This window comes from Actinomadura macra NBRC 14102 (genome assembly GCF_001552215.1).
Lineage (GTDB): Bacteria > Actinomycetota > Actinomycetes > Streptosporangiales > Streptosporangiaceae > Spirillospora > Spirillospora macra.
Window position 1 is genome coordinate 112,790 of the sequence record NZ_BCQT01000014.1, and the last position, 56,353, is coordinate 169,142.

Here is a 56,353-nt window from a genome sequence, read left to right on the forward strand (position 1 = left end):
GACGCGCATGAGGCCCGGCATCGACCGCGCCGTGGGGCGCACCTGGGTCATCTCACTGGTAATGATCATCGCGCTCCTGGCGAACATCACCTACGTGCAGGGGTTCGAGGCGCAGGACCTGCGGGACGACTCGCTCAACGCGCGCCAGTACGAGGACCGCAACAAGATCGACCGCGGTCCCATCGTCGCCGACGGCCAGCGGCTGGCCTGGTCCGAGCCCATCGACGGCGGCGAGAAGTACCAGCGCCGGTACAAGCAGAGCACCGTGTTCTCCCCGATCACCGGGTACTTCTCGCCGTTCTCGCAGACCGGCCTGGAGAACGCCGCCAACCACGTTCTGGACGGCACCGATCCGCGCCTTGCGACGACCAGCTTCGTCGACAAGCTCCTCGGCAAGCACGTCCCCGGCGGCACCGTCGAGGCCACCGTCGACGTCGAGGCGCAACAGGCCGCCTACGAGGCGCTTCAGTCGAGCGGCGCCCGCCGCGCCGCGGCCGTCGCGCTGGACGCGGAGACCGGTGCGATCCTGGTGATGGCGTCCACCCCGTCCTACGACGCCAACGACGTGTCCGTCCTGGACGGCGAACAGGCGCAGCGGGTCTTCACCCGGCTCAGCGCCCAGCCGTCCAAGCCGCTGCTGAACAAGGCGACGAACGAGCTGTTCCCGCCCGGGTCCACGTTCAAGACCGTGGTCGCCGCGTCGGCGCTGGCCGCGGGAGGCAGCGCCGACACCCGGGTCAGGGCCGGGCGCAGCTACCGCCCGCCCGGCGCCGGTCAGGCGATCAACAACGACGCGGGCGATATCGGCGGCGAGTGCGACCTGCCCGCCATACCGCTGATCAGCGCCTACGCCCAGTCCTGCAACACCACGTTCGCCTTCATGGGCGCGGAGGAGCCCGGCAACGCCGCCGTCCGCGAGCGGGCCGCCGATTTCGGGTTCGCCAAGCCGATCGAGATCGAGCCGGGTATGCGCGGCGCCGCCAGCTCCTTCCCGTCGACCGACCAGCCGTCCCTCAGCGCGCTCGGCTCGATCGGGCAGGGGAGCACCGTCGCCACGCCGCTGCAGATGGCCATGGTCGCCGCCGCCGTCCTCGACGACGGCAAGGTGATGCGGCCGTACTTGATCTCCAAGCTCACCGCCGCGGACGGCCAGGAGGTCGGGCGGGGGACGCCGGAGCGGCTGTCCCGGGCGTTGACCTCGGACCAGGCGGCACAGATGCGGGAACTGATGCAGGCGGTCGTCACCGAGGGCACCGGCAAGTCCTTACGCGGCACGTCCGTCCTGGGCGGCAAGACCGGGACCGCCGACGTGGAGGGCGCCGCCTACAACGATCGCTGGTTCATCGGCTTCGGCCCGCGCCAGGACGCCCGTTACGCGGTCGCGGTGATGACCGAGGCGCCCGGCTACGGCATCGAGTCCGGTCCGATCGCGGCAAGGATCCTCGATGCGCTGGAATGAGCCTCCGCGCGGTCGCGCGGCCGGACGGCGAGCCCGGGTGCGAGGGCGCCGAACCGGATTTGGTACGTTCGCGCCGCAGGTCAGAAACCGGGACCGAAGGGGTTCACCTCGTGCGCCGTGTCGTCTGTCCGGGATCGTTCGACCCCGTCACCAATGGGCATCTCGACATCATCAGCCGCGCCTCCCGTCTCTATGACGAGGTGGTCGTCGCCGTGCTGATCAACAAGAACAAGCAGAGCCTCTTCACCGTCGACGAGCGCGCCGACATGATCACAGAGGTCACCAAGGAGTACGGCAACATCAAGGTGGACACGTTCTACGGGCTGACCGTGGACTACTGCCGCAAACAGAACATCCCGGTGATCGTCCGGGGGCTCCGGGCCGTCAGCGACTACGAGTACGAGTTGCAGATGGCGCAGATGAACCACCGCATCGCCGGGGTCGAGACGCTGTTCATGGCGACGAACCCCGAGTACGCGTTCCTGTCGTCCAGCCTGATGAAGGAGGTCGTCAGGTTCGGCGGCGACATCTCCGGCCTGGTCCCCGACAGCGTCCACGAACGCCTGATGGAGCGCCTCCAGGGCGACTGACCCCCTTAGACGAGCCCCCCGAGCGTCGTGATCGCGCCCAAGGCCAGTTGCGAGGCCGAGGGAAGCTGGCATTAAGCGGAGGGGGCGCATGGAGCCGCGATCGCATCCGAAGGCAGTTGCGAGCGTGCGAGCAACTGATCGCGAAGCGAGCCTCTGGGCGAGTCGGAGCGATGCAGCGACGCCATTAACACGAAGTTGGGCGATCGGCTGGTGTTCGGTACCCTGGGACTTCGGACATCACCGGCGGCCGTCGTTCGCCATGCCACACGAAAGCAGGAATCCGCTGTCTCGCCTCGACCCCAAGGCCCCGCTCGTGCTCGACACCCGAGCTCTCAGCAGGCAACCCGGGTCGTCGCGGGAGAAGCGCCTGTCCGTGCCGGCACCAAAGGACTTCGGCGTCGAGATGGTGGGCGTCCCCGAGGGCGCCGCGATCGAGCTGGACCTGCGGCTCGAGGCGGTGTTGGAGGGGGTGCTCGTCACCGGTACGGCCACGGTCCCCCTGGAGGGGGAGTGCGCCCGCTGCCTCGACCCGATCGCCTCGACCTTCGAGGCGGACTTCCAGGAGCTCTTCGTCTATCCTGACACCCGCTCCGGCGGGAACGCCGATGACGACGAGCTCCGCCTTGAGGACGATCTGATCGACCTCGAACCGGTGCTCCGGGACGCGGTGGTGCTCGCGCTGCCGCTCTCGCCGTTGTGCCGGGACGACTGTCCCGGCCTGTGCCCGGACTGTGGTGTGCGGCTGGCGGACGCCGGCCCTGACCACGACCACGAAGTCGCCGACCCCCGGTGGGCGGCGTTGCAGGGCCTGGCCGGCGGCGTGGCGCCGGTGCCCCCGACAGGGGGACGCGGAGACGCGGGGTCCCGCGGTTCAACCGACCGACGAGAAGGAAAGCAGGAGGGCTGACGTGGCCGTCCCGAAGCGGAAGAAGTCGCGGAGTAACACGCGGCACCGTCGTTCGCAGTGGAAGACCGCTGCGCCGACCCTGGTCGAGTGCCCGACGTGCCGCGACAAGAAGCTGCCGCACACCGCGTGCGCGACCTGTGGCACCTACGACCGGCGGCAGGTCATCGCCCCGTCGGCCTGAGCTTTTCGCATCCTGGGGGGCGGATCCGCGCGGACGGCGCGGCCCGCCCCTCAAGGTGCGCGGGCACCCGACCACCCGGCGCGTGACGTCGGCGTGGTGACCGGCGCGGCAGGGAAGTCTCTCCGACACTGCGCCCGGAGCCGTGGTGCACGCCGGGATCAACCGACCGGCGCGCACCTCGTCTTCGCGGAGCCGTCGTCCTGGGGCGACCCCGGACGTCGTGGCCGAGCCCGGCGGTCCTCGTCCATGGAGGACCTCGACCGGGGTCCGGCCCGTACCCGTGCCCGTCCGTCCTCGCCGTCGCGGCCGTTCGGCCGAACGCGCCACAGCGGCGACCGCGCGCGGAGCGCGGCGCCACGGCCTGCGAGGAGGGCCTGTGAGCGGTAAGAAGACCGACCCCGCGCCGGACCGCGCGGAACTGACCCGCGCGCTCGGCGTCGAGGTCACCGGCGATCTGCTCGAACGTGCGTTGACGCACCGTTCGTACGCCTACGAGAACGGCGGGCTGCCCACCAACGAGCGCCTGGAGTTCCTTGGCGACTCGGTGCTCGGGCTCGTTGTCACCGACACCCTGTTCCGGGGGCATCCCGACCTGCCCGAGGGGCAGCTGGCCAAGCTGCGTGCGGCGGTGGTCAACATGCGGGCTCTCGCGGGCGTCGCCCGCGCGCTCGGCGTCGGCGCCCACATCCGGCTCGGCCGGGGCGAGGAGGGCACCGGCGGCCGGGACAAGGCGTCGATCCTCGCCGACACGCTGGAGGCGCTGATCGGCGCGGTCTATCTCGATCGTGGTCTGGACGAGGCCTCCGCGCTCGTGCACCGGCTGTTCGACGCGCTGATCACCCGTTCGGCGGGGCTCGGTGCGGGGCTGGACTGGAAGACCTCGTTGCAGGAGCTCACCGCCGTCGAGGAACTCGGCGTCCCCGAGTACCACGTCGCAGAGAGCGGCCCCGATCATCAAAAGACGTTCCGCGCGTCCGTGCGGGTCGGCGGGACCACCTTCGGTGCGGGTGAGGGGCGCAGCAAGAAGGAGGCGGAGCAGCACGCCGCCGAGGCCGCCTGGAACGCGATCCGCGAGATCGTCGTGCAGCGCGACCCGGCGACGCGGCGGGCGGTGTCGCCGCAGGGCGGGAACTCGCGGCCGGCCGGGTTGCCCGGTGCCTGAGCTTCCCGAGGTCGAGGTCGTCCGGCGTGGATTGGAGCGTTGGACGGCCGGGCGGACGATCGCGTCCGCCGAGGTGTCGCACCCGAGGGCGGTCCGCCGGCATGCGGCGGGCCCCGCGGACTTCGCGGGGCGGCTCGCCGGGCGCGTGGCGCTGGCGCCGCGCCGCCGCGGCAAGTACCTGTGGATCCCGCTGCAGGACGGTGGAGAGGGGTCGGGCGGAGCCCCGGGCGAGGCGCTGCTCGCCCATCTCGGGATGAGCGGGCAGTTGCTCGTCGGCGAGCCCGACCGGGAGCGCGAGAAGCATCTGCGGGTCCGGATCGTGTTCACTGACGGCGGCCATGACCTGCGCTTCGTCGACCAGCGGACGTTCGGTCACCTGATGGTCTGTGAGCTGGTCCCGGACGCTTTCGGCGGAACCGGCGACAGTGGGAACGATGAGGAGCACAAGGGCGGGCACGGGCTCGTCCCGGAGCCGATCGTGCACATTGCCGCGGACCCGCTGGAGGACGCGTTCGACGCGGAGGCGTTCTTCCGTGCGCTGCGCCGCCGTAAGACCGGGATCAAGCGGGCGTTGCTCGACCAGTCGCTGATCAGTGGGGTCGGCAACATCTATGCCGACGAGGCGCTGTGGCGCGCCAGGCTGCACTGGGCGCGTCCGACCGAGACGCTGACGCGGGCGGAGGCCGCGCGTGCCCTGGAGGGCGCCCGTGCGGTCATGGGGGCGGCTCTGGAGGTGGGCGGTACCTCCTTCGACAGCCTGTACGTCAACGTGAACGGCGAGAGCGGCTACTTCGAGCGGTCGCTGGACGCCTACGGGCGCCGGGACGAGCCGTGCCGCCGCTGTGGCACGCCGATCCGCCGGGACGTGTTCATGAACCGTTCGTCCTACAGCTGTCCCACGTGCCAGCCGCGCCCTCGCCGGGCACGGTACTAGGAGCGGGGAATCGGAACGGGGACATGATGGACGAACTGGACGGCGAGCGCGACGATGAGGCCGTGCGGCTGACGGCCTGGGTCCGCGGCCACGTGCAGGGCGTGGGCTTCCGTTGGTGGGTGCGTGCGCGGGCGCTCGAACTGGGCCTGACCGGCAGCGCGACGAACCTGCGCGATGGGCGCGTGGAGGTCGTCGCCGAGGGCCCGCGGAGCGGCTGTCGGCAACTGCTGGACCTGCTGGCCGCCGACGCGGCGCAGGTGCGCCCTCCGTTGGACGATCTCTGGGGCCGTCCCGGGCGGGTCACCGGGGTCACCGAGCGGTGGAGCGCGCCACGTGGCGGGACCACCGGCTTCCGGGAACGGTGATCGGGTAGGGAATTCCGGTTTGTACCTGCTAAACTAGTGGAGACAGGTTGTTACCGGCCTGTGATGTGTGTCTTGACCAGGACAGCGGCCGGTGCGACTCTAGACGATACGCGCACCGACTTCAGTTGCTTCTCGTGCGCGATCCCTGCTGGTTACTCAGCGTGGAGGACCCTTAGTCATGGCGAAGGCTCTACTCGGCCACGTCGGCGGTCCCGACCCCCGGATGGTCGCGGAGATGCGGCGCCTTCAGCAGCGCGTACGTGATCTGGAGGCCGAGCTCGTACGGCTCCAGGCGGAGAACGACGCGCTGGCGACGGCGACGGAGGACGACGTGATGTCGCTAGCGGTGAAGGACCGTGAACCGGCGCTGACCTGATCGGCGCCTTCTTCTTGAAAGTGGACAGGGACGCCTTCACGCGGCGTCCCTTCTGTTTGCCTCGCACCCCGGTCTCCGGGACCTGACGGCGCCCTCGGGCTCCGCCCCGGACATGCGGTGCATCCTAGGCATACGCTCCCGCATCGGATGGCCGGCCCCCGGTCCCTCGTTGTGTCTCGCGTCCGTCCTCGTGCTCGCGATCGGAGAGCCGTCGTCGGACACATTCCGTGACCCTGAAAAACGGCGGCGTGTGCACTTCTGGCCGCCGCGGGCACGGACTCGCGATGGATCGTCAGGCTGCGGTCAAACCTCCGTCGAATTTCGGTCTGGCCGGATGCGCCGACCATTAGGACATTCGTCGCAATAGCGGACACTCATCGCCAGAGAAGCCCTGCGACCTCAATACACCCATCTGTACCGTGTACGTTCACCAGGCGTCGAGACGCGGCCCGGTGCCGGGTCAGGCGGTGGTGCTCCGCGATAGGGCGGATCATGGCACATTGGAGGGGAACGGCCGCGCGGCAGCCGGGCACGACGTGCCACGGCCGGTATCGTTCGACGGGCTCCCGGGTCACCGCACCGGGACGGGAGCCGGGCCCGGGCAGGTGGACGAGGGCCCACGAGAGGCGGAGACCAGCGGGTCCGCCGGGCCGGGGGAGGACCCCGGCGACACATCCGGAGGAGGACGGCGAGCGCGTGTACTTGAAGAACCTGACGCTGCGCGGCTTCAAGTCCTTCGCGTCCTCCACCACCCTGAAGTTCGAGCCCGGCATCACCGCCGTCGTCGGGCCCAACGGGTCGGGCAAGTCCAACGTGGTCGACGCGCTGGCCTGGGTCATGGGCGAACAGGGCGCCAAGTCGCTGCGCGGCGGCAAGATGGAGGACGTCATCTTCGCCGGCACCGCCAGCCGGGCACCGCTCGGCCGCGCCGAGGTCGTGCTGACGATCGACAACTCCGACGGCGCGCTGCCGATCGACTACAGCGAGGTCACGATCAGCCGGCTGATGTTCCGGTCCGGGTCGAGCGAGTACGCCATCAACGGCGACTCCTGCCGGCTGCTGGACATCCAGGAACTGCTGTCGGACTCGGGCATCGGCCGCGAGATGCACGTCATCATCGGCCAGGGACAGCTCGACCGCGTCCTGCACTCGGGCCCGGAGGGGCGCCGCGCGGTGATCGAGGAGGCGGCCGGCGTCCTCAAACACCGTAAGCGCAAGGAGAAGGCGCTCCGCAAACTGGACGCGATGCAGGGCAACCTGACCCGCGTCCAGGACCTCACCGGCGAGCTGCGGCGCCAGCTCAAGCCGCTCGGCAAGCAGGCCGAGATCGCGCGCCGCGCCGCCGTTATTCAGGCCGACCTGCGCGACGCCCGTCTCCGCCTCCTCGCCGACGATCTCGTCACCCTGCGGACGCGGCTGGAGCAGGAGGCCGCCGACGAGGCCGCCGTCCGCGAGCGCCGCGCCGAGACCGAGCGGGCACTCGGCGAGGCGCAGGAGCGCGAGGCCGTCCTGGAGGCGGAGGAGGCCGAGCAGGCGCCGATGCTGGCCCAGGTCCAGGACACCTGGTTCCAGCTGTCGGCGTTGAAGGAGCGGCTGCGGGGCGTCGCCGACCTCGCCGCCGAGCGGCACCGCAACGCGGCCGAGGCCCGCGAGGAGGAGCGGCGCGGCCGTGACCCCGAGGACATGGAGCGCGAGGCCGCCGAGATCCGCGAGCAGGAGGAGATGCTCCGCGCCGCGCTGGAGGAGGCGCAGGACGGGCTGTCCCTCGCCGTGCAGGCGCGGTCGGACGCCGAGGAGGCGCTCGCCACCGAGGAGCGCCGGCTCCAGGCCGCCGCGCGAGCCGCCGCCGACCGCCGTGAGGAACTGGCCCGGCTGCGCGGCCGGGTCGAGGCGCTGCGCAGCAAGGCGCAGGCGGGCCGGTCGGAGATCGGGCGGCTCACCGCCGCGCGGGACGAGGCCGGGCAACGCGCGACGGCCGCGCAGAGCGAGTTCGAGGCGTTCGAGGCCGAGGTGGTCGAGGACCCGGCACTCGCCGCCGAGCACGAGCAGGCGCAGGAGGCCCTGGCCACGGCCAAGGACGCGGCCGAGGAGGCGCGTGCCGCCGTGGAGGGTCCGCGCGGAGCTCTCAAAGAGGCACGCGCGGCGGTCGCCGCCGCGCGCTCCGCCGACCAGGGCGCGCAGAAGCAGGCCACCGCGCTCCAGGCCCGAATCGAGGCGCTGAACCTGACGCTGGCGAGCGCCGCCGACGGCGGCGAGGCGCTGCTGACGGCGGGCGCGGACGGCTCGCTCGACGGCGTGCTCGGCACGGTCGCCTCGCTGCTGACCGTCCGTCCCGGATACGAGACGGCCGTCGCCGCCGCGCTGGGCAACGCCGCCGAGGCCATCGCGGTGGGCTCACTGGACACCGCCGAGGCCGCACTGACGCTGCTGCGCTCCCGCGAGGCCGGACGCGCGGGACTGGTCGTCGGCGGCTCGGCCGGAACGCCCGCCGCGTCGGAACGTGTCCCGGGCGCCGACTACGCGATCGACGCGGTGACCGTCCCGGAGGCGGTCCGGCCCGCGCTGGAGCACCTGCTGCGGGGCGTCGCCGTCGTCGACGACGTCCACGCCGCCGCCGCGCTCGTCCGCCGGGAACCGTCGCTGCGCGCCGTGACGCGCGGAGGCGAACTGGTCGGCGTCCACTGGGCGCAGGGCGGCGCCTCGGATGGTGGGCAGAGCCTCCTGCAGATGCGCGCCACCCTCGACCAGGCCACCGAAGACCTCGCCGCGGCGGAGACCGCGGCCGAGACCGCCGCCGCCGACCTCGCCACGTCGATGGAATCCGAGCAGGCGGTGCAGGCCGCGCTGGACGCCGCGGAGGTGGCCGCCGGCCAGGCGCAGTCCGGGGTGAACCAGGCCCAAGCTGATCTCGACCGCGTCCGTGCGCGGGTGCGCGAGTTCGACGCCCAGGCCGCGCAGGAGGCCAAGCGCGCCGCCCGGCTGGAGGCCGACGTCCGCGCCGCCCGGGGCGAGGCCGAGCGGCTGACAAAGGCGCTGGACGCGGCGACCGAGTCGCTGGAACGAGACACGCAGGCCGCTGAGGAACTGGCCGTGCGGCTTGCCGAATCGGAGGAGGCCGCCGAGGTCGCCGACGACGCCGGGCACGATACCGAGGCGCGGGACGAGCTGAACGCCCGCTGCCAGGAGCTGCGCTCCGCCGAGATGGAGGCGCGGCTGGCGGTCCGCACCGCCGAGGAGCGCGTCCAGGCCATCGCCGGGCGTGCCGACGCCCTCGAACGCGGGGCCCACCGCGAGCGGGAGGAGCGCGCCCGCGCCGCCCAGCGCCGCGCCCGCCGTGAGCAGCAGGCCAGGGTCGCCAAGGCCGTCGTCAAGGGCGCCCGGACGGCCCTGGAGCGCATCGAGCTGTCACTGGCGGCGGCGGTGCGGCGGCGGGAGGCCGCCGAGCAGGCCCGCGCCGCCCGCGAGGCCGAGCTGAAGGTCGTCCGCACCCAGGTCCGCGAGCTGTCGGGCACTTTGGAACGCCTGGTCAACGTGGTGCACGGCAACGAGGTCGCCCGCGCCGAACAGCGGCTGCGCCTGGAGCAGCTCGAACAGCGCGCGCTGGAGGAGTTCGGACTGGAGGTCGAGTCGCTGGTGGCCGAGTACGGGCCCGACCAGCCCGTTCCGCCCGACCCCGAGAAGGGCGAGGACGCGCTGCCCGCCCCGTATGAGCGGGCCGTCCAGGAGAAGCGCGCCAAGGCCGCCGAACGCCAGCTCAACCAGCTCGGCAAGGTCAATCCGCTCGCGCTGGAGGAGTTCGCGGCGCTGGAGGAGCGGCACGCCTTCCTCACCTCGCAGCTGGAGGATCTGAAGAAGACCCAGCGCGAGCTGCTCGGCCTCGTCAAGGAGGTCGACGACCGCGTCCAGCAGGTGTTCGCCTCCGCCTACGACGACACCGCCCGCGAGTTCGAGCGGATCTTCGCCCGGCTGTTCCCCGGCGGCGAGGGCAGCCTGTCGCTCACCGAGCCCGAGGACATGCTCGCCACCGGCGTGGAGGTCGCCGCCCGCCCGCCCGGTAAGAAGGTCAAACGGCTGTCACTGCTGTCGGGCGGCGAGCGGTCGCTCGTCGCCATCGCCTTCCTCGTCGCGGTGTTCAAGGCGCGCCCGTCGCCGTTCTACGTGCTGGACGAGGTCGAGGCCGCGCTGGACGACACCAACACCCAGCGGCTGATCACCGTGTTCGAGGAGCTGCGCGAGTCGTCCCAGCTCATCGTCATCACCCACCAGAAGCGCACGATGGAGGGCGCCGACGCGCTCTACGGCGTCAGCATGCGCGGCGACGGGGTCACCCAGGTCGTCAGCCAGCGGCTCCGCGAGCACGAGCACGCCTAGAGCGTCACGCGCCCGTGCCCGGGTCCGACGCGGGCGTGAACAGGTAGCCGTCGACGCCCGTCCGGCCGCACGCGGTCTGGATGGCGTGCGCGCCGCCGCTGCTGCCGAGGTCGATGCCGACGCACATGCCGGCCGTGCGCGTCGCCTCCGGCACGACCCGGTACGGCTGCCCCGCCTTCACCGCCTTGCTGGCCGGGTCCAGGCGGAACAGCTGGAGCGGGTCGTCCCCGCACTGCTTCATGTGCAGCGCCGACCGCTCGGTCTCGGTGTCCAGCGTGGCGCACCGCAGATGGCCCTCCGGAGTCCACGCCCTGAGCTGGTACACGGGGGCGGTCCCGGGGGTGTCGGCGACCTCGATGCGCTGGTATCGATCACTGGGGGCGCACTTGTCCCGCGCGACCTGCGGCTTGAGGCCGTCGTCCGGCAGGATCGACAGGCAGTCGCCGTCCGGTGCCCCGCCGGTCAGGGGCATGATGATGTACCAGCCGGGCTGCGGCGGCGGGATGGGCGTGGACGCCGCGGACGGCGTCCCCGACTTGTCGTGCTGGGACTCACCGCCGAACGCGCCCAGCAGCGTGGAGGCCACGACCGCGATCGTGATGAACGCGGGCGCCGCCACCATCAGCGACACGGGACGCTTGGATCCCGCGGCCCGGCCGGACGTCTTGCGATGCCGGTGCCGAGGCGGCGGCGTGGGCTGTGGCGTACCGTCCGTCTTGCCGGAGGCGGGGCGGACCGCGGGAAGCCTGCCGACGACTAGCCTGTCGCCGCCATCGGCGGAGGGCTCGGCGTTCACCACGGGGACAGGCCCGGAGTCCACGATGGGGAAAGACCCGGAGACGACGCGCGCGTGGGCCCGCACCCACTTCTCGCGCTCCTCGGGGACGAGGCCGCACGCTGTGACGAAGGCCACCACCACCTCCCGGGTCGGCACGACGTTCCCGCTCAGGAGCCCGACCAACCCGGTGGGGACGAGCACTCCGGTCTCCCTGACCCTTTCCTCGATCTCGGAGACGGGCAGGCCCGACCACTCCTGGAGCCGCCGCAGGAGGTCGAGGAACTCGGCCGGGCTGCCGGCGTCGTCCGGCTGCGGGACCGCCCTGGTAACCGACACTGGAGTCCTCTCGCGACCAAGAACATGGGATTTCGTGGGCATCGTAGCGATCTCCTCGGGCGAAGTGACTAATGTTCGCTATGCGGTCTCTTGACTTGATCATTGCGCCATGAGTCCGGCGCTCGTCCGATGGAGGGCCCTGCGATGCCGCGCTCCGGCGATCCGTCCTCGCGGACCCTGCGGCGTTCCGTCGAGACCAGGATCGGCACCACGTTCGTTCTCCTGATGCAGCTGCGCGTGCTCATCGTCGGCGCCACCGTCCTCGCGGACGACAGGGTCCGCGCCGACCCGTGGGCGCTCGGTGTGCTGGCGGTGGCGGCGCTGGTGTCGGGCGTGGTCCTCGCGGGCTGGGAGCGGGTCGTCCTGCGGCTGTTCGAACAGCCCGCACTGCTGGCCTTCGACGTGCTCATCGGCTACGCGGTGCTGAAGGTCGGCGGGATCTTCGGCCCGTACTTCCTGCTCACGGTCGTCGCCGCGGGCCTGGCCGGGCTGCTGTACCGATGGCCCGCGACCACTCTGCTGTGCCTCCAGCAGACCGTCCTGTACTACACGGCGCTGTACCAGAGCGGTCCGGGCAAGACCGGCGCGGCGATGCCGCTGCTCGTTGCGCTGCCCGCCTTCTACGCGATCGGCGCGCTGGTGGGCACGGTCCTGCGCCGGCTGTTCGACGAGCACGCCGCGGCCGAGGAGGCCCGCTGGCGGATGGAGGCCCTGGCCATGGCGGCCGAGGAACGGACCCGGCTGGCCAGGGAGATGCACGATTCGCTGACCGCGACGCTCGCCGGGATCGCGCTGTCGGCCACCGGCCTGCCCGCGTGGGTCCGCAGGTCGCCCGAACGCGCCGAGACCGAGGCGCGGCGCATCGCGACCGCCGCGCAGGTCGCCACCCGTGAGGCCCGCTCGCTCATCGCCGAGCTGCGCGACGACGCCGTCCAGCGTCCGCTGGGCGAGGCCCTGACGGAGCTGGCGACCGAATGGGAGAGCGTCGCCGGCATCCCCGCGCGGGTGGACGCCGAGGACGGCGCCGATCTCCCGCTGCGGGCGCGGCACGAGCTGGTGACGATCGTGCGGGAGGCGCTGGAGAACGTCCGGCGGCACGCGCACGCGTCCCAGGTCGAGATCGCGGTGGCGGCCGCGGACGGCGGCCTGGAGGTGCGGATCTGCGACGACGGCCGGGGGCTGCCGGGACGACCGGACGGCGACGGCTGGCTCGACGCCCTCTCCCGCGACGGCCACTACGGCCTCGTCGGCATGCACGAGCGGGCCCGGCGGGCGGGCGGCAGGCTGGCCGTGGTGTCGGCTCCGGGTGCCGGCACCACGATCATGGTGCGGATGCCGGCGGCGGGCGCGGCGGACGAACCGGCCCCGGCCGCGCTCGGGAGGCAGTGATGGACGGGGCCGGCCGCTACCGGGTCATGATCGTGGACGACAACGCCTTCATCCGCGCCGGGCTGACCTCCGCGCTGGAGGCGACCGACGACATCGAGGTCGTGGGCGAGGCCGGGGACGGGCACCAGGCCCAGGAGCTTGCCTGGCAGCTGGTGCCCGACGTCGTGCTGCTGGACGTGCGGATGCCGCGCACCGACGGGATCAGCGCCGCCGCCGCGCTGAGCAGGATCAGCCGGGTGATCATGCTGACGCAGGTGGAGGAGCCCGAGGTGGTGCTCTCGGCCGTCCGCAACGGCGCGGTCGGCTACCTCGTTCACAACACCTTCACCGTGGACGAGCTCGCCGAGGCGATCCGGGACACGGTGCGGCACCGCGCCCACCCCCTCTCGCACGCGGCCAGCGCCGCGCTCATCGACGCCGCGCGGACGGACCGGGCCGCCGCGCCCGCCGCCGATCCGGCGGAGCAGCGCGCGCGGTTCGGCCTTTCGGCTCGCGAGGTCCAGGTCATGGATCTCATCGTGCGCGGTCATGCGAATCAGGACATCGCGGCCAAACTATTTCTCACCGAGAAGACCGTCAAGAACTACATCAATCGCATTTATGCGAAGCTGGGGGCGCCGAACCGGGCGACGGCCATCGTCACCTGGCTCGGGATGCCTCCAACCGGCTGAGCTGGGCTTCCGTATTGAGGTCCCCTTGAGAAGCCGCTAGGGCCCTAGGGCCCTACGGGCTTCCGGAGCGGCTCCGTAGCGTTCCAGACGAAGTAGCGAGTGAAGGCCGGTCCCACTTTCTCCGGACCGTGCGTCAATCCGTGTCTGGAGGCCTCATCATGCAATTGCCGGCTCGAAACAGAATGGCGATTCTCACCGGCGGGATCCTGGCCGCCGGCGTTTCCGTCGCAGCGGCTGTGCAGGGCGTGTCCGCGGACCCCGAGCGTCCCGCCGCCCCGGTCGGCGCGCTGGAGCGCTCGGCGCCCGCCATCGCGGTGGGGGAGCCCGACCCGACAACCCACGAGGACACATGGGACTCGGGGAGCGGCAAGAAGGGCCAGGCCGTACCGTCGACCGCCGCGCAGCGCTACAAGTGGGGGCGCCCGGCGGCCTCCGACGACTTCCGTGTCTTCAACCAGCGCGACTGGGAGGTCTACAAGGGCAAGGGCAACGGCGGCCTTGGCCGTCGCTTGGCCAGTGCCGTAACCGTGAAGAACGGGGTCCTGAAGATCACCGGGAACAGGAAGGGCGACACCGGCGGAGTCGCCTGGATGCGGGGCGCGCAGAAGCGGGGCCGCTGGGAGGCCCGGGTCAAGATGAACCGCGCCTGCGCGTGCTACAACGCCAACCTGCTGCTCTGGCCGGTGCAGGGTGGCGGCGGCACCGACCCGCAGGGCGGCGGCGGTGAGATCGACTACATGGAGACGTACGGCGACAAGGGCCTGCGCAACGGAACGAACTTCTTCCTCCACTACGGTCCCGAGAAGAAGGCCCTGCGCCTGGACGCGCACCTGAACGTCGATCTGCGGAAGTGGCACGCGTTCGCCGTCGAGTGGACCGCCACGTCCATGACCGGCTACGTCGACGGCCGCCGGTGGTTCCACACCACCAAGCGCTCGGCGCTGCCGCCGGGGGCGATGGGCCAGGCCATCCAGCTCGACTGGTTCCCCAACCTGACGCCGAGGACGGCGAAGGGCGTCAGCCGTACCGCCGACGCCACCCTCGAAGTCGACTGGATCCGCATGTACCCGCTCGGCAAGAAGTGACCGGCCGGCCACTTGGGAGGCGCCGCCCCTTCGGTTCCCTTCACCGTGGGGGCGGTGTCGTCATCCCCTCCGTGCGCGGCCCGTCAGCTCACGATCTGCCAGGTCTCCTCAGCGCGCCGCAGGACGAACCTCTCTTGGAGAGTGCTCACCGTCATGCTGCCGGCCGTCCAGTGCAGGGCGGCGAACGGAATGACGGCGTCCTCGCCCCTGAGCCGTCCGCCGGTCACCACCACGGTGCGCAGGGCCTGCCGCTCCTGAGGGCGCAGGACATGCGGGGTGTTCTGCACGCCGCGCGGGCAATTGCCCTTGAGAGCGGGGCCCTGGACGAAGTCTTCCCCCGCGGCGACGTAGCGGCAGACGGCCGTGTCGCCCGCGGCCTGCCCGCGGAGGAACGCCTGCAACGCCGCCCGCGCGCCACCGATCCCGTTCCGCGCGCCGGGGTCGGGCGCAGCGGCGGTGAGCTTCGGCGTGGCTTCCGCGGGGGGCGTGTACACCTTGCCGCCCTCGGAATCGCCGCCGCCGCACGCCGCCGCGAGCAGTGAAATCGAGAGCGCGGCGCAACCGGAGCGGACCAGAGATGCATGAGCCATGGCAAGCCTTCCTCAGGCGGAGGTCCGCACGCGTTTTCGAGGTCCGACCACCGCTCTGTTCGTGATCAGACGGCCTTGCGAAGATTAACGCTCCCCGCCGTGGATGACCAGGGCCGAAAATGACGTAGAGGTCACGTTTTTCGAACGTCATTCACTGCTGGGTCCCCTTTCCCCGGCACGGGGTCCTAGGACCCCTGGTCCGAGAATTGCGGATCCGTGGCGTTCCGATCCGCCGGCGAACGGAAAGCGTGCCGTCCGGGAGTTCTGAGGCGGGAGTTCGCAGTTCCGGGACGGTTCGGCGCGACGGCCGGACGACGAGGAGACGAGGAGTTCGCGGTCGTGGGAATGCCGGTGTCATGGGTCGTGCTGGGTTCGTGGGGCTGGCGGGTCGCCGTCATCGCGGGCTGCTTGCTGGTGGCCGGGGCGATTCTGCCTGACGGGGGCGGGTCTGTGCCCCCCTCCGGCATGGGCGGGCCCAGGACTGGGGGGACGGGCGCGGACCTGTCCGGAAAGGGGCCGCGCGATTGGGGCCGGCCCGTCGCGTCCGACGACTTTGACGGCACGGCCATCGACCGCGCCGCCTGGGACGTGTACGACGGGACTGGCCACGACGGGGCGGGCAGGCGCAGCCCCGCGGCGGTGTCCGTGCGCGACGGCGTCCTGACCATCACCGGGCGGCGCGGCGGGACGACCGGCGGTGTGGCCTGGATGCGCGGGGCACAAAGACACGGCCGGTGGGAGGCCCGGATCCGTATGTCGCGTGGTTGCGCCTGCTACCACCCCGTCCTGCTGTTGTGGCCGATCCACGGCGGCGGGGGAGTGAGCCCGGCGGGCGGCGGTGGTGAGATCGACTACACCGAGACGATCGATGACGGTCGACGCCGGCACACCGCGTTCTACCTGCACTACGGGCCTGAGCACGACGAGCGGCGGCTGGACGCGCGGCTCGCGCTCGACATGACGCGCTGGCACGTGTTCGCCGTCGAATGGACGCCGCGGGGAATCACCGGTTACGCCGACGGGCGGCGCTGGTTCCACACCGCGGACCCCGTCGCGCTGCCGCCCGGGCCGATGGGCCAGACCATCCAACTGGACTGGTTTCCTAAGGACCGTTACAAAACCGCACGAAATATCGATTCCACCGCACCGGTAACGCTGCAGGCCGACTGGATTCGGATGTACCGGCTGTAATGGCTCGGCGACTGAGGAAGGCTTGTGTGTGATCAATAGATCCACTACGCATGTGCACCGTGGTTCTTCGGCTCCCTCCCCGGACACCCCGCCCGGCGCGAAGAACCACTGGAGAGGTGTGGTATGGACGCGCAACGACTCAAGGAGAACTTCGCCATGGTCGATGCGAACGGAATTGAAGTAGCCGAATACTTCTATGCAGATCTGTTCGGACGGGAACCGCAGCTCAGGCCGATGTTCCCGGCCGCCATGACAAAGCAGCACGAGAAACTTCTCGGTGCGTTGTCGCATATCGTGTCGATGGTCGACGACGCCCCGGGTCTCGTTCCGTTCCTGCGCGACCTCGGCCGCCGGCACGGCGCGTTCGGTGTTGTCCGGGAGCACTACCCCCAGGTGGGCGCCAGCCTGATGACCACCCTCGCCTACTTCACCGGCCAAGACTGGGACGAGGACCTGGAGCGCGACTGGCAGACCGCCTACGCCCAGGTCGCCCGGGTCATGTCCGATGCCGCGACCGAGCCCGTCTTCTGAACCGCCGTGGACGCACAGCGATTGAAGGACAACTTCGCGCACGTCGCCGAACAGGGCGACGCGGTCGCCCTGTTCTTCTACTCCGACCTGTTCGTGCGTAACCCGCACCTGCGCGACATGTTCCCCGTCGGGATGACCGGCCAGCGCGACAAGCTGCTCGGCGCGCTCGGACGGATCGTCGCCCAGGCGGACGACCTGCCCACCCTCGTCCCCTTCCTGCAGCAACTCGGACGTGACCACCGCAGGTTCGGGATCATCGCCGAGCACTATCCGCACGTCGGCGCCAGCCTGCTCGCCACGCTTCGCCACTTCTCCGGGTCCACCTGGACCGACGAGGTCGCCGAGGACTGGAGCGCCGCCTACACGCTCGTGGCCAAGGTCATGCTCGAGGCCGCCGACGAGGACGCCCTGACACGCCCCGCCTGGTGGAACGGTCAGGTCATCGGCGTCGAGCGGCGGCGCTTCGACATCGCCGTCCTGCGGATCCAGCCCGACCGTCCGCTGCCCTACCTCGCGGGCCAGTCGGTCGCGGTGGAGGTCCCGTCGCGGCTCCGGCAATGGCGCTACTACTCGATGGCGAACGCCCCCCGCCCCGACCACACTGTGGACTTCCACGTCCGGCTCGTGGACGGCGGGCCCGTCAGCTCCGTGCTGGTGCGCTCCATGCAGACCGGCGACCACCTGCGCATGGGCGCGCCCATCGGCACGCTCACGCTGGACGAGTCGTCCGGCCGGGACGTGCTGCTCGTCGCGGGCAGCACCGGCCTGGCCCCGCTCAAGGCCATCCTCGAACAGCTCGCGCGCCGTCCGATCCCGCCGCGCGTGCACCTGTTCTTCGGTGCCCGGAACCGGGATGGCCTGTACGATCTGGAAGACCTGACCAAGCTCGCCCACGAGCACGCTTGGCTCACGGTCGTGCCCGCCGTGTCGGATGAATCGGCCGGGCATGGGTTCTCCACGCTGCTCCAGTCGGGGGACGGCGACGTGGAGTACGGGAACCTCCCCGACGTCGTGGCCCGTCACGGGCCCTGGAGCGCTCACGACGCCTACGTATGCGGCCCGTCCGAGATGGTCGGGCGGACCGTCGAGCGGCTTACGCTGCTCGGCCTGGAGCGTGCGCGCATCCGGCTGGAAACATTCGCAGACGCCCAGAGGTGAGCCCGATGAACTCCCCGAACCTTCCCGTCGTGTCCGATGGCGCCCGGCTGACGCCGGGTGAGATCCAGTCGGTGGTGTTCGCGCGGGCCGCCCGGGGCCGCCGCGGCTACGACGAGGGGCAGGTCCGGACCTTCCTGCGGCGCGTGGAGCGGGAACTCGTCCAGATCATCAAGGACAAGGCCGCGCTCAACGGCGAGGTAGACCGACTCCGTGCCCAGGTCGCCAAGGGCGGGCCGACGGTGCTGGCGCCCGAGGACGCCCATTTCCAGGCCGTCCGGATCCTGTCCCAGGCCCAGCAGACCGCCGACCTGTACGTCGCCGACGCCGAGCGCTACACCCGTGAGCTGGCGCACGAGGCCCGGCTGCATCGGGAGGCGATCCTGTTCGACGCCAAGGGCCGTGCGGAACATCTCCTGGAGGACGCCCACCGCAAGGCCGCGGAGGTCGCCGAGGCCGTGGTCCGCGCGGGCACGCCCTCCGCCGCCGTCCCACCCGCCCAGCCTGCCCAGCCCGCGGTTCCGGCCGTGCCGGCGGTGGGCGGCGGCGCGTCCGGTTCGAACAATGCGTCAGGGGCGGCCAAGGCGTCCGACGGGGCGAACGCGAACAACGCGTCCGGCGCGGTCGGGCAGTCGGACGAGGAGCGCCGCCGGATGGAACAGGAGATCGCCTACCTGCGGACTTACAGCGACGTCTACCGGACCCACCTGCGCTCCTATCTTGAGGCCCTTCTGCGGAACGTCGACGAGTGGGAGAGTTCCGAGCGGGCATCCCTGCCCCGCGGGGCGGCGGAGCCGCCCTCCCGGAGCTGACCCGCGGCCGCTGGGGTCGGCAGGGCCCGGTCCGAATGCCGATCAGGCGCGCGGGCCGGTTCACGCGTGCCCCGGGACGCGCGTGAGACGGGGATGGGCGCAGCGTGGTCGGCGCAGGGGCGCCGGTCTGGAAAACTGGGGGCGCTATGGAATATCTGATCGTCATCGCAGGGCTGGTCGCCGTCGCTCTGATCGTCGGAGGGGTCGCCTTCCTGCGGCCGAGCCGCCGCGGGCCGCGTCCGCCCGTCGAACCGGAGGAGCGGCGCGGCGGTGCCACCGCCGTCGACGAGGCGGAGGCGACCGCGCCCACCATCGAGCGCGCGCCCCCGACCGAAGCGCCCCCGCCCACGATCGAGATCGAGCAGCCGCCGCCCGGCGCCGGACGGCTCGTCCGGTTGCGGGCCCGGCTCGCCCGCTCCCAGAACGCCTTCGGCAAGACCCTCCTCGGCCTCCTGTCGCGCGAGACACTCGACGACGACGCCTGGGAGGAGATCGAGGACACCCTGATCACCGCCGACATGGGCACCGCCGTGGCCCGGCAGGTCACCGACGACCTGCGCACCAGGGTGCAGGTGCTCGGCACCCGCGACGCCGCCGAGGTCCGCGCGATGCTCAAGGACGAGCTGGTCAAGCAGATCGGCGCCGACCTGGACCGCTCGCTGAAGACCGAGCGGCACAGCAACCGCCCCGCCGTCCTCCTGGTCGTCGGCGTCAACGGCACCGGCAAGACCACCACCTGCGGCAAACTCGCCCGCGTCCTGGTCGGCGACGGCCGCACCGTCCTGCTGGGCGCGGCCGACACCTTCCGCGCCGCCGCCGCCGACCAGCTGGAGACCTGGGGGTCGCGGGTCGGCGCGCAGGTCGTCCGCAAGGACGAGGGCACCGACCCCGCCAGCGTCGCCTTCGACGCCGTCCGGCAGGGCATCGACACCAAGGTCGACGCGGTGATCGTGGACACCGCCGGGCGGCTGCACACCAAGACCGGGCTGATGGACGAGCTCGGCAAGGTCAAGCGCGTCGTGGAGAAGCAGGCCGAGGTCGATGAGGTCCTGCTCGTCCTCGACGCGACCACCGGCCAGAACGGTATGCAGCAGGCCCGCGTGTTCGCCGAGGTCGTCAACATCACCGGCGTGGTGCTGACCAAGCTGGACGGCACCGCCAAGGGCGGCATCGTCGTCCAGGTACAGCGCGAGCTGGGCGTGCCGGTGAAGCTGGTCGGTCTGGGGGAGGGCCCCGACGACCTGGCCCCCTTCGAGCCCGACGCGTTCGTGGACGCCATCCTGGGCGACTGATCCCCGGCGGCTGATCTGCGGCGCCCGATCCGCGCGCCCGGCGCCCCGTGACCTTGACGGTCGCGGGGCGTTCGCCTTTCCCGGCGCCTTTCGAGCGGGCCAGAACATTACCCGGGGCAAAGGGAGTCACCAATGCCCGCGGGTAAGACGGTGAGGGTTTCGAAACACCGGCGAAACATCGCAGAACGGGGTTTCACACCACCGAAACACGGGAGCCTTCGGGGCGAAACGGGCGCGCAAGAACCTGCTGAGCAGTCACATTCTCCGGTCGAGGAGGGCACTCCCCGCGATGAAGATCGATACAGGCGCGACCGCCTGGCTGCTCACGGCCACGGCGCTGGTGCTGCTCATGACCCCCGGGCTGGCCTTCTTCTACGGGGGCATGACGCGGGCGAAGAGCGTCCTCAACATGATGATGATGTCGTTCGGGAGCATGGTCACCGTGACCGTCCTCTGGGTCCTCTACGGGCACTCGATCGCGTTCACCGACAACGGCAACTCGATCGTCAACAAGGTCCTGGGCGGATTCGGCGCGGTCGGGTTGAACGGCGTCGCCACGCAGGTCTCCGAAGGGCTGCTGCCGGACCAGAGCGACAACATCCCGACGATGGTGTTCTCGGCGTTCCAGCTGACGTTCGCCATCATCACCGTCGCGCTGATCAGCGGCGCCATAGCGGACCGTGCCAAGTTCGGCGCCTGGATGGCCTTCACCGTCGCCTGGGCGACCCTTGTGTACTTCCCGGTCGCGCACTGGGTGTGGGGGACCGGCTGGCTCAACAAGCTCGGCATCGAGGACTTCGCCGGTGGCACCGTCGTCCACGTCAACGCGGGCGCCGCCGGGCTGGCGCTGGCGTTCGTCCTCGGCAAGAGGCGCGGCTGGCCGAGAGAGCCGATGCGTCCGCACAACCTGCCGTTCGTCCTGCTCGGTGTGGGGCTGCTGTGGTTCGGCTGGTTCGGCTTCAACGCCGGCTCCGAACTCGCCGTGGACGGCACCACCGGCCTGGCGTTCATGAACACCCAGATCGCTGCCGCCGTCGCCGCCGGCGCCTGGCTCATCGTGGAGAGGTTCCGCGACGGTCACGCCACCACCCTCGGTGTCGCGTCCGGCGCCGTCGCCGGCCTCGTCGCCATCACGCCCGCCGCCGGGTTCATCGACCCGTGGGCGTCCATCGTTCTCGGCGCGGTGGCGGGCGCCGTCTGCGCCTACGCGGTCGGCCTGAAGTATCGGCTCGGCTTCGACGACTCGCTCGACGTGGTCGGGGTCCACCTGGTCGGCGGCGCGATCGGCGCCCTGTCGCTCGGCCTCCTCGCCGCCTACCCGTTCCTGCCGGAGCAGCACAAGGGCCTGCTCTACGGTGGCGGCGTCCACCAGCTCGGCCTCCAGGCGCTCGGCCCGGTCGCCGTCGGCCTGTACTCCTTCGCGATGGCCTGGATCATCGGGAAGATCATCGACAGGACCATCGGATTCCGCCTCGCCGAAGAGGACGAGGCGACCGGCATCGACGTCACCGTCCACGCCGAGACCGCCTACGACCTCGCCCCCGCGGGCGGCGGCGCGACTCGCGCCAGGATCATCACCGAGGCGGCCGGCACGGCCGAGCCCGCCGAGACGAAGGTGGAGGCGGACGCGTGAAACTGATCACCGCGGTCATCAAGCCGTTCAAGCTGGACGAGGTGCGGGCGGCCCTGGAGACCTTCGGGGTCACGGGCATGACCGTCAGCGAGGCCAGCGGCTACGGCCGGCAGAAGGGCCACACCGAGGTCTACCGCGGCGCCGAGTACAAGGTCGACCTGGTGCCCAAGCTGCGGATCGAGATCCTGGTCGACGCCGAGGACGCCGACGACATCATCGAGGTGCTCGTCACCGCCGCCCGCACCGGCAAGATCGGCGATGGGAAGGTCTGGGCCGTCCCGGTCGACACCGCCGTCCGAGTCCGCACCGGCGAGACCGGCCCGGAAGCCCTGTAGTGGAGCACGCCCCCCGGCCGGCCCGCGCAGCCCTCGCGGCGGCGCGGGCCGCCCGCGCCGTGACCCTGGACGGCTGGCTGGCGGCCCTCCTGGACGACGCGCCCGCGGACGTCGCGCTCGCCGCCGTGGGCAGCCACGCCCGCCGCGAGCTGACCCCCGGAGGCGACCTCGACCTCGTCCTCCTGCACCAGGGCCGCCCCGACGTCGCGGAGATCGCCGACCGCGTCTGGTACCCGGTCTGGGACTCCGGCGTCCGCCTGGACCACTCCGTCCGGACGATCCACGAGGCCCGCGCGGTCGCGCGCGGCGACCTGAAGGTCGCGCTCGGCCTGCTCTCCGCCCGTCACATCGCCGGCGACCACGCGATCGTCGATGAACTGCGCGCCGCCGTCCTGTCCGACTGGCGCGCCGACGCACCCATTCGTCTGCCCGAACTGTCCGCGATGTGCCGTGACCGCTGGGAGGCCCACGGCGAGCTGGCGTTCCTCCTCGAACCCGACCTCAAGGAGGCCCGCGGCGGCCTCCGTGACGTCCACACCATGCGGGCGGTCGCCGCGTCCTGGGTGGCCTCCGCCCCGGGCACACGGATCACCGCCGCCCACGACCTCCTCCTGGACGTCCGGCATGCCCTCCACACGGTCACCGGTCGCTCCACCGATCGCCTCGTCCTGCAAGAACAAGAGGCCGTCGCCCGCGCGCTCGACCTGCCCGACGCCAATGCCCTCCTCCGCACGACCGCCGAGGCGGCGCGCGCCGTCACCTACGCCGCCGACCACCTCTGGCGCCGCGTCGACCGCCTCACCCGCCACTCCCGGGCCGCCAGGGTCCGGAGCGCCGACGGCCACGGGAGGCAGGACGGCGGGCAGCGGACGCGCCGCCCCGGCGGACGGGCGCGGGAAGTGGAGCGGCGGCCCCTCGGCGACGGAGCGGTCGAACACGACGGCGAGGTCGTCCTCGCCCGCGGGGCGGACCTCGCGGATCCCGCGCTGATCCTGCGCGTGGCCGCGGCCGCCGCGCAGGCGGGGCTCCCGCTCGCACCCGCCACGGTCGCGCGGCTCGCCGAGCGGGCCGCCCTGCCCCCGGTGCCCTGGCCCGCCGACGCCCGGGACGCGCTGGTGTCGCTGCTCGGCGCCGGTCCCGCGGCCATCGGCGTCTGGGAGGCGCTCGACCAGGCCGGGCTGATCGTGCGGCTGCTGCCCGACTGGGAGCATGTCCGGAACCGGCCGCAGCGCAACCCGGTCCACCGCTTCACCGTCGACCGCCACCTCGTCGAGACCGCGGCGGGCGCCGCCGCCCTCGCCCGCGAGGTCGCCCGGCCCGATCTGCTCCTGGTCGGCGCGCTGCTGCACGACATCGGCAAGGGCCGACCCGGCGACCACTCCACGGTCGGCGCCGCAGTGACCCATGACCTCGGAACGAGACTGGGCTTTCCCGAAGGTGACGTCGAGGTCCTGGAGACCGTCGTCCGCCACCATCTGCTGCTGCCCGAGACCGCCACCCGCCGCGATCTCGACGATCCCGTCACCGTCAAGACCGTCGTGGCCGCCGTCTCGGAGGTGCCCGGTCGTGAACGCGAGATCCTCGACCTGCTCTCCGCGCTCGCGCCGGCCGACGGGAACGCCACCGGCCCCGCCGCCTGGGGAACCTGGAAAGCCGGACTCGTCACCGATCTCGCCCGCCGCGCCGCGGCCGCGCTCGCCGGCGGTACCCCGCCGCCCGTGCCCGAACCGGGCCCCGACCAGCTCGCCCTGGCCCGCCACGACGGCGCCGCCGTCCGTGTCGCCGGCGCGCGCATCACCATCGCCGCGCCCGACCGTCCCGGACTGCTCTGGCGGACCGCCGGGGTCCTCGCCCTGCACCGCCTCGCCGTCCGGACGGCGCGCGTCGTGTCGTCGGGTGCCGGCACCGCCGTCCTCGACTTCACCGCCATCCCTGAGTACGGGACGCCACCGGACCCCGCCACCCTTGAGGCCGACCTGCGGCGCATGCTCGCCGACCGCCTGGACGTGGCCGAACGGCTCGAACGCCGCGTGCGCTCGGTACGCACCCGTCCGGGCGTGACCGTCCCGCCGCCGCGCGTCCGGCTCGTGGACGACGCGTCCAGCACCGCCACCGTCGTCGAGGTCCGAGCCCACGACGGCCCCGGCCTCCTCTGGCGGATCGGGCGGGCCCTCGGCTCCTGCGGCCTCCAGGTCCGCGCCGCCCGGGTCGACACCCTCGGTGCGGAGGCCGTCGACGTCTTCTACGTCGTGGACGAGGCGGGCCGGTCCCTCACCGACCCCGCCGCGCTGTCGTCCGTCCGCACCCAGGTCATGGCGGTCCTGCGCTGACCCCGAACACCCCGCCGGACGGGGTCAGCCCAGGACGCGCCACCTCCCTGCAGTACGGGGCGGGCCACGATGCGGTTCAACCAGGGTGCGGCCAAACAGGGAGCGGTTCAGAAGGGTGCGGTTCAAACAGGTTGCGCGACCGGGCGGGACCTGGCCGGTGACCCGATACGCTGAAGGCGATCCCAGAAGCTTTCCAAGGACGGTCCAGACACGTGTTCGAGACGCTCTCCGACCGGTTGACGACGGTCTTCTCGTCGCTGCGCAGCAAGGGCCGGCTCTCCGAGGCCGACATCAACGCGACGGCCCGCGAGATCCGCATCGCGCTGCTTGAGGCCGACGTCGCGCTCCCCGTGGTCAAGGACTTCATCGCACAGATCAAGGAGCGGGCACGGGGCGAGGAGGTCTCGCAGGCCCTCAATCCAGCCCAGCAGGTCGTCAAGATCGTCAACGACGAGCTGATCAACATCCTCGGCGGCGAGACGCGCCGGATCCGGTTCGCCAAGAATCCCCCCACCGTGATCATGCTGGCGGGCCTGCAAGGCGCCGGTAAGACCACCCTGGCGGGCAAGCTGGCGCGGTGGCTGAAGTCCGAGGGCCACGCGCCGATGCTCGTGGCCGCCGACCTGCAGCGCCCGAACGCCGTCCAGCAGCTCCAGGTCGTCGGCGAGCGCGCCGGGGTCCCGGTGTTCGCGCCCGAGCCCGGCAGCGGCGTCGGCGACCCGGTGGACGTCGCCCGCCACTCCATCGACCAGGCCAAACACGCCCAGCACGACGTCGTCGTCATCGACACCGCGGGCCGGCTCGGCATCGACGCCGAGATGATGCAGCAGGCCATCGACATCCGTGACGCCGTTCGTCCGGACGATGTGCTGTTCGTCGTGGACGCCATGGTCGGCCAGGACGCCGTCAACACCGCCCAGGCGTTCATGGACGGCGTCGGCTTCGACGGCGTCGTCCTGACCAAGCTCGACGGCGACGCCCGCGGCGGCGCGGCGCTCTCGGTCCGGCACATCACCGGCTGCCCGATCATGTTCGCCTCGACCGGGGAGAAACTGGAGGACTTCAGCGTCTTCCACCCGGACCGCATGGCGGGCCGCATCCTCGACATGGGTGACATCCTCACCCTGATCGAGCAGGCCGAGCAGGCGTTCGACGCCGAGCAGGCCGAGAAGATGACCAGCAAGTTCGCCTCGGGCGAGGACTTCACCCTCGAGGACTTCCTCGAGCAGATGATGATGATCCGCAAGCTCGGGCCGATCGGCAACCTGCTCGGGATGATGCCCGGGATGGGGCAGGTCCGCGATCAGATCAGCCAGATCGATGACAAGGACCTCGACCGCGTCGCCGCTATCATCCGCTCGATGACCCCGCAGGAGCGCGCCCAGCCGAAGATCATCAACGGCTCCCGGCGGGCCCGCATCGCGGGCGGCTCCGGCGTCAGCGTCGGCGAGGTCAGCAGCCTGGTCACCCGGTTCTTCGACGCGCAGAAGATGATGCGCCAGATGGCCGGCGGCATGGGACTGCCCGGCATGCCCGGCGGCGGCCGCCGCAAGTCCGCCAAAGCCGCGAAGGCCAAGAACAAGAAGGGCAAGCAGCGCAGCGGCGACCCGCGCAAGCGCGGCCGGCGCCCCGAAGAGCAGCCCGCGGCGGACGGCGCCCCCCAGGGCCTCCCACCGGGCCTCGGCGGCGGCCAGGGCGGCCTTCCGCCCGGTCTCGGTGGGCAACTGCCCCCCGGCTTCCAGATGCCCGACCTGAACAAGCTTCAGGGCCGCAAGAAGAAGTAGGACCCGACGCTGCGTCGATCCGCCGGACACGCAGAGAAGTCGCCGCGTGTCATCGCACGATTGCGCTTTTCTCTGGTTCGTCTGGCAGAATGATTGGCTGGAAACCCCGGAAGCGCCAGGCGCCCTCTCTCGTCCTCGGCGGCCGGAGTCCATCGAGCGGCCGTGAGCCGGTGTTCCCCACCTGGCGCGGGCCGCTCACCCTGTAATGAAGTCTGGAGTACACCACACCCGTGGCAGTCAAGATCAAGCTCAAGCGTCTGGGGAAGATCCGGAACCCGCAGTACCGGGTCGTCGTGGCCGACGCGCGCACCAAGCGCGATGGTCGGGCCATCGAGGAGATCGGGCTCTATCAGCCCAAGCAGGAGCCGTCGCTCATCCAGATCGACTCCGAGCGCGCGCAGTACTGGCTCGGCGTCGGCGCGCAGCCGACCGAGCCCGTCCTCAACCTCCTGAAGATCACCGGCGACTGGCAGAAGTTCAAGGGCGAGCCGGGCGCCGAGGGCACTCTGAAGGTCGCCGAGCCCAAGGCCGACAAGAAGTCGGTGTTCGAGGCCGCAGTCAAGGAGTCGCTGGGCGACGACGTGGCCCCCGGTGCCGCCACCCGGGGCAAGAAGAAGGCCGAGCCGAAGAAGTCCGAGGCCAAGGCCACCGAGACAACCGAAGTCAAGAGCGAGGGCTGACGTGCTCGAAGAAGCGCTCGAGCACCTGGTCCGCGGGATCGTGGAGAACCCGGACGACGTCCGGGTCCGCGCCCGCCGGATCAGGGGTGGCCGGGTCCTGGAGGTGCGCGTGCACCCCGAGGACCTCGGCAAGGTCATCGGCCGAAGCGGTCGCACCGCCAAGGCCCTGCGCACCGTGATCAGCGCCCTCTCCGGGGGCCGTTACGTGCGCGTGGACCTGCTCGACGTCAACGAGGTCCGCTGAGTGACCCCCCGGCATTCCGTATGCCGGGGGCCTCTCGGCTCCCGTAGGCGCGTCCGGGTCCCTGATCCGGCCCACGCCCCGGGCGGGCCGCATCAGGCGTCCACGCCCCGATGCGGCGTTCTGGACCGCGCCATCCCGGGAAGCACCTCCCGGGATGGCGGCCCCGTACCCCGCGCTCGCTCCGTCCCACGGCCTTTTCGGGCGGCCGCCCCCACCCCGCTCACCGCGCCGTTCACCCCCGCAACCGGCGAGGCAAGGTCGCCTGTCGTCGAGCGGGCCACTGACGAACTCGCTCTCCGGGGGTGGCCTGCTTGTCAATCTCTGAACCGGGTGCACCAAGCACCAGGACTCCTTCCCAGGTCACGCGGTGCCGTCAAGGTCCGAGCGGACAGGACTCGTAGGGATTCAGCACGATGCGGCGTATGCAGGACGGAACGATCCTGATGAGTGAGAAGCTCGTCGTCGGGCGGGTCGGCCGGCCGCACGGGATCCGTGGTGAGGTCACCATCGACGTCCGCACCGACGAACCCGACGCGCGGTTCACCCCCGGCACCGCGATCGCCACCGACCCCGCCGACGCGGGGCCGATCGTGATCGAGCGTGCCCGCTGGCACTCGGGGCGCCTGCTCCTGCACTTCGCCGGGATCGATGATCGCGACGCCGCCGAGGGCCTGCGCGGCACCTGGCTCGTCGTCGAGGAGGACGACATTCCCTCGTCCTCCGACCCGGACGACTTTCACGACCAGGAGCTGATCGGCCTCGCCGTGGTCACCGCGGACGGGACCGACGTCGGCCGGGTCGCCGAAGTCCTCCACCACGGACAGGACCTCCTCGTCGTGCGCGGGGCCGGAGGCGAGACGCTGATCCCCTTCGTGGCCGCGCTCGTCCCCGAGGTGGACGTCCCCGGCGGCCGGCTGGTCATCGATCCACCCCCCGGCCTGCTCGACGAATCATGAACATCGACATCCTCACGATCTTCCCCGAGTACTTCGCGCCCCTGGATGTCTCGCTCCTGGGCAAGGCCAGGCGGAACGGGCTCCTGGCCGTTCAGGTCCACGATCTGCGTGAATGGACGCACGACCGGCACCGGACCGTCGATGACACCCCCTATGGCGGGGGTCCCGGAATGGTGATGAAACCCGAACCTTGGGGTGAGGCTCTTGACACCATTGCGCCACCCGGGTCCGCCTCGCGACTGATCATCCCCACACCCAGCGGACGTCCGTTCACCCAGGCCCTCGCGGTCGAGTACGCCGCTGAACCGAGGCTGCTGTTCGCCTGCGGACGCTACGAGGGGATCGACTCCCGCGTCGCCGACGAGGTCAGGACCCGGATGCCCGTGGACGAGATCAGCCTCGGGGACTTCGTCCTCGCCGGCGGCGAGGTCGCCGTGCTGGTCATGGTCGAGGCCATCGGGCGTCTCCTGCCCGGCGTCCTCGGCAACGCCGACTCGGTCGCCGACGACTCGTTCGCCCCCGGGGCCATGGAGTCGCTTCTGGAGGGCCCCGTCTACACAAAGCCCCCGGTCTGGCGCGATCGGCCCGTCCCGGACGTCCTGCTCTCGGGGCACCACGGCGCCATCGCCCGCTGGCGTCGCGACGAGGCCTTGCGGCGCACCGCCCGGAACCGCCCCGAACTTTTGGAGCGCCTGGACGCCGGCTCCCTCGACGGACACGACCGGGACGTCCTCCGCGAGGCCGGTTTTCCGGTTGACGGCGAAGGTATGGCAAACTAGAGCGTCCGTGCGTTCAGATCGCGCGGTACCCACAGACCACTTCCCGCGGCGCGACGCCCCCACGAAGGATCCACCGGGGCCTCTCGATGCCCGCGTTCGACCATGAGGAACCGCTGCGATGCACACCCTGATCCAGGAGATCGAGAAGGCCGCGATGCGCGCCGACGTCCCGGACTTCCGTCCGGGCGACACGCTGAAGGTGCACGTCCGCGTCACCGAAGGCAACCGGAGCCGTATCCAGGTCTTCCAGGGCGTGGTGATCCGGCGGCAGGGCGGCGGCGCCCGCGAGACCTTCACCGTCCGCAAGGTCAGCTACAGCGTCGGTGTCGAGCGGACCTTCCCGCTCAACAGTCCCTCGATCGACAAGATCGAGGTCGTCACCCGCGGCGACGTTCGCCGCGCCAAGCTGTACTACCTGCGCAACCTTCGCGGTAAGGCCGCGCGCATCAAGGAGAAGCGCGACTTCTGACCCCATGTCTCCGCAACGCCCCGGGAACCGATCGCGGCCACCGGGGCGTTGCCCGTTTCGGTGGAGGGTGACCGGCATGGTCCCCGGCGACACGCTTACGGGCGGGGCTCCCCGGTCCCCGGCGCCGCTAGGCTTTCGCTCTGATGACTGACGAGGACGATCGGAGAGACGTGCGATCCGAAGCCGAGGGCGCGGTGCCCGAAGATGAGCAGACCGTGACCTCCGCCGAGGAGACGGCCGACGACGGCTCTCCCGACGAGGGCAAGCGAAAAAAGAAGCCGGGCTCGTTCTGGAAAGAACTCCCCGTCCTCATCGTGGTCGCCGTCGTCCTGGCCCTGGTCATCAAGGCTTTCGCCGTCCAGGCGTTCTACATCCCGTCCGGCTCCATGGAGAACACCCTCCAGGTCGGCGACCGCGTCCTGGTCAACAAGATCGTCTACCACACCCGCGACATCGCGCGCGGCGACGTCGTGGTCTTCAACGGCCTCGACTCATGGGACCCCGAGACCCAGGTCAAGGAGCCCGGCAACCCGATCTCCAAGGCCCTGCACGCGGTCGGCAGCGCCTTTGGCGTCGCTCCCAACGAGAAGGACTACATCAAGCGGGTCATCGGCATCCCCGGTGACCACGTCAAGTGCTGCGACGCCCAAGGCCGCGTCACCGTCAACGGTGTCCCGCTGGACGAGAAGTCCTACCTGTACACCGACCCGATCACGCACGAGCAGAACAAACCGTCCAACGACCCGTTCGATGTCACCGTGAAGCCCGGCCAACTCTGGGTCATGGGCGACCACCGGGAACTGTCCTATGACTCCCGCTCTCATCGCGGTGACCCGGGCGGGGGCACCATTCCCACCGACCGTGTCATCGGCCGCGCGTTCGTGATCGTCTGGCCCCTGAACCGCCTGGACACTCTCCCGATCCCTGGCACCTTCAAACAGGCCGCCTTCAAGGCCACGGCCCTGGCGCTCCCCGTCACCCCCCTTGCCCTGGGTCTGGCAGGCGCATTCCCCGTCACCTACCTGATGCGCCGCCGCCGACTCAAATAGCCGCCAAGCCCCATCCAGGAGCAGACGCGCCCCCACGTGGGCGCGTGTTAACCCTTCAGCTCCGTTCCAGCGCTCTTCAACCTGCCCCGCCCAAACAATGGCGGCGCCGGCGCATCAAGTCTTTTCGGCTCGGTGACCCCCTCTTCAACGGGTGCGCTTGTCGGGCCTCTCGGGCGTGATCATTGACATGTCGGAGATGGCGGCATTCGGGAACGGCGAGGGGGTCCGGCGACGTACGCTGCGGAGCATGAAGGGTCGTCCACTCCGCTTCACGCCGCGCCGTGACGCCGGGCTGCACGCCTACGAGCGTGCCCTGGAGCATGCTGGGTTCAGTCGCGTCGCCGGCGTTGACGAGGCAGGGCGGGGCGCGTGCGCCGGGCCCATGGTGGTCGGCGCGGTGATCTTGCAAGGAGGGCGCGGCAAGATCGAGGGACTCACCGACTCCAAGCTCCTCACCCCGGCACGGCGCGAGGAGTTGTACGCCGAGATCACCGAACGCGCTCGCGCATGGAGCGCCGTCGTGATCCCGTGCTACGACATCGACCGGATCGGACTTCACCGTTGCAACATCACCGGGATGCGGCGGGCCCTGGCCGCCTTGGACGAGCGACCCACGTACGTGCTGAGCGACGGGTTCCCGGTGCCTGGGCTGGAGGTCCCCGCCCTTGCGATGATCAAAGGCGACCAGGTCGCGGCCTGCGTAGCCGCCGCGTCCATCGTCGCGAAGGTCACGCGGGACCGCATCATGGTGGAGCTTCACGATCGGTATCCCGCCTATGGCTTCGACGTCCATAAGGGTTATGTGACCCGCGCGCACGGTGCGGCGCTGAACGAACACGGACCGTGTGCAGAGCATCGCTTCTCCTACGTCAATGTCGGACGTGCCTTGCGTAACAATGGAGAGGTGGCCCTGGGGGAGGGAACCGAAGGGGAGGTCCCCGGCGAGGGCCGTACGGAAGGGGCACGAGCGTGAGCGCCGAGGATCTCGAGAAGTACGAGACCGAGATGGAGCTGCAGCTCTATCGCGAGTACCGCGATGTCGTCGGGCTTTTCACCTACGTCGTCGAGACCGAGCGCAGGTTCTACCTCACCAACTCGGTCGACCTCCAGGTGCGCAGCGCTGACAACGGTGAGATCTACTTCGAGGTCACGATGCAGGACGCCTGGGTCTGGGACATGTACCGCCCTGCCCGCTTCGTCAAGAACGTGCGTGTCGTGACGTTCAAGGACGTCAACGTCGAAGAACTCGCCAAGAGTGACTTCGAACTCCCCTCGGAGCAATAGAACCCACTCTTCCCCCTTCAGCCGTGTGTTTCGCGAGGACGACGGCCTTGCCATCAGCTCTGGCACGCCTCCTCCTCTGGGATGTCGCGTGTGCTGATCATCGGGGTGCTCTGGCCTGCTTGGTCAGGCGCCAGCCTGCGGGGGAGCGCTCTATGAAGCCGGAAGCCGCCAGGAGCCCGAGCTTGGCGTTGACGGTGGCAAGGTCGACGCCGGCCGTGGCGGCCAGCTGAGCCGGACCCGATGAGCCACGGGCGGGGATGGCCTCCAGGACCGAGCGGGTGACCTCCTCCAGCCGGTCACGGGGGAGGACGGGAGTGTGCGGGGGCGGCGCGAGGTCGGTGCCGATGAGCCCCACGGCTTCGATGATCTCTTCGGGGCGTGTGACCAGGATGGTGCCCTCCTCGCGGAGCAGCTTGTGGGAGCCGACCGATGTGCGGGACGTGATCGGGCCTGGGACGGCCATGACGACGCGGGCGAGTTTGCGGGCCCAGGACGCGGTGTTCAGCGCTCCGCTGCGGGCTTCGGCCTCCACGATGAGACTTCCTCGGGAGAGTGCGGCGATCACGCGGTTGCGCACCAGGAAGCGAAGCCGGTTCGGAGCGGCGCCCGGGGGAGATTCGCTGACCAGGAGTGAGCGTCGGGCCATTTCGGCGAACAGGCCCCCGTTGGAGGCCGGGTAGGGGACGTCGACGCCGTTGGCGAGGATCGCGATGGTGGGACCGTCGGCCGCCAGGGCGCCGCGGTGCGCAGCCGCGTCGATGCCCAAGGCGCCGCCTGAGATCACCGTCCAGCCCTGGTCCGCCAGATCGGCCGCGAGGTCGCAGGCCGCGCGCAGGCCGTAGGGGGACGCGGCGCGGGATCCGACGATGGCGACCGAACGCAGGCACCCGTACCGCAGGTCGCCGGGGCCGCGAAGCCACAGCGCGTAGGGCCGGTGGTCGGCGAGGTCGTCGAGTGTGGTGGGCCATTCCGGATCTCCGGGACAGATGAGGCGACCGCCGAACTGGTCGCAGACGGCCAGGTTCTGGTCGGGGTCGGAGGTGGCGAGCCTGATCCGCCAGTGGTCGAGGCGCTGGAACTCCTTGGCGGTGACGTGCAGGCCGTCCGGGAGCCGACCGGTGCGGATGGTTTCGATGGCCTGTTCGGCTTCCGAGTGAGCGATGATGCGATTCAGCAGGGCATCGCCCGGCTCCGCGATGGCGGTGAGCGCCGCGCGGGCGGCCCGTTCGGCGTTCATGGGCGGGACCACAGCGCGAGCGCGCCGCCGATGTCGTCCGCGTTGGGTTCGTCATGACCGGAGAGGTCCGCGATGGTCCAGGCGACGCGGAGGATGCGGTCGAGACCGCGTGCGCTGAGGCTGCCTCTCAGGAGCGCCTCGTCGGCCGCGTGCATCGCGTCGGGCCCGGGGGTGAAGCGGCGGCGCATCTCCGGCCCGGGGATCTCGGAGTTGGAGCGCCACGGGGTGCCGGCCAGGCGTTTGAGAGTTCTCTCCCGGGCCAGCAGGACCCGCTCGGCGACCACCGTGCTGGATTCGGCGAACTCCAGGTCGTACCGGAGTTCGGCCCTGCTGGCCGGGGTCAGTTCGAGCTTGAGGTCGATCCGGTCGATGAGCGGACCGGAGATCTGCGAGGTGTACTTGCGGCGGAGTCCCGGGGCGCAGGAACAGTCGACCTGTTTGGCCGCCGCGCAGGGGCACGGGTTGGCGGCGAGCACGAGGGTGAAGCGGGCGGGGAAGGTGGAAGTGCCTTCCGCTCGCGAGATCCGTACCTCGCCTTCCTCAAGGGGCTGCCGGAGGGCGTCGAGCGTCCCATGCTGGAACTCCGGCGCCTCGTCCAGGAAGAGGATCCCGCGGTGCGCCAGCGAGACGGCGCCCGGCTGGAGCATGCGGCCGGAACCGCCGCCGACCATCGAGGCGCGCGTGGCCGTGTGGTGCGGCGCGTAGAACGGCGGCTGAACGATCAGGGGTTGGCCTGGCGGGAGGGTTCCCGCGACGGAGTGGATCGCGGTGACCTCCAGGGCCGTGTCGGGCTCCAGGGGCGGCATCAGCGTCGGCAGCCGCTCAGCCAGCATCGTCTTCCCGCAGCCCGGGGGGCCGGAGAAGTACAGGTGGTGTCCGCCCGCCGCGCTGATCTCCAGCGCTCGTCGGGCCTCGGCCTGGCCTCGGACGTCGGCCAGATCGAGGTCTTTCCGTTTGTCGGGCCGCCGGAGGGCCAGACCGTCTGCGAGAGCGGCGGGGACATCGGGTTCTTCGTCGTCGAGTGGTGGCGGCTCGTCGCGCAGCAGGCACAGGAGCGCGTGGAGGCTGCCCGCCGAGATCACCTCCACTCCCGGGACGAGTTCGGCTTCGGCGGAGTTCGCTCGCGGCACGACGACCGTCCGGCAACCGGCGTTGGCGGCCGCGAGGACGGAGGGCAGGACACCGGAGATCGGGCGGAACCGACCGTCGAGCCCGAGTTCGCCGATCAACACGAGCCCCGCGCAGGACCGGGGCGGAATGGCCTCTGCCGCGGCGAGCAATGCCACCGCGATGGCCACGTCGAAGGTCGACCCCTTCTTCGGCAGGCTCGCGGGGCAGAGCGACACCGTGACGTGTCTGTTGGGCCAATCCTCTCCCGAATTGAAGATGGCCGCGCGGACGCGGTCGCGCGCCTCGCTGAGGGCGGTGTCGGGCAGGCCGACCAGGTGCAGACCGGGTACGCCGCTTGTGATGGCGGCTTCCACGTCCACGACGAAGCCGTCCACTCCGACCAGGGACACCGAGCGGGTCTTGGCGAGCGTCATTCAGCACACCTCCCGCATGTGGTCGACCGAGAAGCCGTCGCCCTCGGCGACCAGGCCGAGCACGTCGATCCGGACGAGCGTGCCGCTGACGCCGTGGGCCGCCGCCCACCGCCAAGCGAGCCGCCTTAACCGTGTCGCCTTGATCGGGGTGATCGCGTCGAGTGGGTCGCCGAACCGGGCGGAACTGCGCGTCTTCACCTCGCAGGCGACGTGTGCCACGCCGTCGTGGGCGACGATGTCGAGCTCGCCTTCGGGACACCGCCAGTTGCGGTCGAGGATCCTCCAGCCGAGCCTTGCGAGGTATGCGGCTGCGGCGTCCTCACCGCGTCGGCCGAGGTTGATGTGGGTCTTCATGTGTCCTCACCTCCGATCTCCGACGGTGCCGGAGCCGTGGACACCCCGGAAGTAGAACGTCGTTCTGTGGAAAAGTCGAAGATCATTAGTGCGAATCGGTGTAATCAGGCGCCGGGTGCTTGCTTCGGCACGGTGGTTGCCGCAGCGTGGCGGCTGTGAGCAACCCCTTGGAGGAGGCCGTCGTGGAGTTCGGCCGCCATCTGCGCGCCGAACGCGACGTGTCCCCGCACACCCTGCGGGCGTACCTGGGTGATCTGAACGACCTGTGCGCCTATGCCGGCAGCGTCGGCCTGGTCGAGCCGCGGGAACTGGACGTCTCCCTGCTACGCGCCTGGCTCGCCCGTCAGCATGCCCTCGGCCGTTCCCGTGCGACTCTGGCCCGCCGTACGGCGGCAGTGCGGACGTTCACCCGCCATCTGCATCGACGCGGCCTTCTGGCGAGCGATCCGGGGCTGCTTCTAGGGACGCCGAAGCGCACACGGGATCTACCTGGGGTGCTCACCCAGAACGACGCTGCTCGGCTTCTGGACGATTTGGACGCTCAAGGCCCGATGGGTCTTCGGGACTTGGCGGTGCTTGAGGTGCTCTACGGCACCGGCGTCCGTGTCAGTGAACTCTGCGGGCTGGATATCGATGACCTGGACACGAGCCGCCGTACTGTCCGCGTGGTCGGCAAGGGGGACAGGGAACGTACTGTCCCCGTGGGGGACCCCGCCGTCCGCGCCGTCCAGGATTGGCTGCGGGCAGGACGGCCCGCCCTGGCGAACGGGGAAAGCGGACCGGCCCTCTTTCTCGGCGCTCGCGGGGGCCGCCTGCACGCAACGAGTGCCCGAAGGATCGTCCACGCCCGGATCGCCGAGGTCGGCGAAGTGCCCGACCTGAGCCCGCACGGCCTCCGGCACAGCGCGGCGACCCACCTGCTGGAGGGCGGAGCGGATCTGCGGAGCGTTCAGGAGATCCTCGGTCACGCCTCCCTGCAGACCACCCAGCTCTACACACACGTATCAGCTGAGCGGCTCAAGCAAGTCCACCGTCAAGCCCACCCTCGTGGTGTCCAGGACTCCGGATCGGACTGACACCGGATCGGGCTGACACCGCGCCGCCGGAGAGCGGTGATGGAAGCGCTATCAAGCTCCCCTGAGTTAAGGGGTGCGGCGCAGACGGCGTTCCCGCGCCAGGTCTATGACACCTGGTGGTGGACGATGCGGGCGTCGCGGGACGGAGCGGGTTCGGATGCGGCGCCAAGCGAAGGCGATGCTGCCGGCGAGGGCGAGGCCGGTGAGGGCACCGCCCGTCGCGGTCGTAGCGTTCCGGAGGCTCATCTGCGGTTCTGGGCGGGGCAGCCGAGCGGGTGCCGGGTGCGGAGACGGCGGGGGCGATGACCAGAAGGGGAGCAGGCGGACCTGGCGTCTGACTAGGTTGAGTGGGTCCAGGTAGAGGCGCGCCTGGAGAAGACCCCAGTGCAGGCAGGCTGTGCGGCAGTGGAACGGGCCATTCTCCAGCTCACCGATTCGAGCGCCGGCGCGTACCGAACGCCCGACGCGGACGCCGGGATGGACGGGAAGATAGGTCGTGCGCAGGGGACCGTGCGTGATCGCGATGACGCCCTGCCCTGCGATACGTCCGGCGTATGAGATCTGGCCCGCGCCGGCTGCGCGCACGAGTTGCCCGGGACGCGCGGCAAGATCAACCCCACGATGCCCGGCGGCCCATGGAACGGGCGGCGGTGAGAAGGCGCGTAGGACCCGAGGGGCGGGCGGCCCTAAGGGCCAGCGCCAAGCGACCGATTCAGGCGACGGCGAGCCTGTGACGGGCGAGGGGAGGTGCAGGCCCGGTGCGGGTGCGTTCAGATCCGGCGTGTGTTGGTTCGAATCATGTGAATGTGTGTTCAACCACGGCACCGGCTTGTTCAGGGTGGGTCTTTGCGTGTTCAGGCTCGGTGCGGGTGCGTTCAGATCCGGCTCGTTTGTGTTCGAAGCGGGCGCCCGCACGTTCAAGGCGTGGGCCGTCGAGGGCGCCGGATCGAGTGTTCCGGCAGGCTCCAGCGTGGGTGATCCTGTAGCCATGACGCAGGTGAGCAGGAGTGTGAGCAGGGTCATGTCCCGCAGCCTGCCCGGTGCGGATGCGGCCCGTCGAGGAGGTCCGCGAACTGTGGATAACTGCCGGGACCGTTGATTCCCGGCGGCGTCCGAGCCCTGATAATCTGTAGTCGTGCCCGAAAGGACACCGGCCAGGCCAGGCCGTTGCTGATCCCCCGGTTCGGTGGGTGAGGCGAGAAGCCGTTCCTCGTGAGCGGAAGAGCCGGATCCGGGAAAGTCTCCGGATCACAGCCGCCAGGGGGAGCCCGGCGGCTGATTTCACGCGTCCGCATGCCACCGCAGACATGGTGGGGCGCTGTCCCTCGGTCCGTCGCCCATGGCGACGGTGGGGCGGAGCCCGGGCGCAGGCAGACAACCAAATGTGGCCCGTCAGGGCCAGAGAAGGAGAGCACGGGCAATGGCACCCGTCGTCACCATGCGGCAGCTCCTGGAGAGCGGCGTCCACTTCGGCCACCAGACCCGCCGGTGGAACCCGAAGATGAAGCGCTTCATCCTCACCGAGCGCAACGGCATCTACATCATCGACCTGCAGCAGTCGCTGTCCTACATCGACCGCGCCTTCGAGTTCGTCAAGGCGACCGTCGCGCACGGCGGCACGATCCTGTTCGTCGGTACCAAGAAGCAGGCCCAGGAATCCATCGCCGAGCAGGCCACCCGGGTCGGCATGCCCTACGTGAACCAGCGCTGGCTGGGCGGCATGCTCACCAACTTCTCCACCGTCCACAAGCGGCTCACCCGGCTCAAGGAGCTGGAGGAGATCAACTACGACGACGTGGCCGGTTCCGGGATGACCAAGAAGGAACTGCTCGGCCTGCGCCGTGAGAAGGACAAGCTGGAGCGCACCCTCGGCGGTATCCGCGACATGGCGAAGGTTCCGAGCGCCATCTGGATCGTGGACACCAAGAAGGAGCACATCGCGGTCAACGAGGCCAAGAAGCTCGGCATCCCGGTCGTCGCGATCCTGGACACCAACTGCGACCCCGACGAGGTCGACTACCCCGTCCCCGGCAACGACGACGCCATCCGCAGTGTCAGCCTGCTGACGCGCGTGGTGGCCGACTCCGTCGCCGACGGGCTCATCGCCCGCGCCGGCGCGGCCTCCGGCGGGGACGAGAAGCCCGCCGAGGGCGCCGCCTCCGGTGCCGCCGAGCCGCTGGCCGAGTGGGAGCGGGACCTGCTTGAGGGCAAGCCCGCCGAGGAGGCCGCGGCTCCGGCCGAAGCCCCCGCCGACGAGGCCGCGACCCCGGCCGAGGCTCCGGCCGAGGCTCCCGTTGAGGCCCCTGCCGCCGAGAGCGCAGACGCCGAGCCCGCTGAGCCCGCTGAGCAGGCCGAGCCGGTCGCGGAGGTCGCCGCCGAGGCGGGTTCCGAGGCGAAGGCCGAGTCCGAGCAGGCTTGATCCCCCCGGTCCCGGCGGCCCCGCGAGGGACGCCGGGACCGTTGCGGGTCGTACGACCAACGACGAGAGAAGCGAAGAGAGCGATGGCTAACTTCACCGCCGCGGACGTCAAGCGGCTTCGCGAACTGACCGGCTCCGGCATGATGGCCGTAAAGAACGCCCTGACCGAGGCGGACGGCGACTTCGAGAAGGCCACGGAGCTGCTGCGCCTCAAGGGCGCCAAGGACGTCGGCAAGCGGGCCGAGCGGACCGCGGCGAACGGCCTGGTCGCCGAGCACTTCGAGAACTCCGGTGACGGCGCGCTGCTGGAGCTCAACTGCGAGACCGACTTCGTCGCCAAGAACTCCCAGTTCATCGAGCTGGCCGACCGCCTGGTCACCTTCGCCGCGGCCAGCGGCGTCACGGACGCGCCGGCCTTGCTCGGGGCCGAGATCGAGCCGGGCAAGACCGTCCAGGCCCTGATCGAGGAGCACAGCGCCACGATCGGCGAGAAGCTGGAACTGCGTCGTTTCGCCCACTTCCAGGGTGCCTACGTGGCCAGCTACCTGCACAAGTCCGACCCGTCGCTGCCGCCGACCACCGGTGTCCTGGTCGAGCTGGACGCCGAGAACGCCGTGGTCGCCAAGGACGTCGCCCAGCAGATCGCGGCGATGGCGCCCAAGTACCTCACCCGCGAGGAGATCCCCGCCGAGGCGATCGAGAAGGAGCGGGCGCTGGCCGAGCAGCTCACCCGCGACGAGGGGAAGCCCGAGCAGGCCATCCCCAAGATCGTCGAGGGCCGGGTGAACGCCTACTTCCGCGACTTCGTGCTGGTGGAGCAGGCATTCGTCAAGGACAACAAGAAGACGATCGCGAAGGTCCTGGACGAGGCCGGCGTGAAGGTCGTTCGCTTCGCCCGGTTCAAGGTCGGGCAGGCGTAGGGGCACTCTGGAGACAGAGACCCGAGATTCGCGACGCAACGAGGAGGCCGCCGACGTGCCGGAGAAGACGACCACTAGCGCGACGGCGGCCTCGTCGTCCGAACCGCATGAGCATGAGCAGCACGCGCCTCGTGCGGGCTGGAAGCGGGTGCTGCTGAAGCTCTCGGGCGAAGCCTTCGCCGGACGCGACCCCCTCGGCATCGACCCCGAGGTCGTGCAGCACGTGGCGGAGGCCATCTCCGAGGCCGTTCGGGACGGCGTGCAGGTGGCGGTCGTGTGCGGCGGCGGCAACATGTTCCGCGGGGCCCAACTCGCCGCGCGCGGCATGGACCGGGGCCGTGGCGACTACATGGGGATGATCGGCACGGTCATCAACTGTCTGGCCCTCCAGGACTTCCTGGAGAAGCTCGGGATGGACACCCGGGTCCAGACGGCCATCACCATGAGCCAGGTCGCAGAGCCGTACATCCCCCGGCGTGCCATCAGGCACCTGGAGAAGGGCCGTGTGGTCATCTTCGGCGCGGGGCTCGGCCAGCCGTTCTTCTCCACCGACACCACCGCCGCTCAGCGCGCGCTGGAGATCGGCGCGGAGGCCGTTCTGAAGGCCACTCAGGTGGACGGGGTCTACGATGCCGATCCTCGAAAGAATCCAGACGCGGTCAAGTTCGACCGTTTGGATTACGGTGAAGTCCTACAGCGGGGACTGAAGGTCATGGACGCCACGGCCATCAGCCTCTGCATGGACAACGCGCTCCCCATCGTGGTCTTCGACCTCATGGGGCAGGGCAACATCGTCCGGGCCGTCCGGGGTGAGAAGATCGGCACGCTGGTCAGCCCGGCTGAGGGCTGACCGCAGCCCCGGGCCACAGTGCGCGAGCGTGGCGCGTGACCGCAGTGTGGAACCGCAGTGACCAGGGCCGACCAGATGACATGGGAGTCGCAGTGATCGACGAGACGCTCCTCGAAGCCGAGGAGAAGATGGAGAAGGCGGTCACGGTCGCCAAGGAGGACTTCCAGGCCATCCGTACCGGACGGGTCACCCCCGCCATGTTCAACAAGATCACGGCGGAGTACTACGGCACGCCGACACCGATCAACCAGCTCGCCTCGTTCACCTTGCCGGAGCCGCGGATGGTCATCGTCCAGGTTTTCGACAAGTCGTCCATGCAGGCCGTGGAGAAGGCGATCCGCGAGAGCGACCTCGGCGTGAACCCGACCAACGACGGCAACGTCATCCGGGTGGTCTTCCCCGACCTGTCGGAGGAGCGCCGCAAGGAGTTCATCAAGGTCGCGGGCAGCAAGGCCGAGGACAGCAAGATCTCCATCCGTAACGTCCGCCGGCGTGCCAAGGACACCCTCGACAAGCTCGCCAAGGACGGTGAGGTGGGCGAGGACGAGGTCCGGCGCGCCGAGAAGGAGCTCGACGACACCACGCACCGGTACGTGGCGCAGATCGACGAGCTCCTGGAGCACAAGAAGGCCGAACTGCTCGAGGTTTGATGAGACTCGACGACGCCGGGGAGCCCGCCGGCTCCCCGGACGAGCCGGCGACCGGAGTTTCCGGTCTGCCGACGGGTGAGGTCGCGGCCTCGCTCTCCGGTGACGCGCCGGGCGCCTTCTCCGGGAGTTCCACGTCCGCGGGTGTTCCGCCCGCGGACGGGCAGTCCGGCGCGACCGCGTCCGGGGGCAAAGGCCCGGGCAAGGCCGGTCGCAACCTTCCGATCGCCATCGGCGTGGGCGGTGCCCTCGGGGCCCTGGTGCTGCTGTCGCTCTACACGGTCAAGGAGATCTTCCTTGGCGTGATGGTGGTCTTCCTGTTCCTCGGCATGCGCGAGTTGACGGACGCGTTCAAGAGCCGAGACATACGGGTGCCGTTCATCCCCCTTGCCACGGGCATGGTCGCCACTCCGGTCGTGGCGTACGTGTGGGGTTCGACGGCGATCGTCGCGGCCGTTTCGCTCACCGTGCTGGCGCTGCTCATGACGCGGATGACCGAAGGCTCCGACGGGTATGTCCGGGACGTCGCCGCAGGGGCGTTCGTCGCGGGCTACCTGGTCCTGATGGGCGGGATCGTCGCGCTGCTCATGCGTCCGGGCGACGGCGACCACCGGATCGTCATCTTCATCGCGACGACCGTGGCCAGTGACATCGGGGGCTACTTCGCCGGGTCGTTCCTCGGCAAGCACAAGATGGCCCCGACGATCAGCCCGAAGAAGACCTGGGAGGGCTTCACAGGATCCGCCGTCACCTGCATGCTCGTCGGCGGCTGGCTCGTGTGGTGGCTACTGGACGGTGGTCAGGTCTGGCAAGGCGTGGTGGTCGGCCTCGCCGTCGTCGTCACCGCGACCGTCGGCGACCTCATCGAATCCATGATCAAGCGGGATCTCGGCATCAAGGACATGGGGACCCTCCTGCCCGGCCATGGTGGCGTGATGGACCGCCTCGACTCGCTGGTGGCGACGGCTCCGGTCGTCTGGCTGCTGCTAGAGCTCTTCGTCCCCAGCTAGGCTTCGCGGTCCCTGAACCGCTGCGTCCTTGACTGAACCGCTGCGTCCCTGGCGCGGGCAAGGCCGGGCTAGGAGACGACCCAGGAACGGCCCTGTTGCGCGAGGCGCCGTACCAGCGCGTCCGAGCCCTCGCTCTTGGCGAAACGGTGCTCCTCGCCGGTGATGGGGACGAGCCATAGCCATCGCACCGGGTCGCCATGGATGGACAACCCGGTCAGGGCGGGGGCAGGTGGGCCGGCAAGCCGGCCGGGGTCGTCCAGGAGCAGGACGCCCTCCCAGACGATCTCACCGGTGCTAAGGGGGAACGTGCGGGCCTCGTGGTACCACTTGACCACGTCCCCAGGCGCGAACCACGTCACCGACCGCCACGGGTACTGCGCGAGCCAGGGGAAGATGCTGCCCGCGCGCTGGCTCGGCAGGGTGCTCGCCACGGCTAGCTCGATCCTGGCGTAGGGAGCGACGTCGTCCTCGTACAGCTCCACCGTGGGCATCCGCTGGCGGCTCATGCCGACGGTGCTGAGCACGGTGAAGTCACGGTCGCCGCGTAGGGGTCGTTCCGACACGCCCACCGTCGGGGCCACGCTCGGCCTTCCGCCCGCCAGTTGGCGTCCTACGTCGTGCCAGTAGTGGCCACCTGGTCCGAGCCTTTGCAGCAGGTGACCGAGGACGGATTGTTGGAATTCGGCCCACGATCCGTCAGCACGGCACGTCTTCCAGTGCTCGCGCGCGCGGTCGATCCTTGGGCCGAAGTCCTCGATCTCGTCGGCCAGAGGGAAGGCGAAGGGGCTCTGTTCCGTCGCGTCGCGGCCGTAGCCGGGGATCCCGCGCCCCATGTCCGACCAACCGGGGATGACGAACAGCGGATCCCCTGCCTCAAGGACGGCCACGCCGTCGCCTTCTTCGAACCACACGACCTCTAGGGCGGCGGTGTCCAGCGCCTTGCGTCCCTCTGGGTGCCTGACGTGGGACTCTGGCAGAAGCGGTGCGCTGCCCGCGTTCAGGCGTGACTGGTCCAGTTCGGCAGGAGCCTTGTGGTGGTTGGCTACCCAGACCGCTCCGACCACCGAGTCGCGGGCGTCCTTGAGGTAGGCCGCGGTGACGTCCCCATCGGTCTCGATGATGAGCCTACGGCTGCCGTAGGGGCTGGCCTCGGCGTGGACGACAGTGGCGGCGGGGCTCCGGGGGGATGCGGCGCCCCTGCGCAATACCGACATGATCGGCACCTTAGTCGCAGACAAGGTCATGTGCAGGGATGTCGTGTCTCGCTTATGTCCCGGCTGGGAATCGGGGCGGTACCGTGGGCGGACGAGGCATGGCCGGGTGTTTGCGACACTGTAAGGACCATGTCTGCGACCACCGGCCCCACGAGGACCCCGGCGAAGCTCGTCTTCGCCGCTCCACGCCGCGGCAAGCCACCGCGCCATCTCGCCGACCTCACCTCCGCCGAGCGGCGCGAGGCGGTCGCCGCGCTCGGCGAGAGGCCGTTCCGGGCCGATCAGCTGTCACGGCACTACTTCGCCCGGCTGATCGACGACCCGGCCGAGATGACCGACCTCCCCGCCGCCGTCCGCGATCGTCTCGTCGCGGAGCTGCTGCCCTCGCTTCTCACACCCGTACGCCAGCTGGACTGCGACGATGGCAGGACGCTGAAGACGGTCTGGAAGGCGTTCGACGGCGTCCTGTTCGAGTCGGTGCTGATGCGCTACCCGGACCGCGCGACGATGTGCGTCTCGTCCCAAGCGGGTTGCGGCATGAACTGCCCTTTCTGCGCGACCGGTCAGGCGGGGCTTACTCGCAACCTTTCCGCTGCCGAGATCGTCGAGCAGGTCGCGGCCGGCGCGCGCGCTCTGGCTCGTGGACGGATTCCAGGCGGACCTGGACGCGTCTCCAACATCGTCTTCATGGGCATGGGCGAGCCGTTGGCCAACTACAAGGCCGTGATCGGTGCCGTACGGCGCATCACGGATCCGGCACCGGCGGGCCTGGGGATCTCCCAGCGATCCGTCACCGTCTCCACGGTGGGGCTCGTCCCGGCGATGGAGAAGCTCGCCGCCGAGGACATGTCCGTCCGGCTGGCCGTCTCCCTGCACGCCCCCGATGACGAGCTTCGCGACGAGCTGGTACCGGTCAACAACCGGTGGAAGGTCGCGGAGGTGCTCGACGCCGCCTGGGCGTACGCGGACCGCAGCGGGCGCCGCGTCTCGATCGAGTACGCCCTGATCAAAGACGTCAACGATCAGGCGTGGCGGGCCGATCTCCTCGGGAAGCTCTTGCGCGGTCATCTCGTACACGTCAATCTGATCCCGTTGAACCCGACGCCGGGTTCCAAGTGGACCGCCTCGCGACCCGAGGACGAGCGGGAGTTCGTCCGGCGCCTTGAGGCCCACGGGGTCCCGGTCACGGTGCGCGACACTCGGGGCAGGGAGATCGACGGGGCCTGCGGGCAGCTGGCCGCGGCGACCAAGGACTGAGTGCGCCGGCGGGCGTGTTCCTCGCGCCTCGCGGGCGCGCTGGACTGAGGAGCACGGTGCCGGTGAAAACGGGTGCGCGGCTGCCGGTGGCGTTGCGAGGGTATGACCGAGGCCAGGTGGACCAGCTGCTCGGGCGGATCGCACGAGCGCTGAACGGCGGGCCGCCACTGTCCGCGGACGAGGTTCGCGCCGCCCGGTTCGACATCGTCCTGCGGGGCTATGAGCAGCGCGCTGTGGACGAACTGGTGCGCGAGTGCATCAGAGAACTTCAGACCACCGCTCCCTACGACGAGCGTCCGGGTCGCCCTCGCGTCCACCCCGGCTGGTTGGTCAACTGGATCCAGAACGCACGCTTCTCGGGTGCGGGTCTCCGCTCGGGTTATGACGTACGCGACGTGGATGCGTTCCTGGATCGTGTGGTCGCCGGCCTGCGCGGTTCCGCCCCGCCGGTGACGGCCCGTGATGTGCGGGAAAGTGCGTTCCGGGTCGTCCGGCTCGGGCCCGGTTATGACGAGCAGGAGGTCGACCGGTTCCTCGTCCAGCTCGCGGGGGCCCTGGAGCGCCGCTGAGTTATCCACAATTCGGCGGGGGACTGGCGCACGGCGCCGGGGCGCGCGACGCTACGTGACATGGATCACTTCGATGCGCAACGGCGGCGACTGCGCTCCCTGTTCGGCCTCTTCTTCGCTCCCGAGGTCACCGCCGCACTGCTTCCCCTGGCCCGTCCCGCGCTGCGGCTTGGGGGCGAAGGCGCGGTGAGCGTTCACCTCGGTGGCCCCCCGCTGCTTCCGCCGGGCGAACGCTGGCCCGAATGGGAGGGGCGGCCGCTCGACTTCCTGGGCGCCGTCGACTTCGCCGACCTCGCCGTGCTCGGCGACATCCCCGGGTTGCCCGCCACGGGGATGGCCGCCTTCTACTACGCGAGCGAGGCACCTCGTCCGTGGGGCGATGCGGCAGGCCAGCGTGACGGCTGGCGCGTCTTCACCGGCGAGTTGCAGGAGACCAGCACGCCACCTGGTGCTCCCCGGTACCCGCAGTGCGTCCTCGGGGCCGCCCCGTTCCTGTCGCTGCCCTCCCCGCAAGAACCCGTCGTCCGCCGCTTGGAACAGGCCTACAGCGGCTGCCTGCACGTGTACGAGCAACTCCACGCAGCTTGGTCACAGCACGCCTGGCCCGACGACACACCCGTCCATCAGTTGGGCGGCTGGCCCGCGCTCGTCCAGCGCCCGATCGGTCCTGACTGCCTGTACGCCTCGTCCGGCCGTGACCTCGACTCCCTCCGACCCGTCGAACTTTCCCCAGAAGACGAAGCCATCGTGGACGAATGGCGTCTGCTGCTCCAACTCGACTCAGACACACGTCTCGGATGGCACTGGGGCGACCCAGGCCGCGTCTACTTCTGCGCCCGAGATGACGAACCCCTGGAGCGAACATGGCTGACCGTTCAGGCCACCTGACGGTTGCGGCTCGGCCGACTACGCCGCGCAGAACTCGTTGCCCTCGGGGTCCTGCATGATCCACCAGTGCCCGGCAGGCCCCCGGTCGACCTCGCGGACGCGAGTCGCTCCCAACGCTTCCAACCGGTCCACCAGCTTCTCAAGGCCGCCGGGCTCGCTGTGGATGTCGATGTGCAGGCGATTCTTGCCGGACTTGCCCTCGGGCACATCCTGGAAGAGCAGCCGCCTGCCGTGGCCGACGCCGCTGGCCTCGTCGAAGGGGTCTTCGGGGTGGCGGACCGCGGCGTAGCCCCGGAAGGTCTTGTGACCGCGATGTTCGAGGACCGCCCCCTCACCGATCTGGCCGGCGGCCAGCAACTGCTCGACAAGCGTGCTGGGATCCTCCACCTCGTAGTCCAGGGCCGCGGCCCAGAAGTCCGCGAGGGAGGGCGCGTCCGTGCTGTCGATGACCAGTTTCCAACTCAGAACCATGTAACCAGTATTACTAGTTACATGAATCACTCGCAACCATGACACTGGGTGCCAGTAGCGGTGTCGCCCACCGGGGCCGCTATGCCCTGAGCTCCATCGTGTATGACCCGCATCCTGGCCCTTCGACCAGACAGTTGACCGCCCGCTGCACCCGTGCCGGCGAGGTGCGCCCCGTTGATGGTGCCTTGCGGGTCCGGCGCCGCCCTGGTGCGCGGTGATCACATCCTTCCGACGCGTCCCAAGATCACCCCGAAGGATCACTTGGTGCTGCACCCTTGAGGGAGGCCTTAGTGGCGGAGGCGGGGAAGCGCCGCATAGGCGATGCCGGCTGCTGCTGTCCAGAGAAGCAGGTGGAGGGCCAGGGCGGGGAAGCCGGAGACGAACGCTTCGGAGCCGTCGTGGGCGGTGCGGAGCCACTCGATCATGGGGATGGAGAGCCATGAGAGCCGGCCGAGACCGAGGAGGATCAGGGCCGCCGCTCCGCCGAGCAGCGCCAGGAGGGAGACGCCGGGATCTGTGAGGACGGCTCGGCTCGTCCAGGCGCCGAGGAGGGTGCCGGAGGCGGCGACGAGTGCGGAGAGGGCGAGGCCGGTCAGGATCGCCTTGCCCGGCGATTCGGCCAGAATCGCCTGGAAGAGGGGGACGGCCAGTGCGAGAAGGCCGAGACAGAGGTTGACCGCGTACGCCGCCAGCAACCCGGCCCATGTGGGTGTGGAGGGGCGGCGTGCGGCGGTGGCCGTCAGTGCGCGTTGCTCGTCCGGCTGTGTGTCCAGTAGGGCGCGCGCTGTCCAGGCCCAGATGGGGAACATGAAGGCGGCGACGTCACCGAGGGTGCCGACGGCGAGATCGCCCGCCTCCGGCCCGCTCGGCCCCTGGAGGAGGATCAGCGCCACGACGAGGGCGATGACGATCAGAGGGTGCAGCACGCGCAGCGAACGGAGGTAACCGGAGATCTGGAAGCGGGCCAGTGCGATCACCGGGGCCTCCGTACTTCGTGACCGTCCGCGCGGAGCTTGGTCTCCACGGCGTCGGCCTCGTGCTTGGGCACGATGACCTCCAGGAGAGTCCATTCGACCGCTTCGGAGGCGAGGTGGGTCACGGTGCCGTCGGCCACGCGCAGGCGGTCGATGTCGGGAAGCGCCTCGATGCAGCGCTGGTGATCGCTGACCACCACCGTCGTTCCCGCGGCGGCGAGGTCGGCGATCAAGGACGGGAGGGCGCCGCGGGTGGCGGCGTCCAGGCCGGCGAAGGGCTCGTCCAGGATGAGGAGGGACGGGGCGTCCAGCAGGGCTTGGGCGATGCCGACCTTCTGGGCGCTGCCCTTGGACAGTTCGCCCAAGCGGACGCTGAGAAGGTGCTCGAAACCGAGGCGTTCTGCCCATTCGTCCACAGCGGAGCGGGGTACCCGGCGGATCGCGGCCATGTGATTCAGGTACGAGCGGACGACGAACGGCTGGTCCACGGGGAACCGTTCGGGCGCATAGCCCACGCGGCTCGGCCTGTCCTTGATGACGCCCTTGCGCGGAGTGCGCAGCCCCGCGATCAGCCGGAGCAGGGTGGATTTTCCCGCGCCGTTGCGTCCGGTCACCTCGGTCACCCGGCCTGGGGGGAGGGAGAGGGTGACGTCCTTGAGCACCCAGGGATCCTTCCGGTGATAGCGGAAGGCGATGCTTTCAAGCCGCATAGGCAACGGACGGTAGCGACGCTGTCGTAAGGGTGGCGTTAACCCAAGCGGGTGCGGAGGGACACGAGAATGTGGGCATGGGTGCTTCTGCGGCAGGTGCGGGGTGTGTGTTCTGCGAGATCGTGAAAGGCGAGCGGCCGGCGCACATTGTGCTCGACGTACCTGACGCGGTGGCGTTCTTGGATACGCGGCCGTTGTTCAAGGGGCACACGTTGCTGGTCCCGCGCGTGCACTACGAGACGCTCGGGGACCTGCCATCCGACCTGCTGGGACCCTTCTTCGGCCAGGCGCAGCGGTTGGCGGGAGCGATGGAGTCCGTGCTCGGCTCGGCGGGGTCGTTCGTGGCGATGAACAACCGGGTGAGTCAGAGTGTGCCGCACCTGCATGTTCATGTTGTCCCGCGGAACCGCAAGGACGGTCTGCGAGGCTTCTTCTGGCCACGGCAGAAGTACGCATCCGAGGTCGAAACGGCCGAGTACGCAGCGCGTCTGGCGGCTGCGATGGTGTAGGGCCCTTGAGGCGCCGCGCAGTGGTTCGACGGCGCCCGTGGGTCCTGAAGGCCGGGTGGCCGCACAGGGTGTCTGGGGATCGGTGGGCAGTACGGCCGGAGTTGACGTGATGGGCGTTGGGGTGAGTGGGTCTGCCGGCAAGGCCCGGCTAAGGCCTTGCCGGGGGGTCAGCCTAGGGCCGCCACTATGGCCACGTAGGGTTCGGCTGCTTCGGTCTCGGGTGGGGTGGGGTCGGTGCCCGCTAGGGCGGCAGCGTGTTCGTAGAGGTCGCGTTCTGCCCGGTCTAGGGCCGCGGACAGCACGTACTCGGGGACCGTCCAGCCGATCAGCTCGGCCGCCTTGCGGATCACGAGGTTCTGTTCCGTGGACGTCTGGAAACCGATGTGATCGGTGGCGGGAAGGTCCTGGCGAACCGACTCAGACATGGCCGGTCTCCTTCCTTGCAGCACTTAGAAAGTACGTCGGGCGGAGTGGCCTGGACATCCCCTTTAAGGACGAGAATCGGTGCGGGTGCGGTGGGTCAGCGGGCGCCCCAGGAGTAGGTCTGCTTGCGCAGCTTGAGATAGACGTAACTTTCAGTGGACACGACGCCGGGGACCGCGCGGATGCGGCCGAGGAGCTCCAGGAGGTGCCCGTCGTCCGCGCAGACGAGTTCGAGCAGGATGTCGAAGGAGCCGGCGGTGATGACCACGTAGTCGATCTCGGTGATGGCGGCGAGCCCGTCGGCGATCTCCTCCAGGTCGCCATCGCATCTGACGCCGATCATCAGCTGCCGGGAGAAACCGAGCATGAGGGGGTCGGTGACGCCGACGATCTGCATGACTCCGCTGTCGAGTAGTTTCTGGACACGTTGGCGGACGGCGGCCTCGGAGAGTCCGACCGCCTTGCCGATGGCGGCGTAGGAACGCCGGCCGTCCTGCTGGAGCTGCTCGATGATCTGCTTGGCGGTCTCGTCGAGCGGGACGGCGGAAGAGCCCCGGCGGGTGGGCGGCAAGGCCGTCATCGTTGGTCTCCTTGCGGCATCGGGAGTGAATCGCATTCAGATCAAGTGAATCGGTCGCGAATGATGATCGTAACAACGGAATCACTTGTACTGAAGCGGGATCCTCTGTAAGGGTCGGGCTGACAGGGACACTTCGGGCGAGAGCCCGGGAGGGATCGAGGATGAGCCGACTGCGCAACTTCATCGGCGGCGAACACACGGACGCGAAGGGCGGGCGGACCCTGGAGGTGGTCGATCCCAGCACCGGCGAGGCGTACGCGGAGGTGCCCGTGTCCGGGCCTGAGGACGTCGACGCCGCGTTCCGGGCGGCGGCGGGTGCTTTCCCCGGGTGGCGGGACGCGACGCCGGGGGAGCGGAGCCTGGCCATGCTGCGGTTCGCGGACGCGGTGGAGGCACGTGCGGGGGACCTCGTCGAGGCGGAGAGCCGGGACACCGGCAAGCCCCTTCAGCTGACCCTGGACGAGGAGGTGCCGCCGATGGTGGACAACCTCCGGTTCTTCGCGGGCGCCTCTCGGGTGCTGGAGGGACGGGCGTCGGGCGAGTACATGGCGGACCACACGTCCTCGATCCGGCGCGAGCCGATCGGGGTGTGCGCCCAGGTGACGCCCTGGAACTACCCGATGATGATGGCTGTCTGGAAGATCGGGCCCGCACTGGCCGCGGGCAACACGGTCGTGCTCAAGCCGTCCGAGACGACGCCCGCGACCACGCTGATGCTGGCCGAGATCGCGGCGGAGTTCCTGCCGCCGGGGGTGTTCAACGTCGTGTGCGGTGACCGGGACACCGGTCGAGCGCTCGTCGACCATCCGACGCCGCAGATGGTGTCGATCACCGGCAGCGTGCGCGCGGGGATGGAGGTCGCCGCGGCCGCGGCCAAGGACCTCAAGCGGGTGCACCTGGAGCTGGGCGGCAAGGCGCCCGTCGTCGTCTTCGATGACGCGGACGTGGAGTCGGCGGCGGCGGGCATAGCCGAGGCCGGGTACTTCAACGCCGGACAGGACTGCACGGCGGCCACGCGGGTCCTGGTCGCCGACCGGCTGCACGACGATTTCGCCACGGCGCTCACCGAGGCCGCCAAGGCGACGGCGGTCGGGCCCCCGAGTGACACGGAGGCGTACTACGGCCCGGTGAACAACGCGGGGCAGCTTGAGCGCGTCCAAGGGTTCCTCGATCGGATCCCCGAGCACGCGCGGGTCCTGACCGGGGGCAAGCGGGTCGGGGAGCGCGGGTACTTCTTCGCCCCGACGGTCGTCGGCGGGCTTCGCCAGGACGACGAGATGGTGCAGAACGAGGTGTTCGGCCCCGTCATCACCGTGCAGAGCTTCTCGGACGAGCGGCAGGCCGTCGAGTGGGCGAACGGTGTGAAGTACGGTCTGGCAGCGAGTGTCTGGACGCGCGACCACGGACGGGCCATGCGGATGACCAGGGCTCTGGATTTCGGTGCGGTGTGGGTGAACACCCATATCCCCCTGGTGTCGGAGATGCCGCACGGTGGCTTCAAGCATTCCGGCTACGGCAAGGACATGTCGATGTACGGAATCGAGGACTACACGCGCGTCAAGCACGTGATGCACTACATCGGCGGCTGACCGCCCCGACCCTGTGAAGGAACCCCCGGCCATGACCGAGACCAAGTCCGCCCCGGCACGCGAGGAGCCGGATCACGCGGTTCCCGCCATCGAGCTCGCGGGTGTGGAGAAGGCGTACCACGCCTATGGCGAGACGATCGCGGCGGTCCGCGGTCTCGACCTGACCATCGCGCAGGGGGAGTTCTTCTCCCTTCTGGGGCCGTCCGGCTGCGGCAAGACCACGACCATGCGGATGATCGGCGGGTTCGAGGAGCCGAGCGTCGGCGAGGTCTACCTGCATGGGCGCAACGTCACAGGTGTGCCCGCAAACCGGCGTGACGTGAACATGATGTTCCAGTCGTACGCGCTGTTCCCGCACATGAACGTTTTCGAGAATGTCGCGTTCGGTCTGCGCCGGCGCGGCGTCCCGAGAGGCGAGATCAAGGCGCGGGTGGGCGAGATGCTGGACATCGTCGATCTGGCCGGACGGGAGCGGAGCCGTCCGGCTGAGCTGTCCGGCGGGCAGCAGCAGCGGGTGGCGCTGGCGCGCGCCCTGGTCAACCGGCCGCGCGCCCTGCTGCTGGACGAGCCGTTGGGCGCGCTCGACCTGAAGCTCCGCCAGGCCATGCAGGTCGAGCTGAAGCACATCCAGCGGGAGGTCGGCATCACGTTCCTGTACGTGACACACGATCAGGGTGAGGCGCTCACCATGTCCGACCGCATCGCGGTCATGAACGACGGGCTGATCGAACAGCTGGGGACGCCCAGGGAGATCTACGAGCATCCGGCGACGCGGTTCGTGGCCGGGTTCATCGGGACGTCCAACCTGCTGGGCGGCGAGGTCGCGGGGGTCGACTCGACGACCGCGGTGATCTCCTATGGCCGGGACGGGCGGATCGAGGTGCCGGTGCGGGACGGTGTGGAGGTCGCGGCGGGGGAGCGGTTGGAGTTGACCGTCCGGCCGGAGAAGATCGGCATCGGCCGGGGCAGGCCGGTGGACGGGCTGTGCGGTGTCCGGGGCACGGTGACCGAGGTGGTCTACCGCGGGACGTCGACCAGCTACAACGTGACGACGTCCGCGGGCGCCGACGTTGTGGTGTTCTCGCAGAACACCACCTCTGCTGACGACATCGCCGCCCGAGGGGACGATGTGTGGCTGTCGTGGGATCCGCGCCACTCGTACGCACTGGGGGCATCCAGTGAGTGACATCGACCCCGCTTTCCGGCGCGGACTTACTCGGCCGCGTATGGCACGCTCCACTGTTTCGCGTCGGCGTGCCGTCCAACTGCTGGGCGCAGGGTTCGCCCTAGCGGCGTGTGGTGTGGAGGGGCGAGGCGCCAAGGGGCAGGTCAGTCAGAGCGACGTCCAGGAGTATTGGTCGGGCAGGGCCAGGACCGGGAAGTTGAGCTGGGCGAACTGGCCTGGCTACATGCAGGACGACCACGAGACCATCAAGGCGTTCGAGAAAGCCACCGGCATCAAGGTGACCTACAAGGAGGTCATCCAAGAGACGGGGCCGTGGTTCGGCAAGATCCAGGCACCGCTGGCGGCCGGGCAGTCGATCGGCTTCGACCTGATGGTCATGACGAACGGGATCCAGCTGGAGAAGTGCCGGCAGCTCGGCTACCTGGCACCGCTCGACCCGTCACGGCTGGGGAACTTCGCCGCGAACGCCGGTCCGGGCTTCAAGAACCCGTCCTACGACCCGGGCAACGCGTTCACGGTGCCCTACCAGTCGGGCATCACCGGGATTGCCTACAACACCAAGTACATCAAGGACGAGATCACCAGCATCGCCCAATTGTTCGACGCCCGGTACAAGGGCAGGGTCGGCATGATGGGAGACTCGCAGGAGCTCGGTAGTTTCGGAATGCTCCTGCTGGGTGTCGACCCGGAGAAGTCGACACTGGCCGACTGGGAGAGGGCCGCCGCCAAGCTCCGCGAGCAACGCGACCGGGGGATCGTTCGCAAGTACTACAGGCAGGACTACGTCGACGCGGTCAGCAAGGGCGACGTGTGGCTCAGCATGGCGTGGTCGGGTGACGTCTACAGTCTCACCAGCCCGGACGTGCGGTTCGTGGTGCCCGAGGAAGGCGGCACGCTCTGGACGGACAACATGTGCATCCCGAAGACCGCCGAGAACCCCGTGGACGCGCTGACCCTGATGGACTGGCTCTACGTCCCGGCGAACAACGCACCGTTGACCGAGTTCGTCAACTACATCACGCCGGTCCCGGCGACGAAACAGATCATCGCGGCGGACGCGGCGAAGGCCACCGGTGACGACAGGAAGGACCTGACCAGGCTGAGCACCAGCCCGCTGGTGTTCCCGTCCGAGACGGACCTGGCCCGGTTGCGGCGCTATCGGCGGCTCACCCAGGCGGAGGAGACCCAGTACCAGAAGGTCTTTGAACCCATCGCCAAGGGTTCGTGATGGCCAGGCGGGGGAGGCTCGCGCCCTATCTGATGGTTCTGCCAGGCGGGTTGTGGCTGACGGCCTTCTTCGCCGTTCCGCTGGTGCTGATGGTGTCGCTGTCATTGCAGACCGGAAATCTCGTCGACGGGTTCCGGCAGACGGTCCATTGGCAGAACTACAGCGAGAGCCTCGACACCTACGGCTATCTGTTCGTCCGGTCGCTCTGGTACGGGCTGCTGGCGACGGTCGCGTGTCTGGCACTGGCCTACCCGGCGGCGTACTGGATCGCGTTCCGGGGCGCCCGCAACAAGACGACGTACCTGTTCCTCCTGCTGCTGCCGTACTTCGTGTCGTTCGTGCTCAGGACGGTCTCGTGGAAGCTCGTCCTGACCGACAACGGGCCGATCCTCGGGCCGCTGCGCGACCACGGGATCCTGCCGCCGGGTTTCCACGTCCTGGACACCGGGTTCGCGGTCGTGTCCGGGCTGGCCTACAACTTCCTGCCCTTCATGGTGCTGCCGATCTACGTGGCGCTGGAGCGGATCGACCAGCGGCTGGTGGAGGCCGCCTACGACCTCTACGCGAGCCGCGCGCAGGCGTTCGGGCGGGTGATCCTGCCGTTGTCGTTGCCGGGTGTCTTCGCCGGTGTGATCATGACGTTCGCGCCGATGTCGGCGGACTACGTCAACGCCGAGGTGCTCGGTGGCCCCGGCAACACCATGATCGGCAACGTGATCCAGTCGGAGTACTTCGACAACGGCGCCTACCCGGTCGCGTCCGCGCTGTCGTTCGTGCTGATGGCGATCCTGCTGCTCGGCATCTTCGCCTACGCGCGGGCCCTCGGCGCCCGGGACGTGCTGGGCGTGGCGGGACGATGACGACCCGTACGCGTACCCCGGCGCGCCGCCCTGTCCGGCGGCTCCGGACTCGACGGTTCTCCGGCCTGCACGTCTACACCCTGTTGCTGATCGCGTGGCTGCTGCTGCCGGTCGCGATCATGATCATGTTCGGGTTCAACGACACCCACGGCAAGCAGAACTTCCGGTGGGAGGGCTTCACGCTCACGTGGTACGCCCACCTGCTCGACAAGAACGATCTCACCACCGCCGTCGTCAACTCGCTGACGATCGCGCTGCTCAGCACGTGCGTCACCACCGTCATCGGGACGTTCGCCGGGCTCGCGCTCGGCCGGTACCGGTTCCGCGGCCGGGGCACGACGAGCCTCCTGCTGTTCATGGTGATCTCCTGCCCGGAGATCGTGATGGGCGCCTCGCTGCTGTCGATGTTCGTCACGTTCAACCTGCCGCGCGGCTACCTGACGATCCTGGCCTCGCACGTGATGTTCTCGATCGCGTTCGTGGCCGTGACCGTCCGCGCCCGCGTGGTGGGCCTCGATCCGGCCGTGGAGGAGGCCGCGCGGGACCTCGGCGCCGGGCCGTGGACACGGTTCCGGCTGGTCACGCTACCGATGATCATGCCGGGGGTGGTGGCGGGGGCGCTGCTGGCGTTCGTGCTGTCCATCGACGACTTCGTCATCACCGACTTCACCGGCGGCGCGACGGTGACGTTCCCGCTGTGGATCTACGGTTCGACACGGACGGGTATGCCACCGCAGGTCAACGTGATGGGCACCCTCATCTTCGCCGTCGGCGCGCTGGTCGCCGCGGTGGCGGCGCGGCGCACCGCCCGCGCGTCCGGCTGAGGCGCCGCGAGCGGTGGACGCGCCGCGCGGACGCTCGTTCAGTCGAGTGCCTGGTAGACGGACGTCCAGAAGTCGGCGTAGAGGTGGGAGGCGTTCGGCGGCATCGGTCGCTGCGTCAACAGGATCGCGATCAGGTCCTCGGCCGGGTCGTTCGCCCAGGACGTGCCGAAGCCGCCGTCCCAGCCGTAGCGGCCTGGGGTGGCGTACAGCTCGTCGCGGCGCAGGACGACCGACACGCCGAAGCCCCAGCCGCGGGCCGTACCGAGGGCGGCGGCGTGCTGCCCGGCCGCCAGCTGGTCGGTGGTCATCAATTCGACCGCCGGACGCGACAGCAGGCGCACGCCGTCGTGCGTGCCGCCACCGGCCAGCATCCGGGCGAACGCGAGGTAGTCACCGGCGGTGGAGACCAGCCCCGCCGCGCCGTCGGGGAGTGCGGGCGGACGGCTCCAGGCGCCGTCGACGCCGTCGGCGAGGGTGAGCGCGCCGTCCTGGTCTTCGAACGAGCAGGCGTCGGCGAGGCGGTCGCGGTCGGCGGCGGGGACGTGGAAGCCGGTGTCCCGCATGCCCAGCGGCTCGAACACGCGCTCACGCAGGAACACCTCCAACGGACGGCTGGTGGCGCGTTCTAGGAGGATGCCGAGGATCGTCGATCCCGTGGTGTACAGCCAGCGTTCCCCAGGCTGATGCAGGAGCGGAAGGGTCCCGACGTTACGGAGCCACTCGTCCGCTGTGTGGGGCGCGTCCGGACGCGGAGGTCCGAAGCCCATGAGATCCATCTCGCGCACAGCATCGTCGAACGAAGTGCCGAACGTGGAACCGTCCAGGGCAATGCCCAGGCCGCAGCGGAAGTCGAGCAGGTCCCGGACGATGATGGGGCGTACGGCGGGCACGGTGTCGTCCAGGGGGGCGTCTGGGCGACGCAGGACGCGGCGACCGGACAGCTCAGGGAGGAGACCGTCCACCGGGTCGTCCAGCCGCAGGATGCACTCCTCGACGAGCATCAGCGCCGCCGCGGCGACGACGGGCTTGGTCATCGAGGTGATCCGGAAAATGGTGTCCGGACGCATCGGGGTGCCCGTTCCGATCGAAGCACTGCCGATCGAAGCGCTGCCGAGCGCCTCAAGATGCGTTTCGCCGTGCCGGGCCACGAGCGTGACGACGCCCGGCACCGCGCCCCGTTCGATGTGGCCCGTCATCGTCTCGCGTATCCGGCCGAGCCGCGTTTTGGAGAAGGTCATGGTCCCCGCTCCCTCCCTGGTCTGTGCTGAAGTTGACCTGGCGGAGCGGCGGAACTCA

The 56,353-nt window shown here is 70.0% G+C and carries 57 protein-coding genes; 44 read left to right on the forward strand and 13 right to left on the reverse strand.

Features of this window, described 5'->3' with window-relative positions; all coding sequences use genetic code 11:
* Positions 1-7: 7 nt before the first annotated feature.
* The 9 genes from AMA02S_RS23430 to smc all read left to right on the forward strand — a co-directional run bounded on the left by AMA02S_RS23430 (position 8) and on the right by smc (position 10,345).
* Positions 8-1,459 carry a penicillin-binding transpeptidase domain-containing protein gene (locus tag AMA02S_RS23430; protein WP_084265511.1) on the forward strand — a complete coding sequence of 484 codons (1,452 nt, stop codon included), beginning with the start codon at positions 8-10 and terminating at the stop codon, positions 1,457-1,459.
* 110 nt (positions 1,460-1,569) lie between these two features.
* The gene (gene coaD, locus AMA02S_RS23435; protein ID WP_067461635.1) at positions 1,570-2,049 is read left to right on the forward strand and encodes a pantetheine-phosphate adenylyltransferase; all 480 of its coding nucleotides are present in this window, start codon (positions 1,570-1,572) and stop codon (positions 2,047-2,049) included.
* Positions 2,050-2,308: 259 nt separating this feature from the next.
* Positions 2,309-2,956, forward strand: a complete 648-nt coding sequence (locus AMA02S_RS23440; protein ID WP_084265513.1) for a YceD family protein — start codon at positions 2,309-2,311, stop codon at positions 2,954-2,956.
* 1 nt (position 2,957) lies between these two features.
* Entirely contained in the window at positions 2,958-3,137 is a 180-nt protein-coding gene (gene rpmF / locus AMA02S_RS23445) for a 50S ribosomal protein L32 (RefSeq protein ID WP_067461541.1), read from the forward strand.
* A gap of 376 nt (positions 3,138-3,513) precedes the next feature.
* Positions 3,514-4,299 carry a ribonuclease III gene (gene rnc, locus AMA02S_RS23450; RefSeq protein ID WP_084265514.1) on the forward strand — a complete coding sequence of 262 codons (786 nt, stop codon included), beginning with the start codon at positions 3,514-3,516 and terminating at the stop codon, positions 4,297-4,299.
* Complete coding sequence (gene mutM, locus AMA02S_RS23455) at positions 4,292-5,233, forward strand: bifunctional DNA-formamidopyrimidine glycosylase/DNA-(apurinic or apyrimidinic site) lyase (protein ID WP_067461542.1); 942 nt, start codon at positions 4,292-4,294, stop codon at positions 5,231-5,233. Before rnc ends, mutM begins: the two co-directional genes overlap by 8 nt.
* 26 nt (positions 5,234-5,259) lie before the next feature.
* Positions 5,260-5,598 carry an acylphosphatase gene (locus tag AMA02S_RS23460; protein ID WP_157430799.1) on the forward strand — a complete coding sequence of 113 codons (339 nt, stop codon included), beginning with the start codon at positions 5,260-5,262 and terminating at the stop codon, positions 5,596-5,598.
* 178 nt (positions 5,599-5,776) lie between these two features.
* Positions 5,777-5,974, forward strand: a complete 198-nt coding sequence (locus AMA02S_RS23465) for a hypothetical protein (protein ID WP_067461544.1) — start codon at positions 5,777-5,779, stop codon at positions 5,972-5,974.
* Between the two features lie 696 nt (positions 5,975-6,670).
* Positions 6,671-10,345: a chromosome segregation protein SMC gene (smc, locus tag AMA02S_RS23470; RefSeq protein WP_067461545.1), complete on the forward strand. Its 3,675-nt coding sequence runs from the start codon at positions 6,671-6,673 to the stop codon at positions 10,343-10,345.
* Positions 10,346-10,349: 4 nt separating this feature from the next.
* On the opposite strand, the gene AMA02S_RS23475 is transcribed toward smc, so the two are convergent.
* On the reverse strand, positions 10,350-11,459 hold the full coding sequence (locus AMA02S_RS23475) for a helix-turn-helix domain-containing protein (protein ID WP_067461546.1): 1,110 nt from the start codon (positions 11,457-11,459) through the stop codon (positions 10,350-10,352).
* A gap of 144 nt (positions 11,460-11,603) precedes the next feature.
* Between AMA02S_RS23475 and AMA02S_RS23480 the strand changes: the two genes are divergently transcribed.
* From AMA02S_RS23480 to AMA02S_RS23490, 3 genes are all read left to right on the forward strand, one after another.
* On the forward strand, positions 11,604-12,848 hold the full coding sequence (locus AMA02S_RS23480; protein WP_067461547.1) for a sensor histidine kinase: 1,245 nt from the start codon (positions 11,604-11,606) through the stop codon (positions 12,846-12,848).
* Entirely contained in the window at positions 12,848-13,519 is a 672-nt protein-coding gene (locus AMA02S_RS23485) for a response regulator transcription factor (protein ID WP_067461548.1), read from the forward strand. The genes AMA02S_RS23480 and AMA02S_RS23485 overlap by 1 nt, the downstream gene beginning before the upstream one ends.
* A 182-nt stretch (positions 13,520-13,701) precedes the next feature.
* Complete coding sequence (locus AMA02S_RS23490) at positions 13,702-14,604, forward strand: glycoside hydrolase family 16 protein (protein WP_067461549.1); 903 nt, start codon at positions 13,702-13,704, stop codon at positions 14,602-14,604.
* Positions 14,605-14,687: 83 nt separating this feature from the next.
* Here AMA02S_RS23490 and AMA02S_RS23495 read toward each other — a convergent pair whose 3' ends face one another.
* Positions 14,688-15,194: a hypothetical protein gene (locus AMA02S_RS23495; RefSeq protein ID WP_067461550.1), complete on the reverse strand. Its 507-nt coding sequence runs from the start codon at positions 15,192-15,194 to the stop codon at positions 14,688-14,690.
* A 339-nt stretch (positions 15,195-15,533) separates the two neighbouring features.
* Between AMA02S_RS23495 and AMA02S_RS23500 the strand changes: the two genes are divergently transcribed.
* From AMA02S_RS23500 to AMA02S_RS23580, 17 genes are all read left to right on the forward strand, one after another.
* On the forward strand, positions 15,534-16,385 hold the full coding sequence (locus tag AMA02S_RS23500) for a glycoside hydrolase family 16 protein (protein ID WP_157430793.1): 852 nt from the start codon (positions 15,534-15,536) through the stop codon (positions 16,383-16,385).
* Between the two features lie 123 nt (positions 16,386-16,508).
* Positions 16,509-16,916 (forward strand): globin domain-containing protein, encoded by a 408-nt coding sequence (locus AMA02S_RS23505; protein ID WP_067461552.1) that lies wholly within the window; start codon positions 16,509-16,511, stop codon positions 16,914-16,916.
* A 6-nt stretch (positions 16,917-16,922) separates the two neighbouring features.
* The gene (locus tag AMA02S_RS23510) at positions 16,923-18,074 is read left to right on the forward strand and encodes a globin domain-containing protein (RefSeq protein ID WP_067461553.1); all 1,152 of its coding nucleotides are present in this window, start codon (positions 16,923-16,925) and stop codon (positions 18,072-18,074) included.
* A gap of 5 nt (positions 18,075-18,079) precedes the next feature.
* Positions 18,080-18,883, forward strand: a complete 804-nt coding sequence (locus AMA02S_RS23515) for a DivIVA domain-containing protein (protein WP_067461554.1) — start codon at positions 18,080-18,082, stop codon at positions 18,881-18,883.
* A 146-nt stretch (positions 18,884-19,029) separates the two neighbouring features.
* Positions 19,030-20,175: a signal recognition particle-docking protein FtsY gene (gene ftsY, locus AMA02S_RS23520; RefSeq protein ID WP_067461555.1), complete on the forward strand. Its 1,146-nt coding sequence runs from the start codon at positions 19,030-19,032 to the stop codon at positions 20,173-20,175.
* A 289-nt stretch (positions 20,176-20,464) separates the two neighbouring features.
* Positions 20,465-21,808 carry an ammonium transporter gene (locus AMA02S_RS23525; protein ID WP_067461556.1) on the forward strand — a complete coding sequence of 448 codons (1,344 nt, stop codon included), beginning with the start codon at positions 20,465-20,467 and terminating at the stop codon, positions 21,806-21,808.
* Positions 21,805-22,143, forward strand: coding sequence for a P-II family nitrogen regulator (locus AMA02S_RS23530; RefSeq protein WP_067461557.1), 339 nt, complete (start codon positions 21,805-21,807; stop codon positions 22,141-22,143). The genes AMA02S_RS23525 and AMA02S_RS23530 overlap by 4 nt, the downstream gene beginning before the upstream one ends.
* A complete protein-coding gene (locus AMA02S_RS23535; protein ID WP_067461558.1) occupies positions 22,143-24,473 on the forward strand; it encodes a [protein-PII] uridylyltransferase in 2,331 nt (776 codons plus the stop codon). Before AMA02S_RS23530 ends, AMA02S_RS23535 begins: the two co-directional genes overlap by 1 nt.
* 212 nt (positions 24,474-24,685) lie before the next feature.
* Positions 24,686-26,257, forward strand: coding sequence for a signal recognition particle protein (ffh, locus tag AMA02S_RS23540; RefSeq protein ID WP_067461559.1), 1,572 nt, complete (start codon positions 24,686-24,688; stop codon positions 26,255-26,257).
* Positions 26,258-26,487: 230 nt separating this feature from the next.
* Positions 26,488-26,937, forward strand: a complete 450-nt coding sequence (gene rpsP / locus AMA02S_RS23545; RefSeq protein WP_067461560.1) for a 30S ribosomal protein S16 — start codon at positions 26,488-26,490, stop codon at positions 26,935-26,937.
* 1 nt (position 26,938) lies between these two features.
* On the forward strand, positions 26,939-27,181 hold the full coding sequence (locus AMA02S_RS23550; RefSeq protein ID WP_021598307.1) for an RNA-binding protein: 243 nt from the start codon (positions 26,939-26,941) through the stop codon (positions 27,179-27,181).
* Positions 27,182-27,603: 422 nt separating this feature from the next.
* Entirely contained in the window at positions 27,604-28,137 is a 534-nt protein-coding gene (rimM, locus tag AMA02S_RS23555) for a ribosome maturation factor RimM (protein ID WP_245667764.1), read from the forward strand.
* Positions 28,134-28,916 carry a tRNA (guanosine(37)-N1)-methyltransferase TrmD gene (trmD, locus tag AMA02S_RS23560; protein ID WP_067461561.1) on the forward strand — a complete coding sequence of 261 codons (783 nt, stop codon included), beginning with the start codon at positions 28,134-28,136 and terminating at the stop codon, positions 28,914-28,916. Before rimM ends, trmD begins: the two co-directional genes overlap by 4 nt.
* Positions 28,917-29,034: 118 nt before the next feature.
* Positions 29,035-29,385 carry a 50S ribosomal protein L19 gene (rplS, locus tag AMA02S_RS23565; protein WP_067461562.1) on the forward strand — a complete coding sequence of 117 codons (351 nt, stop codon included), beginning with the start codon at positions 29,035-29,037 and terminating at the stop codon, positions 29,383-29,385.
* A 170-nt stretch (positions 29,386-29,555) separates the two neighbouring features.
* Entirely contained in the window at positions 29,556-30,434 is an 879-nt protein-coding gene (gene lepB, locus AMA02S_RS23570; RefSeq protein WP_067461563.1) for a signal peptidase I, read from the forward strand.
* Between the two features lie 247 nt (positions 30,435-30,681).
* The gene (locus tag AMA02S_RS23575) at positions 30,682-31,407 is read left to right on the forward strand and encodes a ribonuclease HII (RefSeq protein WP_067461638.1); all 726 of its coding nucleotides are present in this window, start codon (positions 30,682-30,684) and stop codon (positions 31,405-31,407) included.
* Positions 31,404-31,718 carry a DUF2469 domain-containing protein gene (locus AMA02S_RS23580; protein WP_067461564.1) on the forward strand — a complete coding sequence of 105 codons (315 nt, stop codon included), beginning with the start codon at positions 31,404-31,406 and terminating at the stop codon, positions 31,716-31,718. Before AMA02S_RS23575 ends, AMA02S_RS23580 begins: the two co-directional genes overlap by 4 nt.
* 97 nt (positions 31,719-31,815) lie before the next feature.
* Here the strand turns inward: AMA02S_RS23580 and dprA are convergent, their stop codons facing one another.
* From dprA to AMA02S_RS23595, 3 genes are read right to left on the reverse strand one after another with little or no spacing between them, the layout of a single operon-like run.
* A complete protein-coding gene (dprA, locus tag AMA02S_RS23585) occupies positions 31,816-32,955 on the reverse strand; it encodes a DNA-processing protein DprA (RefSeq protein WP_067461639.1) in 1,140 nt (379 codons plus the stop codon).
* Positions 32,952-34,499 (reverse strand): YifB family Mg chelatase-like AAA ATPase, encoded by a 1,548-nt coding sequence (locus tag AMA02S_RS23590; RefSeq protein ID WP_067461565.1) that lies wholly within the window; start codon positions 34,497-34,499, stop codon positions 32,952-32,954. The genes dprA and AMA02S_RS23590 overlap by 4 nt, the downstream gene beginning before the upstream one ends.
* A complete protein-coding gene (locus tag AMA02S_RS23595) occupies positions 34,500-34,853 on the reverse strand; it encodes a YraN family protein (RefSeq protein ID WP_067461566.1) in 354 nt (117 codons plus the stop codon).
* 155 nt (positions 34,854-35,008) lie between these two features.
* Between AMA02S_RS23595 and AMA02S_RS23600 the strand changes: the two genes are divergently transcribed.
* The gene (locus AMA02S_RS23600; RefSeq protein WP_245667770.1) at positions 35,009-35,929 is read left to right on the forward strand and encodes a tyrosine recombinase XerC; all 921 of its coding nucleotides are present in this window, start codon (positions 35,009-35,011) and stop codon (positions 35,927-35,929) included.
* 66 nt (positions 35,930-35,995) lie between these two features.
* On the opposite strand, the gene AMA02S_RS45090 is transcribed toward AMA02S_RS23600, so the two are convergent.
* Positions 35,996-36,952: a peptidoglycan DD-metalloendopeptidase family protein gene (locus AMA02S_RS45090; RefSeq protein WP_369688401.1), complete on the reverse strand. Its 957-nt coding sequence runs from the start codon at positions 36,950-36,952 to the stop codon at positions 35,996-35,998.
* 397 nt (positions 36,953-37,349) lie between these two features.
* On the opposite strand from AMA02S_RS45090, the gene rpsB reads away from it, so the two are divergent.
* The 5 genes from rpsB (at position 37,350) to AMA02S_RS23625 (ending at position 41,775) form a co-directional block, all read left to right on the forward strand.
* Positions 37,350-38,348, forward strand: a complete 999-nt coding sequence (gene rpsB, locus AMA02S_RS23605) for a 30S ribosomal protein S2 (protein WP_067461568.1) — start codon at positions 37,350-37,352, stop codon at positions 38,346-38,348.
* 83 nt (positions 38,349-38,431) lie between these two features.
* A complete protein-coding gene (tsf, locus tag AMA02S_RS23610; RefSeq protein ID WP_067461569.1) occupies positions 38,432-39,268 on the forward strand; it encodes a translation elongation factor Ts in 837 nt (278 codons plus the stop codon).
* Positions 39,269-39,323: 55 nt separating this feature from the next.
* A complete protein-coding gene (gene pyrH, locus AMA02S_RS23615; protein WP_067461570.1) occupies positions 39,324-40,118 on the forward strand; it encodes a UMP kinase in 795 nt (264 codons plus the stop codon).
* Between the two features lie 92 nt (positions 40,119-40,210).
* Positions 40,211-40,768, forward strand: a complete 558-nt coding sequence (gene frr / locus AMA02S_RS23620; RefSeq protein WP_067461571.1) for a ribosome recycling factor — start codon at positions 40,211-40,213, stop codon at positions 40,766-40,768.
* Positions 40,768-41,775: a phosphatidate cytidylyltransferase gene (locus AMA02S_RS23625; protein WP_084265519.1), complete on the forward strand. Its 1,008-nt coding sequence runs from the start codon at positions 40,768-40,770 to the stop codon at positions 41,773-41,775. Before frr ends, AMA02S_RS23625 begins: the two co-directional genes overlap by 1 nt.
* Before the next feature lie 68 nt (positions 41,776-41,843).
* Here the strand turns inward: AMA02S_RS23625 and AMA02S_RS23630 are convergent, their stop codons facing one another.
* Positions 41,844-42,989, reverse strand: coding sequence for a suppressor of fused domain protein (locus AMA02S_RS23630; RefSeq protein ID WP_067461641.1), 1,146 nt, complete (start codon positions 42,987-42,989; stop codon positions 41,844-41,846).
* A gap of 129 nt (positions 42,990-43,118) precedes the next feature.
* On the opposite strand from AMA02S_RS23630, the gene rlmN reads away from it, so the two are divergent.
* From rlmN to AMA02S_RS23645, 3 genes are read left to right on the forward strand one after another with little or no spacing between them, the layout of a single operon-like run.
* Positions 43,119-44,246 carry a dual-specificity RNA methyltransferase RlmN gene (gene rlmN / locus AMA02S_RS23635; protein ID WP_067461572.1) on the forward strand — a complete coding sequence of 376 codons (1,128 nt, stop codon included), beginning with the start codon at positions 43,119-43,121 and terminating at the stop codon, positions 44,244-44,246.
* A 56-nt stretch (positions 44,247-44,302) separates the two neighbouring features.
* Positions 44,303-44,815, forward strand: a complete 513-nt coding sequence (locus AMA02S_RS23640) for a DivIVA domain-containing protein (protein WP_169806877.1) — start codon at positions 44,303-44,305, stop codon at positions 44,813-44,815.
* A 60-nt stretch (positions 44,816-44,875) separates the two neighbouring features.
* Entirely contained in the window at positions 44,876-45,703 is an 828-nt protein-coding gene (locus tag AMA02S_RS23645; protein ID WP_067461574.1) for a DUF1963 domain-containing protein, read from the forward strand.
* 18 nt (positions 45,704-45,721) lie between these two features.
* Here AMA02S_RS23645 and AMA02S_RS23650 read toward each other — a convergent pair whose 3' ends face one another.
* The 3 genes from AMA02S_RS23650 to AMA02S_RS23660 form a co-directional block, all read right to left on the reverse strand.
* On the reverse strand, positions 45,722-46,174 hold the full coding sequence (locus AMA02S_RS23650; RefSeq protein ID WP_067461575.1) for a VOC family protein: 453 nt from the start codon (positions 46,172-46,174) through the stop codon (positions 45,722-45,724).
* Between the two features lie 287 nt (positions 46,175-46,461).
* Positions 46,462-47,151 carry a hypothetical protein gene (locus tag AMA02S_RS23655; RefSeq protein ID WP_067461576.1) on the reverse strand — a complete coding sequence of 230 codons (690 nt, stop codon included), beginning with the start codon at positions 47,149-47,151 and terminating at the stop codon, positions 46,462-46,464.
* Complete coding sequence (locus tag AMA02S_RS23660) at positions 47,148-47,858, reverse strand: ATP-binding cassette domain-containing protein (RefSeq protein ID WP_067461577.1); 711 nt, start codon at positions 47,856-47,858, stop codon at positions 47,148-47,150. The genes AMA02S_RS23655 and AMA02S_RS23660 overlap by 4 nt, the downstream gene beginning before the upstream one ends.
* A 77-nt stretch (positions 47,859-47,935) precedes the next feature.
* On the opposite strand from AMA02S_RS23660, the gene AMA02S_RS23665 reads away from it, so the two are divergent.
* A complete protein-coding gene (locus AMA02S_RS23665) occupies positions 47,936-48,367 on the forward strand; it encodes an HIT family protein (protein WP_067461578.1) in 432 nt (143 codons plus the stop codon).
* 167 nt (positions 48,368-48,534) lie between these two features.
* On the opposite strand, the gene AMA02S_RS23670 is transcribed toward AMA02S_RS23665, so the two are convergent.
* Entirely contained in the window at positions 48,535-48,792 is a 258-nt protein-coding gene (locus tag AMA02S_RS23670) for a type II toxin -antitoxin system TacA 1-like antitoxin (RefSeq protein WP_067461579.1), read from the reverse strand.
* A 95-nt stretch (positions 48,793-48,887) separates the two neighbouring features.
* Positions 48,888-49,370 (reverse strand): Lrp/AsnC family transcriptional regulator, encoded by a 483-nt coding sequence (locus tag AMA02S_RS23675; protein WP_067461580.1) that lies wholly within the window; start codon positions 49,368-49,370, stop codon positions 48,888-48,890.
* A gap of 161 nt (positions 49,371-49,531) precedes the next feature.
* Between AMA02S_RS23675 and AMA02S_RS23680 the strand changes: the two genes are divergently transcribed.
* The 5 genes from AMA02S_RS23680 to AMA02S_RS23700 are packed head-to-tail and all read left to right on the forward strand — an operon-like array spanning position 49,532 to position 55,057.
* Positions 49,532-50,959, forward strand: a complete 1,428-nt coding sequence (locus AMA02S_RS23680; RefSeq protein ID WP_067461581.1) for a gamma-aminobutyraldehyde dehydrogenase — start codon at positions 49,532-49,534, stop codon at positions 50,957-50,959.
* A gap of 31 nt (positions 50,960-50,990) precedes the next feature.
* The gene (locus tag AMA02S_RS23685; protein ID WP_067461582.1) at positions 50,991-52,145 is read left to right on the forward strand and encodes an ABC transporter ATP-binding protein; all 1,155 of its coding nucleotides are present in this window, start codon (positions 50,991-50,993) and stop codon (positions 52,143-52,145) included.
* Between the two features lie 40 nt (positions 52,146-52,185).
* On the forward strand, positions 52,186-53,373 hold the full coding sequence (locus AMA02S_RS23690; RefSeq protein ID WP_067461583.1) for a polyamine ABC transporter substrate-binding protein: 1,188 nt from the start codon (positions 52,186-52,188) through the stop codon (positions 53,371-53,373).
* On the forward strand, positions 53,373-54,233 hold the full coding sequence (locus tag AMA02S_RS23695; protein WP_067461584.1) for an ABC transporter permease: 861 nt from the start codon (positions 53,373-53,375) through the stop codon (positions 54,231-54,233). The genes AMA02S_RS23690 and AMA02S_RS23695 overlap by 1 nt, the downstream gene beginning before the upstream one ends.
* Positions 54,230-55,057: an ABC transporter permease gene (locus AMA02S_RS23700; protein ID WP_067461585.1), complete on the forward strand. Its 828-nt coding sequence runs from the start codon at positions 54,230-54,232 to the stop codon at positions 55,055-55,057. Before AMA02S_RS23695 ends, AMA02S_RS23700 begins: the two co-directional genes overlap by 4 nt.
* A 38-nt stretch (positions 55,058-55,095) precedes the next feature.
* Here the strand turns inward: AMA02S_RS23700 and AMA02S_RS23705 are convergent, their stop codons facing one another.
* Positions 55,096-56,295: a serine hydrolase domain-containing protein gene (locus AMA02S_RS23705; RefSeq protein WP_067461586.1), complete on the reverse strand. Its 1,200-nt coding sequence runs from the start codon at positions 56,293-56,295 to the stop codon at positions 55,096-55,098.
* Positions 56,296-56,353: the final 58 nt, after the last annotated feature.

Coding starts and splice junctions, on each gene's coding strand:
- AMA02S_RS23430 (WP_084265511.1), top strand. CDS start 8: ATGAGGCCCGGCATCGACCGCGCCGTGGGGCGCACCTGGGTCATCTCA.
- AMA02S_RS23440 (WP_084265513.1), top strand. CDS start 2,309: ATGCCACACGAAAGCAGGAATCCGCTGTCTCGCCTCGACCCCAAGGCC.
- AMA02S_RS23460 (WP_157430799.1), top strand. CDS start 5,260: ATGGACGAACTGGACGGCGAGCGCGACGATGAGGCCGTGCGGCTGACG.
- AMA02S_RS23465 (WP_067461544.1), top strand. CDS start 5,777: ATGGCGAAGGCTCTACTCGGCCACGTCGGCGGTCCCGACCCCCGGATG.
- AMA02S_RS23480 (WP_067461547.1), top strand. CDS start 11,604: ATGCCGCGCTCCGGCGATCCGTCCTCGCGGACCCTGCGGCGTTCCGTC.
- AMA02S_RS23485 (WP_067461548.1), top strand. CDS start 12,848: ATGGACGGGGCCGGCCGCTACCGGGTCATGATCGTGGACGACAACGCC.
- AMA02S_RS23490 (WP_067461549.1), top strand. CDS start 13,702: ATGGCGATTCTCACCGGCGGGATCCTGGCCGCCGGCGTTTCCGTCGCA.
- AMA02S_RS23495 (WP_067461550.1), bottom strand. CDS start 15,194: ATGGCTCATGCATCTCTGGTCCGCTCCGGTTGCGCCGCGCTCTCGATT.
- AMA02S_RS23505 (WP_067461552.1), top strand. CDS start 16,509: ATGGACGCGCAACGACTCAAGGAGAACTTCGCCATGGTCGATGCGAAC.
- AMA02S_RS23515 (WP_067461554.1), top strand. CDS start 18,080: ATGAACTCCCCGAACCTTCCCGTCGTGTCCGATGGCGCCCGGCTGACG.
- ftsY (WP_067461555.1), top strand. CDS start 19,030: ATGGAATATCTGATCGTCATCGCAGGGCTGGTCGCCGTCGCTCTGATC.
- AMA02S_RS23525 (WP_067461556.1), top strand. CDS start 20,465: ATGAAGATCGATACAGGCGCGACCGCCTGGCTGCTCACGGCCACGGCG.
- rimM (WP_245667764.1), top strand. CDS start 27,604: ATGCAGGACGGAACGATCCTGATGAGTGAGAAGCTCGTCGTCGGGCGG.
- trmD (WP_067461561.1), top strand. CDS start 28,134: ATGAACATCGACATCCTCACGATCTTCCCCGAGTACTTCGCGCCCCTG.
- rplS (WP_067461562.1), top strand. CDS start 29,035: ATGCACACCCTGATCCAGGAGATCGAGAAGGCCGCGATGCGCGCCGAC.
- AMA02S_RS23575 (WP_067461638.1), top strand. CDS start 30,682: ATGAAGGGTCGTCCACTCCGCTTCACGCCGCGCCGTGACGCCGGGCTG.
- dprA (WP_067461639.1), bottom strand. CDS start 32,955: ATGAACGCCGAACGGGCCGCCCGCGCGGCGCTCACCGCCATCGCGGAG.
- AMA02S_RS23590 (WP_067461565.1), bottom strand. CDS start 34,499: ATGACGCTCGCCAAGACCCGCTCGGTGTCCCTGGTCGGAGTGGACGGC.
- AMA02S_RS23595 (WP_067461566.1), bottom strand. CDS start 34,853: ATGAAGACCCACATCAACCTCGGCCGACGCGGTGAGGACGCCGCAGCC.
- AMA02S_RS45090 (WP_369688401.1), bottom strand. CDS start 36,952: ATGACCCTGCTCACACTCCTGCTCACCTGCGTCATGGCTACAGGATCA.
- rpsB (WP_067461568.1), top strand. CDS start 37,350: ATGGCACCCGTCGTCACCATGCGGCAGCTCCTGGAGAGCGGCGTCCAC.
- tsf (WP_067461569.1), top strand. CDS start 38,432: ATGGCTAACTTCACCGCCGCGGACGTCAAGCGGCTTCGCGAACTGACC.
- AMA02S_RS23625 (WP_084265519.1), top strand. CDS start 40,768: ATGAGACTCGACGACGCCGGGGAGCCCGCCGGCTCCCCGGACGAGCCG.
- AMA02S_RS23630 (WP_067461641.1), bottom strand. CDS start 42,989: ATGTCGGTATTGCGCAGGGGCGCCGCATCCCCCCGGAGCCCCGCCGCC.
- rlmN (WP_067461572.1), top strand. CDS start 43,119: ATGTCTGCGACCACCGGCCCCACGAGGACCCCGGCGAAGCTCGTCTTC.
- AMA02S_RS23645 (WP_067461574.1), top strand. CDS start 44,876: ATGGATCACTTCGATGCGCAACGGCGGCGACTGCGCTCCCTGTTCGGC.
- AMA02S_RS23650 (WP_067461575.1), bottom strand. CDS start 46,174: ATGGTTCTGAGTTGGAAACTGGTCATCGACAGCACGGACGCGCCCTCC.
- AMA02S_RS23660 (WP_067461577.1), bottom strand. CDS start 47,858: ATGCGGCTTGAAAGCATCGCCTTCCGCTATCACCGGAAGGATCCCTGG.
- AMA02S_RS23665 (WP_067461578.1), top strand. CDS start 47,936: ATGGGTGCTTCTGCGGCAGGTGCGGGGTGTGTGTTCTGCGAGATCGTG.
- AMA02S_RS23670 (WP_067461579.1), bottom strand. CDS start 48,792: ATGTCTGAGTCGGTTCGCCAGGACCTTCCCGCCACCGATCACATCGGT.
- AMA02S_RS23675 (WP_067461580.1), bottom strand. CDS start 49,370: ATGACGGCCTTGCCGCCCACCCGCCGGGGCTCTTCCGCCGTCCCGCTC.
- AMA02S_RS23680 (WP_067461581.1), top strand. CDS start 49,532: ATGAGCCGACTGCGCAACTTCATCGGCGGCGAACACACGGACGCGAAG.
- AMA02S_RS23685 (WP_067461582.1), top strand. CDS start 50,991: ATGACCGAGACCAAGTCCGCCCCGGCACGCGAGGAGCCGGATCACGCG.
- AMA02S_RS23690 (WP_067461583.1), top strand. CDS start 52,186: ATGGCACGCTCCACTGTTTCGCGTCGGCGTGCCGTCCAACTGCTGGGC.
- AMA02S_RS23695 (WP_067461584.1), top strand. CDS start 53,373: ATGGCCAGGCGGGGGAGGCTCGCGCCCTATCTGATGGTTCTGCCAGGC.
- AMA02S_RS23700 (WP_067461585.1), top strand. CDS start 54,230: ATGACGACCCGTACGCGTACCCCGGCGCGCCGCCCTGTCCGGCGGCTC.
- AMA02S_RS23705 (WP_067461586.1), bottom strand. CDS start 56,295: ATGACCTTCTCCAAAACGCGGCTCGGCCGGATACGCGAGACGATGACG.